47 protein-coding genes and 11 pseudogenes (1 of these 58 only partly in view) are annotated in these 57,671 nt (G+C 63.2%); 21 read left to right on the forward strand and 37 right to left on the reverse strand.

From position 1 onward, the window contains the following. Positions 1–180: 180 nt before the first annotated feature. The 13 genes and pseudogenes from NHF48_RS11010 to rpsB all read right to left on the reverse strand — a co-directional run bounded on the left by NHF48_RS11010 (position 181) and on the right by rpsB (position 12,397). On the reverse strand, positions 181–498 hold the full coding sequence (locus NHF48_RS11010) for a PilZ domain-containing protein (RefSeq protein WP_253071134.1): 318 nt from the start codon (positions 496–498) through the stop codon (positions 181–183). 104 nt (positions 499–602) lie between these two features. Further along, a pseudogene (gene rpmE / locus NHF48_RS11015) lies at positions 603–834 on the reverse strand (50S ribosomal protein L31). Positions 835–937: 103 nt separating this feature from the next. Continuing rightward, positions 938–1,425: pseudogene (fabZ, locus tag NHF48_RS11020) on the reverse strand (3-hydroxyacyl-ACP dehydratase FabZ). A 9-nt stretch (positions 1,426–1,434) separates the two neighbouring features. After that, on the reverse strand, positions 1,435–2,100 hold the full coding sequence (locus NHF48_RS11025) for an OmpH family outer membrane protein (RefSeq protein WP_056066013.1): 666 nt from the start codon (positions 2,098–2,100) through the stop codon (positions 1,435–1,437). Further along, positions 2,100–4,913, reverse strand: coding sequence for an outer membrane protein assembly factor BamA (gene bamA, locus NHF48_RS11030; protein WP_253072403.1), 2,814 nt, complete (start codon positions 4,911–4,913; stop codon positions 2,100–2,102). The genes NHF48_RS11025 and bamA overlap by 1 nt, the downstream gene beginning before the upstream one ends. 53 nt (positions 4,914–4,966) lie before the next feature. Next, positions 4,967–6,100, reverse strand: a complete 1,134-nt coding sequence (rseP, locus tag NHF48_RS11035) for an RIP metalloprotease RseP (protein ID WP_253071135.1) — start codon at positions 6,098–6,100, stop codon at positions 4,967–4,969. Beyond that, complete coding sequence (locus NHF48_RS11040) at positions 6,097–7,254, reverse strand: 1-deoxy-D-xylulose-5-phosphate reductoisomerase (protein ID WP_253071136.1); 1,158 nt, start codon at positions 7,252–7,254, stop codon at positions 6,097–6,099. The genes rseP and NHF48_RS11040 overlap by 4 nt, the downstream gene beginning before the upstream one ends. Next, the gene (locus NHF48_RS11045; protein WP_253072404.1) at positions 7,251–8,006 is read right to left on the reverse strand and encodes a phosphatidate cytidylyltransferase; all 756 of its coding nucleotides are present in this window, start codon (positions 8,004–8,006) and stop codon (positions 7,251–7,253) included. Before NHF48_RS11045 ends, NHF48_RS11040 begins: the two co-directional genes overlap by 4 nt. Positions 8,007–8,071: 65 nt before the next feature. Then, a complete protein-coding gene (locus tag NHF48_RS11050; RefSeq protein WP_274705135.1) occupies positions 8,072–8,830 on the reverse strand; it encodes an isoprenyl transferase in 759 nt (252 codons plus the stop codon). Between the two features lie 2 nt (positions 8,831–8,832). Next, on the reverse strand, positions 8,833–9,390 hold the full coding sequence (frr, locus tag NHF48_RS11055) for a ribosome recycling factor (RefSeq protein WP_056055952.1): 558 nt from the start codon (positions 9,388–9,390) through the stop codon (positions 8,833–8,835). Position 9,391: 1 nt separating this feature from the next. Next, complete coding sequence (gene pyrH, locus NHF48_RS11060; protein ID WP_056066004.1) at positions 9,392–10,120, reverse strand: UMP kinase; 729 nt, start codon at positions 10,118–10,120, stop codon at positions 9,392–9,394. A gap of 400 nt (positions 10,121–10,520) precedes the next feature. Beyond that, positions 10,521–11,453 carry a translation elongation factor Ts gene (tsf, locus tag NHF48_RS11065; protein ID WP_056055945.1) on the reverse strand — a complete coding sequence of 311 codons (933 nt, stop codon included), beginning with the start codon at positions 11,451–11,453 and terminating at the stop codon, positions 10,521–10,523. Between the two features lie 89 nt (positions 11,454–11,542). Continuing rightward, positions 11,543–12,397, reverse strand: a complete 855-nt coding sequence (gene rpsB / locus NHF48_RS11070; protein WP_253071137.1) for a 30S ribosomal protein S2 — start codon at positions 12,395–12,397, stop codon at positions 11,543–11,545. A gap of 327 nt (positions 12,398–12,724) precedes the next feature. On the opposite strand from rpsB, the gene NHF48_RS11075 reads away from it, so the two are divergent. Beyond that, positions 12,725–12,958 (forward strand): hypothetical protein, encoded by a 234-nt coding sequence (locus NHF48_RS11075; protein ID WP_253071138.1) that lies wholly within the window; start codon positions 12,725–12,727, stop codon positions 12,956–12,958. On the opposite strand, the pseudogene NHF48_RS11080 reads toward NHF48_RS11075, so the two are convergent. Further along, positions 12,897–13,717, reverse strand: a pseudogene (locus NHF48_RS11080) (CDP-alcohol phosphatidyltransferase family protein). The gene NHF48_RS11075 and the pseudogene NHF48_RS11080 overlap by 62 nt on opposite strands. Positions 13,718–13,743: 26 nt before the next feature. Beyond that, a pseudogene (locus NHF48_RS11085) lies at positions 13,744–14,473 on the reverse strand (phosphatidylserine decarboxylase). A 142-nt stretch (positions 14,474–14,615) separates the two neighbouring features. On the opposite strand from NHF48_RS11085, the pseudogene NHF48_RS11090 reads away from it, so the two are divergent. Next, positions 14,616–15,837, forward strand: a pseudogene (locus NHF48_RS11090) (NADP-dependent isocitrate dehydrogenase). A gap of 162 nt (positions 15,838–15,999) precedes the next feature. Continuing rightward, positions 16,000–17,778, forward strand: coding sequence for a cation:proton antiporter domain-containing protein (locus tag NHF48_RS11095; protein ID WP_253071139.1), 1,779 nt, complete (start codon positions 16,000–16,002; stop codon positions 17,776–17,778). A gap of 30 nt (positions 17,779–17,808) precedes the next feature. On the opposite strand, the gene NHF48_RS11100 is transcribed toward NHF48_RS11095, so the two are convergent. Together NHF48_RS11100 and dnaE are read right to left on the reverse strand one after the other, a co-directional pair. Beyond that, positions 17,809–19,401, reverse strand: a complete 1,593-nt coding sequence (locus NHF48_RS11100) for a long-chain fatty acid--CoA ligase (protein ID WP_253071140.1) — start codon at positions 19,399–19,401, stop codon at positions 17,809–17,811. Between the two features lie 18 nt (positions 19,402–19,419). Further along, positions 19,420–22,879: pseudogene (gene dnaE / locus NHF48_RS11105) on the reverse strand (DNA polymerase III subunit alpha). Positions 22,880–23,052: 173 nt separating this feature from the next. On the opposite strand from dnaE, the gene NHF48_RS11110 reads away from it, so the two are divergent. Further along, positions 23,053–23,361 (forward strand): DUF308 domain-containing protein, encoded by a 309-nt coding sequence (locus NHF48_RS11110; RefSeq protein WP_253071141.1) that lies wholly within the window; start codon positions 23,053–23,055, stop codon positions 23,359–23,361. 2 nt (positions 23,362–23,363) lie between these two features. Continuing rightward, on the forward strand, positions 23,364–23,594 hold the full coding sequence (locus NHF48_RS11115) for a hypothetical protein (protein ID WP_253071142.1): 231 nt from the start codon (positions 23,364–23,366) through the stop codon (positions 23,592–23,594). 280 nt (positions 23,595–23,874) lie between these two features. Here the strand turns inward: NHF48_RS11115 and NHF48_RS11120 are convergent. The 8 genes and pseudogenes from NHF48_RS11120 to NHF48_RS11155 form a co-directional block, all read right to left on the reverse strand. Further along, positions 23,875–24,356, reverse strand: a pseudogene (locus NHF48_RS11120) (glutathione peroxidase). A 14-nt stretch (positions 24,357–24,370) separates the two neighbouring features. Further along, positions 24,371–24,961, reverse strand: coding sequence for a GNAT family N-acetyltransferase (locus tag NHF48_RS11125; RefSeq protein ID WP_253071143.1), 591 nt, complete (start codon positions 24,959–24,961; stop codon positions 24,371–24,373). Next, positions 24,958–25,671 carry an ABC transporter ATP-binding protein gene (locus NHF48_RS11130; RefSeq protein ID WP_253071144.1) on the reverse strand — a complete coding sequence of 238 codons (714 nt, stop codon included), beginning with the start codon at positions 25,669–25,671 and terminating at the stop codon, positions 24,958–24,960. The genes NHF48_RS11125 and NHF48_RS11130 overlap by 4 nt, the downstream gene beginning before the upstream one ends. Then, a complete protein-coding gene (locus tag NHF48_RS11135; RefSeq protein WP_056489550.1) occupies positions 25,664–26,914 on the reverse strand; it encodes a lipoprotein-releasing ABC transporter permease subunit in 1,251 nt (416 codons plus the stop codon). Before NHF48_RS11135 ends, NHF48_RS11130 begins: the two co-directional genes overlap by 8 nt. A gap of 720 nt (positions 26,915–27,634) precedes the next feature. Continuing rightward, entirely contained in the window at positions 27,635–28,627 is a 993-nt protein-coding gene (rsgA, locus tag NHF48_RS11140) for a ribosome small subunit-dependent GTPase A (protein WP_253071145.1), read from the reverse strand. Positions 28,628–28,828: 201 nt separating this feature from the next. Then, positions 28,829–29,212, reverse strand: a complete 384-nt coding sequence (locus NHF48_RS11145; RefSeq protein WP_253071146.1) for a carbohydrate porin — start codon at positions 29,210–29,212, stop codon at positions 28,829–28,831. Positions 29,213–29,414: 202 nt separating this feature from the next. Next, on the reverse strand, positions 29,415–30,692 hold the full coding sequence (locus NHF48_RS11150; protein WP_253071147.1) for a sugar MFS transporter: 1,278 nt from the start codon (positions 30,690–30,692) through the stop codon (positions 29,415–29,417). Positions 30,693–31,251: 559 nt separating this feature from the next. After that, positions 31,252–31,674: a hypothetical protein gene (locus tag NHF48_RS11155; RefSeq protein WP_253071148.1), complete on the reverse strand. Its 423-nt coding sequence runs from the start codon at positions 31,672–31,674 to the stop codon at positions 31,252–31,254. Positions 31,675–32,073: 399 nt separating this feature from the next. Here NHF48_RS11155 and NHF48_RS11160 point away from each other — a divergent pair, with 399 nt between their 5' ends. The 7 genes and pseudogenes from NHF48_RS11160 to NHF48_RS11190 all read left to right on the forward strand — a co-directional run bounded on the left by NHF48_RS11160 (position 32,074) and on the right by NHF48_RS11190 (position 41,238). Further along, a complete protein-coding gene (locus NHF48_RS11160) occupies positions 32,074–33,216 on the forward strand; it encodes an efflux RND transporter periplasmic adaptor subunit (protein ID WP_446741147.1) in 1,143 nt (380 codons plus the stop codon). Continuing rightward, positions 33,213–36,416 (forward strand): annotated as a pseudogene (locus NHF48_RS11165) (efflux RND transporter permease subunit). The gene NHF48_RS11160 and the pseudogene NHF48_RS11165 overlap by 4 nt, the downstream one beginning before the upstream one ends. After that, on the forward strand, positions 36,416–37,789 hold the full coding sequence (locus NHF48_RS11170; protein ID WP_253071149.1) for an efflux transporter outer membrane subunit: 1,374 nt from the start codon (positions 36,416–36,418) through the stop codon (positions 37,787–37,789). Before NHF48_RS11165 ends, NHF48_RS11170 begins: the two are co-directional and overlap by 1 nt. A gap of 19 nt (positions 37,790–37,808) precedes the next feature. After that, positions 37,809–38,216 carry a hypothetical protein gene (locus NHF48_RS11175; RefSeq protein WP_253071150.1) on the forward strand — a complete coding sequence of 136 codons (408 nt, stop codon included), beginning with the start codon at positions 37,809–37,811 and terminating at the stop codon, positions 38,214–38,216. A 39-nt stretch (positions 38,217–38,255) separates the two neighbouring features. Beyond that, positions 38,256–39,584: a cupin domain-containing protein gene (locus tag NHF48_RS11180; protein WP_253071151.1), complete on the forward strand. Its 1,329-nt coding sequence runs from the start codon at positions 38,256–38,258 to the stop codon at positions 39,582–39,584. Between the two features lie 11 nt (positions 39,585–39,595). After that, positions 39,596–40,321, forward strand: coding sequence for a DUF6629 family protein (locus NHF48_RS11185; protein WP_253071152.1), 726 nt, complete (start codon positions 39,596–39,598; stop codon positions 40,319–40,321). Positions 40,322–40,866: 545 nt separating this feature from the next. Next, complete coding sequence (locus tag NHF48_RS11190) at positions 40,867–41,238, forward strand: hypothetical protein (RefSeq protein ID WP_253071153.1); 372 nt, start codon at positions 40,867–40,869, stop codon at positions 41,236–41,238. 54 nt (positions 41,239–41,292) lie between these two features. Here NHF48_RS11190 and NHF48_RS11195 read toward each other — a convergent pair whose 3' ends face one another. The 7 genes and pseudogenes from NHF48_RS11195 to NHF48_RS11225 form a co-directional block, all read right to left on the reverse strand. After that, a complete protein-coding gene (locus NHF48_RS11195; RefSeq protein ID WP_253072407.1) occupies positions 41,293–41,550 on the reverse strand; it encodes a phosphatidylglycerol lysyltransferase domain-containing protein in 258 nt (85 codons plus the stop codon). A 55-nt stretch (positions 41,551–41,605) separates the two neighbouring features. After that, positions 41,606–41,989, reverse strand: a pseudogene (locus NHF48_RS11200) (phosphatidylglycerol lysyltransferase domain-containing protein); the annotation flags it as partial. After that, on the reverse strand, positions 41,983–43,878 hold the full coding sequence (locus NHF48_RS11205; protein WP_253071154.1) for a phosphatidylglycerol lysyltransferase domain-containing protein: 1,896 nt from the start codon (positions 43,876–43,878) through the stop codon (positions 41,983–41,985). The pseudogene NHF48_RS11200 and the gene NHF48_RS11205, both read right to left, overlap by 7 nt. Continuing rightward, entirely contained in the window at positions 43,871–44,326 is a 456-nt protein-coding gene (locus tag NHF48_RS11210) for a DUF2147 domain-containing protein (protein WP_253071155.1), read from the reverse strand. The genes NHF48_RS11205 and NHF48_RS11210 overlap by 8 nt, the downstream gene beginning before the upstream one ends. 97 nt (positions 44,327–44,423) lie before the next feature. Beyond that, entirely contained in the window at positions 44,424–45,113 is a 690-nt protein-coding gene (locus NHF48_RS11215; RefSeq protein ID WP_253071156.1) for a virulence factor, read from the reverse strand. Positions 45,114–45,169: 56 nt separating this feature from the next. Continuing rightward, on the reverse strand, positions 45,170–45,445 hold the full coding sequence (locus NHF48_RS11220; RefSeq protein WP_263816841.1) for a hypothetical protein: 276 nt from the start codon (positions 45,443–45,445) through the stop codon (positions 45,170–45,172). A gap of 111 nt (positions 45,446–45,556) precedes the next feature. Continuing rightward, complete coding sequence (locus NHF48_RS11225; protein ID WP_253071158.1) at positions 45,557–46,417, reverse strand: MipA/OmpV family protein; 861 nt, start codon at positions 46,415–46,417, stop codon at positions 45,557–45,559. 184 nt (positions 46,418–46,601) lie between these two features. Between NHF48_RS11225 and NHF48_RS11230 the strand changes: the two genes are divergently transcribed. Then, on the forward strand, positions 46,602–47,264 hold the full coding sequence (locus NHF48_RS11230) for a sensor histidine kinase (RefSeq protein WP_253071159.1): 663 nt from the start codon (positions 46,602–46,604) through the stop codon (positions 47,262–47,264). A gap of 188 nt (positions 47,265–47,452) precedes the next feature. On the opposite strand, the gene NHF48_RS11235 is transcribed toward NHF48_RS11230, so the two are convergent. After that, the gene (locus NHF48_RS11235) at positions 47,453–47,695 is read right to left on the reverse strand and encodes a hypothetical protein (RefSeq protein WP_253071160.1); all 243 of its coding nucleotides are present in this window, start codon (positions 47,693–47,695) and stop codon (positions 47,453–47,455) included. Positions 47,696–47,777: 82 nt separating this feature from the next. On the opposite strand from NHF48_RS11235, the gene NHF48_RS11240 reads away from it, so the two are divergent. Next, the gene (locus NHF48_RS11240) at positions 47,778–48,491 is read left to right on the forward strand and encodes a catalase (RefSeq protein WP_253071161.1); all 714 of its coding nucleotides are present in this window, start codon (positions 47,778–47,780) and stop codon (positions 48,489–48,491) included. A gap of 59 nt (positions 48,492–48,550) precedes the next feature. Here the strand turns inward: NHF48_RS11240 and NHF48_RS11245 are convergent, their stop codons facing one another. After that, positions 48,551–49,222 carry a response regulator gene (locus NHF48_RS11245; RefSeq protein WP_253071162.1) on the reverse strand — a complete coding sequence of 224 codons (672 nt, stop codon included), beginning with the start codon at positions 49,220–49,222 and terminating at the stop codon, positions 48,551–48,553. 243 nt (positions 49,223–49,465) lie between these two features. On the opposite strand from NHF48_RS11245, the gene NHF48_RS11250 reads away from it, so the two are divergent. Beyond that, on the forward strand, positions 49,466–50,668 hold the full coding sequence (locus NHF48_RS11250) for a YncE family protein (protein ID WP_263816842.1): 1,203 nt from the start codon (positions 49,466–49,468) through the stop codon (positions 50,666–50,668). Here NHF48_RS11250 and NHF48_RS11255 read toward each other — a convergent pair. Both NHF48_RS11255 and NHF48_RS11260 read right to left on the reverse strand, forming a co-directional pair. Further along, positions 50,657–52,027: a sensor histidine kinase gene (locus tag NHF48_RS11255; RefSeq protein WP_253071164.1), complete on the reverse strand. Its 1,371-nt coding sequence runs from the start codon at positions 52,025–52,027 to the stop codon at positions 50,657–50,659. The genes NHF48_RS11250 and NHF48_RS11255 overlap by 12 nt on opposite strands. Beyond that, a pseudogene (locus NHF48_RS11260) lies at positions 52,024–52,714 on the reverse strand (response regulator transcription factor). Before NHF48_RS11260 ends, NHF48_RS11255 begins: the two are co-directional and overlap by 4 nt. A 344-nt stretch (positions 52,715–53,058) precedes the next feature. On the opposite strand from NHF48_RS11260, the gene NHF48_RS11265 reads away from it, so the two are divergent. The 4 genes from NHF48_RS11265 to NHF48_RS25965 all read left to right on the forward strand — a co-directional run bounded on the left by NHF48_RS11265 (position 53,059) and on the right by NHF48_RS25965 (position 55,705). Next, positions 53,059–53,850, forward strand: a complete 792-nt coding sequence (locus tag NHF48_RS11265) for a PAS domain-containing protein (protein WP_253071165.1) — start codon at positions 53,059–53,061, stop codon at positions 53,848–53,850. Then, positions 53,804–54,583 carry a sensor histidine kinase gene (locus NHF48_RS11270; protein WP_253071166.1) on the forward strand — a complete coding sequence of 260 codons (780 nt, stop codon included), beginning with the start codon at positions 53,804–53,806 and terminating at the stop codon, positions 54,581–54,583. Before NHF48_RS11265 ends, NHF48_RS11270 begins: the two co-directional genes overlap by 47 nt. Before the next feature lie 29 nt (positions 54,584–54,612). Further along, complete coding sequence (locus NHF48_RS11275; RefSeq protein WP_342454633.1) at positions 54,613–55,227, forward strand: response regulator transcription factor; 615 nt, start codon at positions 54,613–54,615, stop codon at positions 55,225–55,227. A 76-nt stretch (positions 55,228–55,303) separates the two neighbouring features. After that, positions 55,304–55,705 (forward strand): response regulator transcription factor, encoded by a 402-nt coding sequence (locus NHF48_RS25965; protein WP_446741212.1) that lies wholly within the window; start codon positions 55,304–55,306, stop codon positions 55,703–55,705. Positions 55,706–55,798: 93 nt separating this feature from the next. Here NHF48_RS25965 and NHF48_RS25970 read toward each other — a convergent pair. Beyond that, positions 55,799–56,791: pseudogene (locus NHF48_RS25970) on the reverse strand (alpha/beta hydrolase); the annotation flags it as partial. Between the two features lie 254 nt (positions 56,792–57,045). Between NHF48_RS25970 and NHF48_RS11285 the strand changes: the two are divergent. Further along, complete coding sequence (locus NHF48_RS11285; RefSeq protein ID WP_263816843.1) at positions 57,046–57,411, forward strand: hypothetical protein; 366 nt, start codon at positions 57,046–57,048, stop codon at positions 57,409–57,411. A 169-nt stretch (positions 57,412–57,580) separates the two neighbouring features. Further along, a protein-coding gene (locus NHF48_RS11290; protein ID WP_253071170.1) for an RNA polymerase sigma factor crosses the window boundary here: on the forward strand, positions 57,581–57,671 show its 5' end (the start). The gene runs 401 nt beyond the window's last position; the window shows 91 of its 492 coding nt (coding positions 1–91); its start codon is at positions 57,581–57,583; its stop codon lies off the right edge, out of view.

The following is a 57,671-nucleotide window of genomic DNA, read 5'->3' on the forward strand; positions in this document are numbered from 1 at the left end:
GCCACGAGCGCGTTCCGGACGAAGGCTGACCTTGCCAATGCAGACCAGCAGGGCGTCGAGCCGCCCCCCTTCCCCAACGGGGCAAACCGATCGAGCGGCGGGCTTCAATCTGAATGAAAGTTTCGTGAGGAGACGTGAGGAGAAATGCGGCGGACGGCGGCACGTCCACTCGGCAACGCGTCAGCTTGAGGACGCCGTAGCGACCAGCGCTTCGAATACGGTCGCCGGAAGGGGAGTGTGGAACTTGCAACCTGCCGTGTAGTCATCGGCCCACATCACTTCGGCGACGACCTGCCCGACTTGCGGAAGGTTGAGCCAGATGCTGGTGCCGCGCTTGAGCGCCGAATAGGTTTGGAGTCGTGCACCGTGGATCGAGATATCGATCACTCTGCAAAGTGTGCGGCCGGTCTTGCCGATCCGGACATCGAGCGAAACGGGAGCGCGAAGGGCGCTGCGCCGGGACTTGCGCTCTGCGGGTTCGAAGTCGGCGGCGAACATAGGGTCCTCGTCCTTGCGAGCCCAAATTTAACCGTCGATCCCTAACGCCGTCTTAATAAAAAGCCCCGGAATGAATTAGTATCAATCCATTCCGGGGCTTTAGCTTACTTACGGAGCGTGAGACCGCCACCGAAACGCTTGTTGAAGCGCGCCACCTGGCCGCCCGTATCGAGCATCGTGCCACGGCCACCGGTCCATGCGGGATGCGCGAGCGGATCGATCTCGAGCGTCATCACATCGCCTTCCCTTACCCCAGGTGGTGCGAGTCTGGTACTTGCTGCCATCGGTCATCTGGACGGTGATCATGTGATAATCGGGGTGCGTATCGGCCTTCATGGGAATTCTCCGTATGTGGCTGGTTCCGACCAGCCTGAAAAGGAAGGCGCGCCCGTACACGGACGCGCCCGAATTTACAACAATGCGAGGCTAAAGCCCCACATCAGGCTTTCGGCGGGTCGGCGATCATCGCCGTGAAGTTCGCCTCAGCCACCAACTGTCCGTCGACCAGCGCGCGGCCGGCGAACTTGCACACCGAACTGCGCTTCTGGACGAACGTCACTTCGAGCTTGAGCAACACGCCCGGCTCGACCGGCTTGCGGAACTTGGCCCCGTCGATCGCCATGAAATAGACGAGCTTGCCCGAGCCCGCGAGACCCAGCGATTCGACGGCGAGAATCCCCGCCGCCTGCGCCATCGCCTCGATGATCAGCACGCCCGGCATGATCGGCCGCCCAGGGAAATGCCCCCTGGAAGAACTGCTCGTTCATCGATACCGCCTTGATCGCGGTGATCGATGTGTCGAGGATCAGATCCCTCGACACGATCGACCAGCAGCAACGGATAGCGATGCGGCAACGCGGCCATGACGCGCCCGATATCGAGCGGACCCAAGCTCGTCTTGGCCGTGTCGTTCACAGTCTCGGTCATCGGTGTGGCTTAACGACCCTGCGGGGTGCGGGTAGCGGCAGGCGCACGACCTGCTGGAGCCGGCGCAGCGCCCTGCTGCTGCTGACCACCCTGCTGGTTCGGCTGCCAGTTTGCCGGCACTGCGGTGCTGACCGACGGCACGAGACGGTCGAGTTCGGTCGTGATCGCAGGCGTGATGTCGGCAGTCGGCTGCGCGAACAGCGCGGCCTCGGGACGGAGCAACAGGCTGACGTTCTTGGCACGAACTGCCGCCGTCACGGCGTCGCTGAGCTTCGCCTGGATCTGCTCGATCGCGTATTGCTGCGCGCGCTGAGCGGGCTGCGTCAGGCGAGCGAGTTCCTGGTTCGCCGCGGTCTCACGCGTCTGGATCGCCTGAGCCTGCGGACGAAGCGACGCGTCGGTCGCGCCCGGCGCACGCTGTGCGGTCTGGAACGCGGTGACCAGCGGCTGGAGCTCGCGAGCCACGGCCTGGCGGCGCGTCTCGGCCTGGTCGAGCTGGGCCTTGTAGGTCGTCTCGATCTGGGCGCGCGCGGCGTTCCAGGCCTTCGAGTTGGCGATCGCACCCTGCGCGTCGGCGACGGCGATGCCCGAAACCTGTGCATCGGCGGCGGTTGCGGTCATGGCGGCAGGCGCAACGAGCGCTGCGGCGAGGAGAAGCGTCTTGAACGTCGTCATCAGAACTGTGTCCCTACGTTGAAAGTAATAAGCTTGGGGTCGTCACCCTTCTGGGTGAGCAAGGCTTTGGCGAGATCGATCCGCAGCGGACCGAATGGCGAGTTCCAGTTGACACCGATACCTACCGAGAGACGCGGCTTGGCCGAATTTCCAAGGAACGTTTCCTGATAGATGTTCGGGTTGAGATACCGTGCATTGGCGGTCGTACCAGAACAGGTCGTCGCCCCAGCGGCTATCACGCCTACGGGGCAGATCGTCTGAACAGATGCTATGCCCGGCGTCGTCGCAGTCGCCGCAACCTCCGGCGTCAAGTAGAGCGGATTATTCCCGCCGTCCTTATACTGGTTTTGCAGCAACGTCGGTGAACCATCCGCGTTGAACAGCAACGCACCGGCCGCGCTTTTAGCCTGATCATAATTGAAAGTCGGAAGCGGCTTCTTGATACCGAACAGGCTACCGACCTGTGCGTAGATCGACGGCCTCAGACCGAGTTCGCGTGCACCGGATCCCAACGGGATCTCGATTTCGGCACGCGCAAGGTAATAGGCACGACCACCGAGTGCATCGTCCTGGATCTGGTCGCGATCGGTCTGGACCGACTGCGAGCCATCGGCGGCGATCACGTAGCCGGCGCGCAACACACGGGGGCCTACGCCTCGAATGTCGAAGCCGCGGAACTGTGGCTCACCGAGATAGAAGCGATCGGTGATACGGATCGGGTCCCGACCGGGGCCTGGGCTGCTCTCGAGAGGATGGATGTACCCGCCTTCTGCGACGATCGATCCGATAAAACCGCTCCCGAGGTTCGCATATTTCGAGCCCTCGAGTCGCGTGCGCAGATATTTCACGTCCCCACCCAGCCCAGCAAAATCCTGGCTGAACGAAAAACGTGACCCAGCGGTAGGACGAAGGCGGCTGTTCAACGTGTCTCGGCTGATCGAGTAGCCGACCGAGGACGTCCAACGATTACCGATCGCTTCGCACAGATATCGACCCGCCACTTCGAGGTTACACGAACCGTTTGCGTTCAGATATTGGCTATCGAGGCTAACCTCGTCGTACGACAGACCATAGCGTGCCGAAAGCGACCAAAATTCAGTCAATGGCACGCCGGCACGAAGCTGGAAGCCGGTCGAGACCTGCGAATAGTTGGTCTGACGATCGTTACCGACATAGTTGAACGAGTTATAGTCGCGGCGGAAGATGTCGCCACCGACTGCGATGTTCTTGTCGAACAGATACGGCTCGGTGAAGCCCAGCTCGATCGACTTCGAGTAGCTCGAATAGTTGACGCCCGCGCGCAGTTCCTGGCCCTTGCCGCGGAAGTTGCGCTGCGTGATGTTCGCCTGGATGATGAAGCGTTCGAGGCTCGAATAGCCGGCCGACAGCTGCAGCTCGCCGGTCGACTTCTCTTCGAGGTTGGTTTCGAGGATCACGCGGTCGGGCGCGGACCCCGGGAGCTGCTTGATCTCCATCTTGTCGGCGAAATACCCCAACGAGTTGATGCGGTCCTGCGAACGCTTCACCTGGAAGCTGTTGAACGCGTCGCCCTCGGCCAGACGGATCTCGCGACGCACGACCTTGTCCTGCGTCTGGGTGTTGCCGTTGATGTCGATCCGCTCGACATAGGTACGCTTGGCTTCGGCGATGTTGAAATTAATCCCCATCGTCAGCGTTTCGGCGTCCTTCTGGAACTCCGGGTTCACCTCGGTGAACGCGTAACCGAACAGGCCCGCGGTCTGGCTAAGGTTGTCGACCGAGTCCTCGACCAGCTTGGCGTTGTACCAGTCGCCCTTCTTCAGTGGCAGCGTGGCCGCCAGCTTGGTGTTGTCGAAGTCGCGGATCTGGCTGTCGACGGTGACATCACCGAACTTGTAGCGCTTGCCCTCCTCCACCACGTACGTGATGATGAAGTCCTTCTTGTCCGGCGTCAGCTCGGCGACAGCCGACGTCACGCGGAAATCGGCATAGCCCTGCGTCAGGTAGAACTGGCGGAGCTTCTGCTGATCGTAGGACAGACGATCCTGATCGTAGCTGGTCGCCGACGACAGCAGGCGGAACAGGCGCGACTGCTTGGTTGCCATCTGGCCGCGAATCTGGTCGTCGGAGAACACCTCGTTGCCGAGGATGTTGATCTGGCGGACCTTCGACTTCGGCCCTTCGCTGATCTCGAACACCACATCCACGCGGTTCTGGTCGAGGTTGACCATCTTCGGATCGATCACCGCGGCGAAGCGGCCCTGGCGACGATACAGCTCGATGATCCGCGCGATATCCTGGCGGACGGCGGTGCGCGTGAAGATCTGGCGTGGCGCGAGCTTGATCTCCTTGGTGATCTTGTCGCTTTTCAGCGCCTTGTTGCCCTCGATGATCACGCGGTTGATGATCGGGTTCTCGCGCACGCGGAGAACGATGTTGCCGTCCTCGACACCAGCGATCGAGTAATCCGCGAACAGGTCGCTGGCCTGGAGATCCTTCAGGGCCTGATCGAGCGTCTCGGCAGTGTAGGGGATGCCGACGCGCAGCTTGGTATAGCTGAGCACTGTCTCGCCCTCGATGCGCTGCGATCCCTCGACGCGCAAAGTCTTTATCGTCCGCACGGATACCGGTGCGCCGACGGGCGTTACAACCGGCGAAGCGACTCGCGCCGCACCGTTCCGCGTTGCCGTTCCGGCGGGCGCAGTTGAAGGCCCAGCGGAAGGCGAGGCGGCGGGTGCCGTCTGCGCGAAGGCGGGAACGCCCGACAGGATCGTTCCTGCAAGCAGCAGGGCGCCCTTACGCGCGAAATCGTAACCGTTGATCGCTGTCACCAAACCCACCTTAAAAACGTGCACATACAAGGCGCGCCCGCCCTGCCCTATCGTCGTCAGCCGATCAAGCCGGCCAAGTTCTTCCAGAGCCCAAAATTGCCAAGATCGTTGAAGGTCACGAGCAACATCAGCGCGAGGATTGCCGCAAGACCGCCACGAAACGCCCATTCCTGAACCTGCGGCTCGACCGGGCGCCTGCGCACCGCTTCGATCGCATAGAAGAACAAATGGCCTCCATCGAGCATCGGCACTGGCAGCAGATTGATGAACCCCAGATTGATCGACACGAGTGCGATCAGGAAGACATAGGCGTCGAGGCCTAACGACATCTGCTCGCCCGAGACCTTGGCGATGCTAAGCGGTCCGCCGAGTTCCTTGACCGAACGGCGTCCGGTGATGACCTGCCCCAACGTCTCGACCATCATGGAGACGATCTCGCCGGTCCGCTTTACCGCGATGACCGGCGCCTCGACCAGGCTGACGGGGACGACGATCGGCTTGCTGCCGGCGATGCCTAAGCGACCGATTCGATATTCGTTACCGAAACGATCGCGCTGGAGCTCGGTACCGATGACGATGTCACGCGACAGCGTCCGGTCACCGCGAACCGCGTCGATCCGGGTCCGCTCGCCGGCGCGGATGCGGGCATAGCGCGCCATATCGTCGAATGTCTCGACCGAGCGGCCACCAATGCCAATGATCCGGTCGCCAGTCTGGAGGCCGGCCGCGGCGGCTGCGCTGCCTGGAACGGTGCCGCCGACGATCGGCGGCATGCGGATGTCGCCATAGGCGAAAGCGAAGCCGGCAAGGATCAGGATCGCGACGACGAAATTGACGACCGGGCCGGCTGCGACGACGATCGCGCGCTGCCACACCGGCTTCGATTGGAACGTACGCTGACGCTCGTCGGCAGGTAGTGACAGCCACTCGGCCGAGGGCTGACTGGCCGGGTTCATGTCGCCGGCGAACTTCACGTAACCGCCAAGCGGCAGCCAACCGAACTTCCACCGCGTGCCGCGCTTATCGGTAAAGCCCGCGATCTCGTGGCCGAAGCCAATCGCGAAGGCGTCCGCCTTGATTCCAAAAATGCGCCCAGCGAGATAATGTCCCATCTCGTGCACGAACACGAGGGGGCCGATCACTGCGGCGAACGACAATATGGTCAGCAGGACACCGGGTGTTTCGATCAAACCGCGTAATCCTTCACACGCTCGCCGGCCAAGATCCGCGCCTCGGCATCGATCGCCAGCACGGCATCGACGCTGTCCGGCGCGGCCGGGTCATAACACGACAACGTATGTTCGACGATTGCGGCAATTTCGAGGAAGCCGATCCGGCGTTGCAGGAATGCCTCGACCGCTACCTCGTTGGCGGCATTGAGAATTGCCGGCCGCGCGCCACCTGCGTCGAGCGCCTCGCGTGCCAGCCGCAACGCCGGGAAGCGGACGGGATCGGGTGCCTCGAAGTCGAGTCGGCCGATCGCGACGAGATCGAGCGGCGCCATGGGCGTCGCCATCCGGTCCGGCCAGGCCAGCGTATGTGCAATCGGCGTCCGCATGTCAGGGGGCCCCAATTGCGCCAGCACCGACCCGTCGACATGATCGACCAGGCTGTGGATCACCGACTGCGGATGAATGACGATCTCGATCCGGTCGTGCGCAATCGGAAACAGCCGCGCGGCCTCGATCAGTTCGAGGCCCTTGTTCATGCAGGTCGCCGAATCGACCGAGATCTTCGCACCCATCGACCAGTTGGGATGTTTGACCGCCTGTTCGAGCGTGACGCCGCGCATCTGCTCGGCCGTCCAGTCGCGGAACGGCCCGCCGCTGCACGTCAGGATGATCCGGCGGACACGTTCTGGACGGGTTGCGTCGAAACACTGGAAGATGGCGTTGTGCTCGGAATCTGCCGGTAACAGCGTCGCGCCAGTCCGCTCGGCAGCGGCGAGGATCACGTCACCGGCGGATACTAGTGGCTCCTTGTTGGCGATGACCACGGTGCCGCCCTGCTCGATCGCAGCCATCACGGGCTTCAGCCCCGCGCAGCCGACGATCGCGCCCATCGTCCAGTCCGCACCCGAAGACGCCGCCTCGGCAATCGCCCCGGCACCCCCGCCCGCACGGATACCCGTGCCGTCGAGCGCCTCGCGAAGTTCGGGGAGACACCCCTCATCGGCAACGACTGCAAACTCGGCCTTAGTCCGTATCGCGGCCGCAGCAAGCTTCGCCACGTCGCAGTTCGCGGTTAGAGCAACGACGCGAAACCGGTCGGGCTCCCGCTCGATCAGGTCGAGCGTCGAGGTGCCGACCGAGCCGGTAGCCCCCAAAATCGTGACGCTCTTCATGCGTAGAAGTGCGGCAACAGGACGAGGAACGCCGCGACCGGCGCGACCGGGACCAGGCCGTCGAGGCGATCCATCACGCCGCCATGGCCGGGCAGGATATTGCCGCTGTCCTTCACACCCGCCACTCTCTTCAACCAACTCTCGTAGAGATCGCCCATCTGCGCGAGCGCGGCGAGTACCGGCGTCGCCAGTGTCATCCGCATCGGCAGGCCATATTGCGTGTGCAGCACCGCCGCGACCGCGCTCGCGAGCACGACACCGCCAATAAGTCCCGACCACGTCTTGTTAGGACTGATCACCGGCGCAAGCTTGGGACCGCCCAGCGTGCGCCCGGTGAAGAACGCGCCGATATCGCATGCCCACACCAGCGACAGTGCCCACAGCGTGAAGAGAATGCCCTCGTCCTGCCGCCGGATGATCATCAACGCGAACACGGGGAGACCGCAGTAGATGATGCCCAGCGCCAGCTTGGGTTTGCGAGTCGTGATGACGACGAAGAACGCCGCCCCCACAAGCAGCCCCAGCGTGAAGAAATCATGGATCACGAGAACCAGCGACGCCGGCGCCATCAGCGCGAGCGGCACCGAGAGCGCGAACTGAGTCATCCGCTTGGTCTTCGCGTCGGCGCCCTGGAGCATCGACCATTCCGCCATCATGAACAGCGCCGCGACCACGCCCAGCACCCAGAACGCGATCCCACCGAGCGTCAGCGCAAGACTCGCCACCGCGATCATGCCAACGCTGGCGATCATGCGGAGCTGGAGATTGGACGGCGTGCGCAACGCCTGATCGGGCGCCTTTTCAGGGTCGGTGAGGTTCACAGACCACCGTAGCGGCGCTGACGCTGACCAAACGCCGCGACCGCTTCGGCGAGCGCGGCCGCGTCAAAGTCGGGCCAGAGCGTGTCGACGAACAGCAGTTCCGCATACGCCGCCTGCCACAACAGGAAGTTCGACAAGCGCTGCTCGCCCGACGTCCGGATCATCAAATCCAGCGGCGGCAGATCGTGCGTGTCGAGTTCCGCCTCAATCATCGCCTCGTCGATGCTCGCCGGATCCAGCGCACCATCGCGCGCCCGCTCCGCCAGACGCCGCGCGGCCGTCACCAACTCGGCATGCGCGCCGTAATTCAGCGCGATCGCCAAAATCGGCCCGGTATTCCCCGCAGTCCGCGCAATCGCATCATCGACCATCGCCACCAGATCGGGCGAAAAGCTGTGGTAATCGCCAATTACCCGCAACCGGACGTTCTCGCGCGCGAGTTCGTCGAGGTCACTGCGGATGAAATGCCGCAACAACCCCATCAAATCGCTGACCTCCTCGGCCGGACGCCGCCAGTTCTCAGACGAGAACGCGTACAGCGTCAGCGCCTCGATCCCCATCGCGCGCGCGGCCCGCGTGACCTTGCGCACAGCCTCGACGCCAGCCTTGTGCCCGGCAAAGCGCGGCAGGAACCGCTTCTTCGCCCAGCGGCCATTGCCGTCCATGATGATCGCGACATGACGCGGCACCGCGCCGCCTGCAGGAACGGCGCCCACAGGAACAGCAGCGAGCGGCGCGGCCGAGGAGGCCTGCAATCTCACTTGCCCAGGATTTCCTTTTCCTTGGCGGTCGCGGTCGCATCGAGCTCGGCGATGATGCTGTCGGTCAGCTTCTGCACTTCGGTCTCGTGACGCTTGCGCTCGTCTTCGCCGAACACGCCCTTCTTCTCGTCGACCTTGAGCGAATCCATCCCGTCGCGGCGGACGTTACGGACCGCGATGCGCGCCTTCTCGGCATACTGGCCGGCGAGCTTGGCGAGCTCCTTGCGGCGCTCCTCGGTCAGGTCCGGAATCGGCAGGCGCAGCGTCTGGCCGTCGACGATCGGGTTGAGCCCCAGACCTGCCGAGCGGATCGCCTTGTCGGTCGGGCCGACGTTCGACTTGTCCCAGACCTGCACCGACAGCATGCGCGGCTCGGGCGCCGACACGGTCGCGACCTGGTTCAGCGGCATCGACGAGCCGTACACCGTCACCATCACCGGATCGAGCAACGCAGTCGACGCGCGCCCCGTGCGCAGGCCGGCGAGATCGCTCTTCAGCGCTTCGACGGCACCCGCCATGCGCCGTTCCAGGTCGGTCTTGTCGTATGCGGCCATCTTAAAGCTCCTGCTCGTTCTGGACGATCGTCGACACGCCATCACCCGCCAACACCGCGGCGAGATTGCCGGGTTCGCGGATGTTGAAGACGACGATCGGGATGTTGTTGTCACGGCAGAGCGCGATCGCGCTCGCGTCCATGACCTTGAGATCGTCGGACAGCACGCGGCTGTACGTGACCGTTTCGTAGCGCACTGCGTCGGGGTGCGTCTTCGGGTCGGCGTTGTACACGCCGTCGACCGAAGTGCCCTTGAACAGCGCATCGCACTTCATCTCGGCAGCACGCAGCGCGGCGCCCGAATCGGTGGTGAAATAGGGGCTGCCGACGCCCGCCGCGAAGATCACGACGCGGCCCTTCTCCAGGTGACGCTCGGCCCGGCGGCGGATGAACGGCTCGCACACCGACGCCATCGGGATCGCCGACTGGACGCGCGTGTCGACGCCGATCTGCTCGAGCGCGTTCTGCACGGCCAGCGCATTCATCACGGTCGCGAGCATGCCCATGTAATCGCCGGTCGCGCGGTCCATGCCGCGTGCCGCGCCCGCCATGCCGCGGAAGATGTTGCCACCACCGACGACGATGCAGATTTCGTAGCCCTTCGCCTTGATGTCCGCGATCTCCTGCGCGACGCGCGCGGTGACGGTCGGATCGATCGAAAGACCCGATGGCCCCATCAGGACTTCGCCCGACAGTTTCAGCAGGATACGGTTGTAGCGCGGAGGCGTCATAAATCTCGAATTGTGATTGGCGGGGCGGCGCGGACCTTAGGCGGCGAGGCCCGGGTTGTGAAGCGCTGTGCGGCGCGTGCATCGAAACTGGATGGAGATCAGACGGAAAATCGTCGTTCGCGAAACGCGTGCAACGGGTGATCACCGTCATTCCCGCGGAGGCGGGAACCCATATGGGCTAGCGTCCCAATGGATCAGTATATGGATCCCAGCCTACGCGGGGATGACGGAGCAGCACCAAGGCTGCTCCGCGATCCTTCTCCCCTCGGGGGAGAAGGTGGCCCGGCAGGGCCGGATGAGGGGGCGTGAGGTTCGAGACCTCACCACTCCCCTCACCCTTCCCACCGCAAGCGCGGCGGGCCCCTTCCCTCTCCCCGGAGGGGCGAGGGAGCAAGTCGGCTTATGCCTGTGGCACGCCCGAAGCAGCAGCAACCTCGGCTGCGAAGTCGGACTGCTCCTTCTCGATGCCTTCGCCGAGCTGGAAGCGGACATAGTCCACCAGCTTGATCTCGGCGCCCGCGTCCTTGCCGGCCTTGGCGACGACGTCGGAGATCTTGGTCTTGCCGTCCATTACGAACAGCTGGCTGACCAGAGCATGCTCCTTGCGGTACTTGGCGATGCCGCCCTCGACCATCTTGGCGATGATATCGGCAGGCTTGCCCGACTCGGCGGCCTTCTCGGTCGCGATCGCGCGCTCGCGCTCGATCTCGGACTCGTCGAGGTCGGCTTCGTTGAGCGCCTTCGGGAACGCGGCTGCGATGTGCATCGCGAGTTGCTTGCCGAGCGCCTGGAGAACCTCGTCCGAAGCCTCCGACTCGAGCGCGACAAGAACGCCGATCTTGCCGAGGCCGGGAGCGGCCGCGTTGTGGATGTACGGAACGACCGCACCCTTGCTGACTTCCAGCGTGCGCGAGCGGCGCAGCGACTGGTTCTCGCCGATCGTCGCGACGTTGTTCGTCAGGACTTCCTCGACGGTCTTGCCCGATGGCATCGCCTGCGACTTCAGCGCCTCAATGTCGCCGCCGGTTGCCAGGGCGATCTGCGTGACGTCACGGACGAACGACTGGAACTGGTCGTTCTTGGCGACGAAATCGGTCTCCGAATTGACTTCGACTGCTGCACCCTTGGTGCCCGACACGGCGACGCCGACCAGCCCCTCGGCCGCGGTACGGCTGGACTTCTTGGCGGCGGCTGCGAGCCCCTTGGTACGCAGCCAATCCATTGCCTGCTCCATATCGCCGGCGTTCTCGCTCAGCGCCTTCTTGCAATCCATCATGCCCGCGCCGCTCTTCTCGCGCAGATCCTTGACCATCGCTGCCGTGATATCGGCCATGTCTCTAATCCTTTTTAGGTCTGAATATGGTTGCGGGCGAGGCAGAGCTTTCGCCCTACCCCGCCCGCATGACGGTTCGGCGACGACGCTTATGCGTCGATCTGGCGCTCACCCTCGGCTGCGAATTCTGCAGCGGTATCGGCATTCGCAGTTGCCTGTGCCGTGTCAGCCGTAGCCTCGACGGTCGGCTCTGCGCTCAGTGCCTCTTCCTTCGGCGGCTCGACCATCGCGCCGATGTCGGCACCGGTACGGCGCTGCTGCTCCTGGCCGCCGCGCGTCGCTGCGATCGCGATCGCCTCGCAGTACAGGCGGATGGCGCGGGCTGCGTCGTCGTTGGCGGGAACCGGGAAGGCGATGCCGTCCGGCGACACGTTCAGATCGAGGATCGCGACGACGGGAATACCCAGCGTGTTCGCTTCCTTGATCGCCAGCTCTTCCTTGTTCGCGTCGATCACGAACATCACGTCGGGAATGCCGCCCATGTCGCGAATGCCGCCGAGCGAAAGCTCGAGCTTATCCTTCTCGCGGGTGAGCTGAAGGACTTCCTTCTTGGTCAGGCCGACGGTGTCGCCCGACAGCATTTCCTCGAGCGTCTTGAGACGCTTGATCGAACCCGAGATGGTCTTCCAGTTGGTGAGCATGCCGCCCAACCACCGATGGTTGACGAAGTGCTGGCCCGAACGACGCGCTGCGTCAGCGACGGGCTCCTGCGCCTGGCGCTTGGTGCCGACGAACAGGACCTTGCCACCACCGGCAACCGCCGACGAGACGAATTCGAGCGCGCGCGCGAACAGCGGCACGGTCTGCGAAAGGTCGAGGATGTGGACGCCGTTACGATCACCGAAGATGTAAGGCTTCATCTTGGGGTTCCACCGATGAGTCTGGTGGCCGAAATGCGCGCCCGTTTCGATGAGCTGCTGCATGGAGACGACTGGAGCCGCCATAGGGATATATCCTTCCGGTTGTGCCTCTGGGAAGCGGATGACGTCGTGGCCGAATGACCGTGACGCACCGGGCTATGATGCCTCCCATGCGGGGGTTAGAGGCGCGGCCCTTAGCGTGGCTCTATTCGAAAAGCAATCGCACAAGGCCCGCTTGACTCGTGGAACGCAATGAGAACATAAAGGGCTCAGAGGGGGAACAGATGTTCGACTCGGCGCGGAATCACCCCGGCATGACGGGATTCGAAATGCGACGAGTGGAACGATGTTTCTGACCAAGTGTTTGCGGATATTAGGAATTTGTTCGCAACTCATAGGAAGGCGGACGTGATGTTGGTTCTGAGCTTCATGGTTTTTGCTGGTGCATTCGCGGTCGCGGGCATGATGATCGTCTCGTCGATCGCGCCGCAGTGGGACCGCATCGTCCGTCTCGCGATGGGCAACGTCGAACCCGCGTTCCAGCCGCTCCGCACGCTGGCCGTTGCGGAGCGCCGGATTGCGGTCAGGCGCTGGGCTTCGACGTCGGCTCCGGTGCCCGCCCGCCGCTTGAACGCTGCCGCCTGATCTTGGCGTAACTCGCGATGCTGAACGGCATCGAGAGCAGGTACAGCACGCAAATGATGCTGAGCGTATGCCACGGCGCGCTCACGATTGCGGCGCCGAGCAATACGACGAGCGCAATGGCCTCGAACCGGATGTTGCTGCGGAGTTTGACCGAACTCCACGAATAGGTCGCGATACTCGACACCATCAGCAGTGCGACGAACGCGACCCACGGCGCCACGAAATATGGCGACGCGAATTTGGGTTCGTCGGTCCAGAACCAGAAGAACATCGGCATCAGCGCGAGTCCCGCGCCGGCGGGAGCCGGAACGCCAGTAAGGAAGCCCGCGGACTTATGCGGTTGGTGGCTCTCGTCGATCTTGGCGTTGAAGCGCGCGAGACGCAGCGCGCAGAACACGGCGAGGATCAACGAGCAGATCCAGCCGACGCGCGGCAAAGCCGTCAATGACCAGAGATAGACGATTAACGCAGGCGCGACGCCGAACGAGATCGCGTCGGACAGCGAGATCGAGCTCGGCACCGAACCGGCTCTCACCGTGCAGCATCCGGGCAATCCGACCATCGAGGCCGTCAAGCACGCCCGCGACCATGATCATCGCGACGGCGCTTTCCCATTGACCGCCGATCGCGAACCGTACGCCACTCAGGCCCGAGCACAACGCAAGCGCGGTGACGGCGTTGGGGGGCTACCGCGCGAAGCGGAAGTCCGCGCGGAGCACGCCGCGTGCGACCGAACCGCCCGCGGCCTCGCTCTTCGATCGGATCGGTCGAACCATCGCGATCGATCACTGGGCGATACCGCCGACCGGAACGCCACCGACGCGACCGAGCACGGTCTCGCCCGCGATGCTACGCTGGCCGAGGCACACCTGCGGAACGACATGATCGGGCAGGTACACGTCGACTCGGCTACCGAACCGGATCAGGCCGATGCGCTGGCCGACCGCGACCATGTCACCGGCCTTCACGAAGCCGAGGATGCGGCGCGCGACCAGGCCGGCGATCTGCGTGAAGCCGATCCGCATGCCGTTGCGGTCCTCGACCACGAAATGCTGGCGCTCGTTCTCGTCGCTCGCCTTGTCGAGATCCGCGTTCAGGAACTTGCCCGAGATATAGACGACTTGGCGGATCGTACCGGCGATCGGCGTGCGATTGATGTGCACGTCGAACACCGACATGAAGATCGACACGCGGACCAGCGGTGCGTCCCCGAGACCGTTCTCGCCGGCGAGTTCGCGCGGGATCGGCACGCGCTGGATCATCGTGATCAGCCCGTCGGCGGGGGGCGACGATCAGGCCTTCACCTTGTGGCGTGGTGCGGATCGGATCGCGGAAGAACGTCGCGACCCAGATCACGACGCCGACCATCGGCCAGAACAGCACGTGGCTGACGATGGTCAGCAACAGCGTGATGCCGGCCGCGATCGCGACGTATTTGTGGCCCTCCGGATGGACTGCGGGAAATCGCCATTTGACCGTGGAGGTCGTGACGGGCGGCTTGTCGAGCGATGCCATAACCCGCGGGTCTATCCGTGCACGACGCGCGATACAACGATGAACCGGCTTTTCCTTACAGCGCCAACGCTTGGCCAGCGGTTGATCGCCGCGGCATGCTCCCCTAGACGCTCCTCAAACCCCTCCCCCGAAGGACGCGCACATGGCGAAGATCAAGGTAAAGAATCCGATCGTGGAGATCGACGGCGACGAGATGACGCGGATCATCTGGGAATGGATCCGCGAGCGCCTGATCAAGCCGTATCTCGACATCCAGCTCGATTATTACGATCTCGGCGTCGAGCATCGCGACGCGACCGACGACCAGGTCACGATCGACAGCGCGCTCGCCACGCAGAAGCACGGCGTCGCGGTGAAGTGCGCGACGATCACGCCCGACGAGCAGCGCGTCACCGAGTTCGGCCTGAAGAAGATGTGGAAGTCGCCGAACGGCACGATCCGCAACATCCTCGGCGGCACCATCTTCCGCGAGCCGATCGTGATCAAGAACGTCCCCCGCCTGATCCCAGGCTGGACGCACCCGATCGTCGTCGGCCGTCACGCATTCGGCGATCAGTACCGCGCGACCGACTATCTGGTCCCGGGTCCGGGCAAGCTGCGTCTCGTCTTCGAAGGCGACGACGGCACGGTCATCGACCGCGAGGTGTTCCAGTTCCCGTCGGCGGGCGTCGCGATGGCGATGTACAACCTCGACGATTCGATCCGCGATTTCGCCCGCGCATCGATGCATTACGGCCTCAACCTGAATTGGCCGGTGTACCTGTCGACCAAGAACACGATCCTCAAGGCCTATGACGGCCGCTTCAAGGACCTGTTCGCCGAGGTGTTCGAGGCCGAGTTCAAGGACAAGTTCAAGGAAGCCGGCATCGTCTACGAGCATCGCCTGATCGACGACATGGTCGCATCGGCGCTGAAGTGGAACGGCGAGTTCGTCTGGGCCTGCAAGAACTATGACGGCGACGTCCAGTCCGACCAGGTCGCACAGGGCTTCGGGTCGCTCGGCCTGATGACCTCGATCCTGCTGACTCCGGACGGCAAGACGGTCGAGGCCGAGGCGGCGCACGGCACCGTCACGCGCCACTTCCGCATGCACGAGCAGGGCAAGGCGACGTCGACCAACCCGATCGCGTCGATCTTCGCATGGACCGGTGGCCTCAAGTATCGCGGCAAGTTCGACGATACGCCCGACGTCACGAAGTTCGCCGAGACGCTCGAGCGCGTCTGCGTCCAGACGGTCGAGAATGGCCACATGACCAAGGATCTCGCGATCCTGATCGGCCCCTGACCAGCCCTGGATGACGACCGAGCAGTTCTTCGAGCAGGTCCGCTCGAACCTCGAGACCGAAATGGCCAACTGGGCCTGATCTGGCACCCCGCTCCCGGAAACGGAGGCGGGGTTTTGTCTTTCCCGTCATCCTGACGAAAATCAGGATGACGGAGGACGGTCAACCGGACGCAAAGCCGTATCCCGCTGCACACGTCACCACAGGTGACAATTCCGTCATGCGTCCCCTAAGGTCGCACGCATGGCACTACGGCTCGACAATCAAGGTTTCAGCGACGCGCTCGTCATTCTCGGCGCGGCCGGGCTCGTCATCCCCGCGTTCGCACGGTTCCGGGTTAGCCCGGTCATCGGTTTCATCCTGGTCGGCCTGTTGGTCGGTCCCGCAGGCTTGGGCTCGCTCACCGGCTCCGCGCCGTGGCTCTATTACCTGACCATCTCGAACCCGGAATCGATCGAACCGTTCGCCGAGTTCGGAATCATCCTGCTGTTGTTCTCGATCGGCCTCGAACTCTCGTTCAAGCGGTTATGGTCGATGAAGCGGCTGGTGTTCGGCACCGGCGCCGCCGAACTGATCGGCTCGGCGCTGATCATCGGCACGGCGCTGCACTTCATCGGCCAGGAATGGGCGGGCGCGATCGGGCTCGGGTTCGCACTTGCTCTCTCATCCACAGCGCTCGTCCTGCCGCTCGTCGGCACTACCGGCGCGGTCGGCCGGGGAGCGTTCGCGATGCTGTTGTTCGAGGATCTGGCGCTCGTCCCGATTATCTTCGTGCTCGGTGCGCTGGCGCCGACAGCGAGTGCGGACGGCTGGTCGAACATCGCCGGTGTCGCGCTACGCGGCGGGCTGACCGTCGTCGCGATGTATATCGGAGGACGCATCGTCCTGCCCCGGCTGTTCGGACAGGCTGCGCGGACCAAGAGCCCCGAGTTGTTCCTTGCCGCGTCGCTGCTGGTTGTGATCGTAGCGAGCGTCGCGACAACGGCCGCCGGACTGTCGCCTATCGTTGGTGCGCTGCTGGCCGGGCTGTTGATCGCGGAGACCGAGTATCACAGCGAAGTCGAGGTCATCACCGCGCCGTTCAAGGGCCTCGCGCTCGGCGTGTTCCTGATCACCGTCGGGATGAGCCTCGACCTGCGCCTGATCGCGCAGAACTGGCCTTCGCTGCTGCTCGCGGTAAGCGGCGTGGTGGCGACCAAGGCGATCGTCACGTTCCTGTTCCTACGCGTTGCCAATTCGCGGCGCGGGGTCGCGGCCGAAACGGGCCTGCTGATGGGAAGCCCGTCGGAGACCACGCTGATCGTACTCGCCACGGCGGCGCAGGCGCAGCTGATCCTCCCTTCGACGGCCTCCTTCTGGCAGACCGTTACGGCGATCGGCCTGACGATCACCCCATTGCTGGCCAAGCTCGGCCGCACCGTCTCGCGCCAGCTCGAAAGCCGCTCGACGGCCGATGCTGGCGATATCGAGATCGATGATGACGGCCCCGGCACGGTCGTCATCGGCTTCGGCCGGGTTGGCCGCATGGTCGCGGACATGCTGGCCGTCCACGGGCAGAAATACGTCGCCGTCGAGGCGGATATCGATTCGGTGGAAGAGGCTCGCGCGCTGGGCCACCCGGTATTGTTTGGCGACGTCGCCCGTCCCGAACTGGTCGAACGGTTGAAGCTGCATACCGCCATGGCGCTGATCCTGACGATGGACGATCCGGTACTGACGGTTCGGCTTGCGCGGCGGGTACGAGCTTTGGCACCAGACCTGCCGATCGTCGCGCGCGCGCGCGATACGGCGCACGCGGCCGAACTATACCGCGCCGGTGTGACCGACGCGGTGCCGGAGACGCTGGAGAGCTCGCTGCAACTGGCCGAGGCGGTGCTTGTCGACCTCGGCGTGGCGATGGGGCCGGTGATCGCCTCGATCCACGAGAAGCGCGACGAGCTTCGGCAGGAGATTAAGGCGGCGGCGGACATGATCGTCGAGCCGCGGATCAGGAAAGCCAAGCGGACGCCGCGCGCGGCATAAGTGCCGCGTCGGGAGTCGCTTGAAGACCAGTCAGGCTGACGCCAGCGCGAAATCCTTGAAGCGTTCACGGAGCGCGGTCTTGAGCAGTTTGCCCGTCGCGGTGTGCGGCAGGTCTTCGACGAAGACGATCGCGTCGGGTAACCACCATTTGGCGACGTGTTTCGCGAGGTGATCAAGGATCGCGTGCTCGTCGACCGCGCTGCCGGGCTTGCGGACTACCAGCAATAATGGGCGCTCGTCCCATTTCGGATGGTGGATGCCGATTGCCGCCGCCTCCGCGACGCCCGGACAGCCGACGGCCGCGTTCTCCAAGTCGACCGAACTGATCCATTCGCCGCCGGACTTGATGACATCCTTCGAGCGGTCGGTGATGTGCATCGTGCCGTCCGCGTGGAGCATTGCGACGTCGCCGGTGTCGAACCAGCCGTCCGCGTCGACCGCGTCCTCGTCGGCGCCGAAATAGCGTTGGACCACCCATGGGCCGCGGACCTGCAACCTGCCGGCGACCTTGCCGTCGCGGGCTAGCACCGTGCCCTCGTCGTCGATGATGCGGAGTTCTATGCCGAACGGGACGCTGCCCTGCTTGCCGACGAGGTCGAGCTTCTCCTCGTGGCTCATGCCCTCCCAGTGCGGAGGCGCGAAGCCGGCGGTGCCGATCGGGGAGGTTTCGGTCATGCCCCAGAGGTGTTTGACGGTGGCGCCCATCCCCATGATCCGCTCGATCATCGCGCGGGGGGCGGCCGAACCGCCGATCGTCACCTGCCTCAGGTGGCGGGGCGCGTCGCCGGACGCGTCCATGTGACCGAACATCGCCAGCCACACGGTCGGCACGCCGGCGGAATGCGTCACCTTCTCGTCGTTCATCAGCCGGCACAGCGCGGCCGGATCGTTGACCGCGGAATAGACGACCTTCGCCCCCGACAGCGCGCAGGCGAACGGCAGGCCCCAGGCGGCGGCGTGGAACATCGGCACGACCGGGAGCACGACGGCGTTGGGGGAGAGATCGAACACCCACGGCGCGACCTCGGCCATCGCGTGGATCAGCGTCGAGCGGTGCGTATAGAGCACGCCCTTCGGATTGCCGGTGGTGCCGCTGGTGTAGCAGAGCATGCAAGGCTCGCGCTCGGGGCCTTCGACCCATTCATAGTCACCGTCCTCGGCGTCGAGCAGCGCCTGGAAGCCGTCGGGGCCGAGATCGTCGAAGCAGACGTAATGCCGAATGCTGGTCCATTGCGCGCGGAGGCGATCGACGAGCGGCTGGAACGCCTTGTCGTAGAGCATCACGCGGTCTTCGGCGTGATTGGCGATGTAGACGAGCTGCTCGTCGAACAGCCGCGGGTTGATCGTGTGGATCACGCCGCCCATGCCGATCGTGCCGTACCAGGCGACGAGGTGGTGCGCGTGGTTCATGGCCAGCGTCGCGACCCGGTCACCGGGCGCTACGCCGAGCTTTTCCAGCGCTTGCGCGAGTTTGCGTGCGTCTCGGGAAATGCCCGCCCAGTTGGTGCGGGTTTCGCGGCCGTCGGCCCAGTAGCTGACGAGTTCCCTCGCGCCATGCTCCCTCGCCGCGTGGTCTATCAAGCGGGGAACACGAAGCTCGAAATCCTGCATTCCACCCAGCATTCATGCTCTCCCAAGCTGTTATCCGACCAGAGCGAGCCTCGTTTCCGAGGTCTTCATCTCCACCTTGGCGACACCGTGCAACGACTCGATGTGCTCGACAAGCTCTCCGTCGAGCAGGAAGTCGCGACCCAGCAGGATGCAGACCTCGCCGTCGGGCAATTGCGCGCGGACGCGAACCTCGCCGCGCGCACCGCGGTGTTCGGCAAGCAGTGAGGCGAGGCCGGCGAACGCGGTCATGTCGGAGATCGTCACGACCACCTGGAAACGCGCGAGGTTGGCGAGCCCTTCGAACGGCTGGATACGCTTGATGCTGACGCGGGGCGTGTCCTCGCCGGGCTTGCGATCGAGCTCGACAGTGATGAGCCCGCAGCCACCGGCCTTTGCTGCCTCCTCCAGATCCTTCGAGACCTGGTCGTCGAAGCAGGTCGCCATGAACTGGCCACTAGCGTCGGAGCATTGCGCCATCATGAAGCGCTTGCCGCGCGCGGACGTGCGGTAGCGCGCGTCCTCGACCAGCACCGCCATCGTCGCGCCGGCGCGGCTGCCGTCGTCGGGGATATTGAGCTCGGACAGCGCGGTGTAGGCGCGGGCGCCGTGGCTGACCGCGATGTGGCGATGGCGATCGACCGGGTGCGCGGAGAAATAGAAGCCGAACGCCTCCTTCTCCTGGTCCATGCGCTGGCTGAGCGTCCAGCGGACCGATGGCGGCAGCTTGATCGCGTCGCCGGCGGGCTCGGCGTCGCCGAACAGGCCGCCCTGCCCGCTGGTCTTCTGTTCGTGCGTGCGCGCGGCGATCGCGAGGATCGTCTCGGCGGTGGCGTGGATGCCGGCGCGGTTCTGGTCGAGGCCGTCGAACGCGCCCGCGGGGGGCGAGCGTCTCGAGCTGGCGCTTATTGAGGAGGCGCGGGTCGACGCGCTTGGCGAGATCGTCGAGACCGGCGAACGGACCGTTCTGGACGCGCTCGACGATGAGCTTTTCCATCGCGCCTTCGCCGACCGACTTCAGCGCGCCGAGGGCGTAGCGGACCGCGAGGTTGTTCTCCTCGACGTCGGGCAAAACCTCGACATCGAACTCGGCCTGGCTCGCGTTGATGCAGGGCGGCAGCGCGGGTGATCCCCAGACGGCGCATGTCGTCGGTGAAGATCGCGAGCTTATCGGTCTGGTGCAAATCGTAGCACATCGAGGCCGCGAAGAATTCGTGCGGGTGGTGCGCCTTCAGCCATGCGGTCTGGTACGCGAGCAGCGCATAGGCCGCGGCGTGGCTCTTGTTGAAGCCGTAGCCGGCGAACTTGTCGATCAAGTCGAACAGCGCGTTGGCCTCGGCCTTCTTGATGCCGTTGACGGTGAGACAGCCCTCGACGAAGCCCCGCGCGCTGCGCGTCCATCTCGGCCTTCACCTTCTTGCCCATCGCGCGGCGCAGCAGATCGGCGCCACCGAGCGAGAAGCCCGCCAGCACCTGGGCGGCCTGCATGACCTGCTCCTGGTAGACGAAGATGCCGTAGGTCTCCGACAGGATCGGTTCGAGCAGCGGGTGCGGATAGTCGATCGCCTCGGTGCCGTTCTTGCGGCGGCCGAACGACGGGATGTTGTCCATCGGGCCCGGTCGATAGAGCGACACGAGCGCGATGATGTCGCCGAAATTGGACGGGCGCACTGCCGACAGCGTGCGGCGCATGCCTTCGGATTCGAGCTGGAACACGCCGACCGTGTCGCCCTTTTGCAGGAGCGCGTAGACGCCGGCATCATCCCACTCGAGCGCCTCGAGATCGACCGTCACGCCGCGCTTGGCGAGTAGCTGCACCGCCTTCTGGAGCACCGACAGCGTCTTCAGTCCGAGAAAATCGAACTTCACGAGGCCGGCGCCCTCGACGTATTTCATGTCGAACTGCGTGACGGGCATGTCGGAGCGCGGATCGCGGTACAGCGGCACGAGCTGGGCCAAGGGCCGGTCGCCGATCACTACGCCGGCCGCGTGAGTCGACGAGTGGCGTGGCAGGCCTTCAAGCTTCATCGCCAGATCGAGCAGTTTCCGGACGCCATTGTCGTTGGCGTATTCCTTCGCCAGCTCGCCGACGCCGTTCAGCGCGCGTTCCAGCGTCCAGGGATCGGTCGGGTGGTTCGGGACCAGTTTGGCGAGACGATCGATCTGGCCGTAGCTCATCTGCAACACGCGCCCGGTGTCCTTGAGCACCGCGCGCGCCTTCAGTTTTCCGAAGGTGATGATCTGCGCGACCTGATCGCGGCCGTATTTCTCCTGGACGTAGCGGATCACCTCGACGCGCCGGGTTTCGCAGAAATCGATGTCGAAATCGGGCATCGACACGCGTTCCGGGTTGAGGAAGCGCTCGAACAGCAGGCCGAGCTTGATCGGGTCGAGATCGGTGATCGTCAGCGACCAGGCGACGACCGAGCCCGCGCCCGAACCACGGCCCGGGCCGACGGGAATGTCATTATCCTTCGCCCATTTGATGAAGTCCGCGACGATCAGGAAGTATCCGGGAAAACCCATCTGGACGATCACGTCGACCTCGAACGCGAGGCGCTTGCGGTACACATCGCGCCAGCCGTCCTCGCCCTCACCGTGAAGTTCGGCGATGCGCACGAGACGCGCTTCGAGGCCGGCTTCGGCGTCGTCGCGGAGAAGCTTGGCCTCGCCCTCGATATCGCCCGCGAGGCTGGGGGAGGATCGGTTTGCGGTACGGCGCCATCACCGCGCAGCGCTGTGCGACGACCAAGGTGTTGGCGATCGCCTCGGGCAGATCGGCGAACATCTCGTGCATCACCGGCGCGGGCTTCATCCAGGCCTCGGGGCAGCTGCGGATGCGGTCCTCGGTTTCGACATAGGTCGAATGCGCGATACAGAGCATGGCGTCGTGCGCGTCGCCGAATGCGCTCTCGGTGAAGCAGCACGGGTTGGTCGCGACCAGCGGGAGATTGCGGTCGTAGGCGATGTCGATGAGGTCGGCTTCGGCCGCGGTCTCGATCGCGTCGTTGCGGCGCGAGAGCTCGATGTAGAGGCGGTCGCCGAACAGGCCTTGGAGGCGGTCGAGATAGGCGCGGGCACGGTCGGGCTGGCCTTCCGCGAACAGCCGCGCAAGACCGCCCTCGCCGCCTGCGGTCAGCGCGATCAGGCCGTCGGTGTGGCGTTCGAGCGCGGCGAAGTCGACATGCGCGGGCATCTCGATCGGGCGGTCGAGATGTGCCATCGAGACGAGCGCACAGAGATTGTCGTAGCCGGTCATGTTCTGAGCGTAGAGCGCGAGCCAGTCGAACTGCGTCGCGACGCCATCGGGCATGTCGGGGCGACCGACGCCGAGCATGACGCCGATGATCGGCTGGACGCCGTCCTTCTTGGCGGCGTCCGAATACGCCATCGCCGCGTAGAGCCCGTTGCGATCGGTCAGCGCGGCGGCGGGGAAGCCCAATGCGCGCGCCTGCTTGGCGATCGCTTTCGGATCGATGGCGCCATCGAGCATGGTGTAGCAGGAGAAAACGCGGAGGGGGACGTAACCGGAATGCATCGACCGGAGGTAGGCGCTGCGGCGTGATTCGACCAGCCGGGATGAGTCCGATCGGAACTGAGGACACGACGAGCCGTTGCGGCGGGGACTTCTGGGAGCATTCTACATGACCGATCCACGCGGGCACTTTGCCGATACTGAAACCACGGCTGCGGGTACGCCCTCGTGCGGGTGCCGGCTGGGGGTGGATCCTGGCCTATGGCGTGTTGTCGGTGGTGCTGGGGGTGATGGCGTTCGCGTCGCCGTTCTCCGCGACCTATGCCGCGACTTTGGTAATCGGGGCGTTCTTCATTGCGGCCGGGGTCGTGTCGATCGTGTCGGGGTTTGCCGGCAAGGGGCATGAGGGGGCGCGGCTATGCGATCGGGTTCGGGCTGGTGTCGCTGGTGATCGGGCTGATCATGGCGTTCGAGCCGGCGACGGGGGGCGATCTCGCTGACGTTGCTGATTGCGGTTTGGCTTGGTGTGCGTGGCGCGTTGGAGATCGGGCTTGGGGCGCGGTTTCGGCGCGGCAAGGGGTTGATGATCGCGCTGGGGGTGGTGAACGTCGTGCTGGCGGTGATCGTGTTGGCGACGCTGCCTTGGTCGGCGCTGACGCTGCCGGGGTATGTTTTGGGGATCAGCTTCTTGTTTGGTGGGGGTGACCTCGGTTGCTTCAGCGTTGGCGCATAAGAAGGAGGCGCCAGCTTTCTCGGTGACCGCCTGACTTTCCCCGCGAACGGATTGTTCTCCCGCGAAGGCGGGAGTCCAGTCTGGGCCCCCGCCTTCGCGGGGGAACAAGCTTACTCTTGGTCTTCGCGGCCGCCCCGAAAGCTCCACCACGCCGGCGAAGGCCGGGGCCCAATTGGAGAGGTTGCAGTAACTAAGCGCAGCGGTCTTCACCGCCGTCCCCCAATTGGGCCCCGGCCTTCGCCGGGGTGGTAATGAAAGTGCGGGGTGGTAGACCGCGATGCTACAGCAGCTTTTCGATATCCTTGCGGATGTCTTCGGGCTTCGTCGTTGGGGCGTAGCGATCCCCTCACGGCCCCATCGCGCCCGATGAGGAACTTGGTGAAGTTCCACTTGATCGCCTTCGACCCGAGCACCCCCGGAGCGTCCGACTTCAGCCGCTCGAACAGCGGGTCCGCCCCCTGCCCCGTTCACATCCACCTTCGCGAAGACCGGGAACGTCACGTCGTAGGTCAGCGTGCAAAAGTTGGCGATCTCGGCTGCGTCACCCGGCTCCTGCCCGCCGAACTGGTTGCACGGGAACGCGAGCACTTCGAACCCGCGCTCCGCATAATCGCGATGCAGCGCTTCGAGTCCGTCATATTGGGGAGTGAAGCCGCATTTGGACGCAGTGTTTACGATCAACAGCACCTTGCCGCGATAGGGTTCGAGCGAGGCTGCACTGCCGTCGGCGCTCTTTACGGTGAAGTCGGTGATTGCGGTCATGGGCGGTCCTCCAGTCAGGCGGGGTGTCGCGCAAGCAGATACGCCAGGTTCTGCAGCACGCCGGGCCATTCGTGGCGGAGGATGCTGTAGACGACGGTGTCGCGCAAGCGGCCGTCGGCCATCACCTGATGCCCGCGGAGCACGCCGTCGCGCTTGGCGCCTAGGCGTTCGATCGCGCGCTGGGAGTTCTTGTTGAGTGAGTCGGTGCGGATCTGGACGCATTCGCAGTCGAGGACGTCGAACGCGTGGGTCAGCAACATCAGCTTGGCTTCGGTGTTGACGCCGGTGCGCTGCACGGACTTGGCGTAGAAGGTGCCGCCGATCTCCAGCCGCTTGTTGCCCTCGTTCATCCGCATGAAGCGCGTGGTGCCGACGACGGTCCCGCCAGCCACGACCGCAAACAGCCGCGCCCGCCCGAAGTCCTGCTCGCGCAACGCCGCGGCGAGCCAGCGGTCGGGCGCCTTCATCATCGCGACGTTGGCGTAGAACGTGTCCCACAAGTTGTCCGCCGACGCGGCCGCGACCAGCGCGTCCATGTCGTCGGGGACCAAAGGCCGGAGCGTGACGTGACGCCCGGTGAGCGTCGGCGTCTCGCCCCAGGTCACGCCAGCCGTCCCTCATGCAGTCGCAGCACGCGGTCCATGCGCGCCGCGAGCCGTTCGTTGTGGGTCGCAACCACAGCGGCAGTGCCCTGTTCGCGGACCAAGCGGATGAACTCGGCGAAGACGATATCGGCGGTGTGTTCGTCGAGATTGCCGGTCGGCTCGTCGGCCAGCACCAGCGCTGGCTTGTTGGCGAGCGCGCGGGCAACCGCGACGCGCTGCTGCTCGCCGCCGGAGAGCTGGCTCGGGCGGTGCGTCAGCCGGTGGCCGAGGCCGAGCTGGGTCAGCAATTCCGCTGCCCGCCGGTCCGCCTCGACGCGCGTCGCGCCGTGGACGAGCTGCGGGAGGACGACGTTCTCGGTCGCGTTGAAGTCCGGCAGCAGGTGATGGAACTGATAGACGAAGCCGAGGCTGTCGCGGCGCACCACGGTCCGCTCGTGCGCGTTGAGCTTGGCCGCCTCGGTGCCGGCGATCCTGATCGATCCCTGGAAGCCGCCTTCGAGCAGGCCGACGGCTTGCAACAAGGTCGACTTACCCGAGCCCGACGGCCCGAGCAATGCGACGATCTCGCCTGGCGCGATCGCGAGGTCGACGCCGCGCAGCACGTCGATCGTCGCGTCACCCTGCGTGAAGCTTTTGGTCAGCCCGCTGGTCTGGAGGACGTAATCGTCGAACTTCTCGATCTGGCGATCGATTTTGAGGCCTTCATTCATAACGCAGCACCTGCACGGGGTCGGTACTCGCCGCTTTCCAGGCCGGATAGAGCGTCGCGAGGAAGCTGAAAACGAGCGCCATCAGCGCGATCACGACGATCTCGACGGGGTCGGTCTTCGACGGGAGTTCGGTGAGGTAGCGGATCGACGGATCCCACAAATTCTGGCCGGTGAGGAGCTGGACGAAGTTCACCACGCCCTGTCGGTAGAACAGGAAGATAAAGCCGAGCACGAGGCCCGCGACCGTGCCGAGCGCGCCGATGGTGGTGCCGACGACGATGAAGATCCGCATCATCGAGCCACGCGTCGCGCCCATCGTCCGCAGGATCGCGATGTCGCGCGTCTTCGCGCGGACCAGCATGATCAGCGACGAGAGGATGTTGAACACCGCGACCAGGATGATGATCGACAGCACGGTGAACATCGCGACGCGCTCGACCGCGAGTGCCTCGAACAGCTGCGCATTCATCGTCCGCCAGTCGGCGATCACCGCGTTGCCGCCGATCTTGTCGGCGAGCGGCTTGAGAATCTCGCCGACGCGGTCCGCGTCGACCGTCTTCAGCTCGACCATGCCGGCCGCGTCGCCCATCAGGAGGAGCGTCTGCGCATCCTCGATCGGCATGATGATGTACGCCTTGTCGTAATCATAGACGCCGATCTCGAAGATCGCGCCGACCGTATAGCTGACAATCCGCGGGACGGTGCCGAACGGTGTCGTCTGGCCTTGCGGGCTGAACAGCGAAATCTCCGAGCCGACCTGCGCGCCGAGCGATTCGGCGAGGCGTGAGCCGATCGCGATCCGGCCGGAGCCTTGCGTGATCGACTGGAGCGAGCCCATCACGACCTTGTTGCTGATCGTCGAATTGCGGCGGATATCGTCGACGCGCATGCCGCGGACCAGCACCGCCTCGGCGCGACCATTATAGGTGGCGGCGAGCGGCTGTTCGATCAGCGGCAGCGCGCTGGTGACGCCCGGCGTCTTCTGCGCCTGTGCGACGATCTCGCGCCAGTCGGGGAGCCGGTTGCCGACGCCCTGCACCACCGCATGGCCGTTGAGCCCGACGATCTTGTCGAACAGCTCGGCGCGGAAGCCGTTCATCACGCTCATCACGATCACCAGCGCGGCGACGCCGAGCATGACCGCGACCAGGCTGATCGAGGCGACGAGGAAGATGAACGCCTCGCCCTTGCCCGGCAGCAGATAGCGGCGGGCTATCATCCGTTCGTAGCGGGACAGGATCATGGGCGGCCAGGTTCGATCGTTAGGGATAGAGTGCAGCGGCTCTAGGACGCGGCCCGTTGCGAGGCAACTGTCGGGGCCGTGCTTCAGGCCCATGCTCGGCGTGCGGCGCCCCCCTCCTACAGGGCCGGGTTAGTCCCGATCCGGAAGTGTCTAGATTGGTCTGTTGCGTAATCGCCACAGGCGCAGTTCAATCGTGAGCCGCCCCGCGCAAAGACCGTGACAAAATCCACGGACATAACTAGCAACAAACTCGCTGAGACACAGGCAACGGCCGTGGTTCGGGGACTGCTTTTCCGCTCCGTCGCAAGACGAGATGCGAGAGCAAAAAAATGGGGGCTGACGAGCGATCGTCACGCAGGCGCCCGGATCGGCAACGGTCCGGGCGTTTACTTGTCTGGCGTAGTTCACCGCAGCGATCTATACTTTGAAACATCTTCGTTTGCTGCCTGCCCCATGCCGTCGAGCCAATAACGACAGTCTTTAGGGCTGATCGATATTCAGCTTGAGGCGTGCCGGTCCTAAAACCACTCAGTCACCCCGGACTCGTTCCGGGGCCCACCGTTCCGCAAGCTAAATGCTATCGATTTTGCGGCACCGTGGATGCCGGGACCAGTCCGGCATGACAGGAAAAGCGCTGACCTAGCGCCTCAAGCCGAATGTCGATCCGTCCAAGTTCCTATCCGGTGGACGTCGCCGGGATGCCCAACGGCATCCCGGCCGTCAGCGGGTCCGGCGCTTCGTCAGCCGTGACGCCGCACCATTTTCCTCCGCGTTGAGCTTGCGCCAGCGTTCGAAGCGGTCCGGCGCCAGCGTCCCCGCCGCGATCGCCGCCTGGATCGCGCACCCCGGCTCCGCCCCGTGCGAACAGTCGGCGAACCGACACTCCTGCGCGAGCAGCGCGATATCGTCGAACACCTCGGCCAGCCCGGTCGCGGCCTCCGACAATTGCAGCTCGCGCATACCGGGCAGGTCGAGCAGCCAGCCGCCCTGGTCGAGCCGGTGCATCTCGCGCACCGTCGTCGTGTGGCGGCCGGTACCGTCCTTGACCCGCACCGCCTGCGTTCCGATGCTGTCCGATCCGCGCAACGCGTTGACGAGCGTGGATTTGCCGACGCCGGACGAGCCGAGGAACGCGACGGTCTTGCCGGGCCCGCACCACGCCGCCAGCCGCTTGACGTCCGCCCGGTCGCGCCCGTCCACCGTTTCGACGAGCAATCCCGGTTCGATCGCGCGCGCCGCGGCGGCGAACTGCTCGGGCGTGTCGGTCAGGTCGGCCTTGGTGAGGACGACGACCGGGTGCACCTCCACCTCGCGCGCCAGCACGAGATAGCGCTCGAGCCGGGCGATACTGAAGTCCTGGTTGCACGATGCGACGATGAAGACGGTGTCGACGTTGGCGGCGATCATTTGATCTTTCCGCGGATCGGCGGGCGAGCGTCGCTTGAACAGGTTCATGCGGCGAAGGACACGCGTCGCCTCCTGCGTACGATCGTCGACGAGCAGCCAGTCGCCGACCGTCGGGTGATCGTCCTCGGGCTGCGCACCGGCGATATAGGGCGAGACAAAACCGTCCGACTTGGCGCCGGACACCGCAATCTTGCCGCGGTGCACGGCCATCACGCGGACAGGGTGGCCGTGGAGACGCTCGTCCTCGGTCAGCTGGTCCGCAAAATGCGCAGTCCAGCCAAGGTCTGCCAAAGTCTGGTCGGTCATAGGCTTGGCGCGGTATCTTTCCTGGCGACGCGGCGGCGGTCGCACCGCCTATCGTCTAGGCCGCGACGGAGGGTATTGCCATCGCCGTATGCACACGCGACCGCGCAATGGCGGTGCGCTTGAAGGCGGACCAACTGCCGGCCAGGTATAGCAGTAATCGCCGGCGATATTGCCGACCGGCGAACCGCAAAAAGCTGAGGTTCATGAAATCGCACGAGACCGCGCTAAAGTCCCGCCTTGAGTTAGTCGCCGCAGCTTGAGATCTGCATGACCGTTGGCAAAGCTCTGCTGATACCAGAACTGACTCAGCCGCCAGGTCTGGCCGCGGCCATACACCTCCCGAACCTGTTGCAAGACGCCGAGATTCTTAGCCGCGCCCAGATCCTTGCCACGCCGATAGGTCACCGTCGCCTGAAACGTGCCGCCCTTAATGCCAATCAGCTTTTCCGCGTCGAGGGTTGCACCGAAGACGAACCGGCCGGTCTCGCGCACGAGATGGCGGTCCCCGCCCGAAACGTTCGCCGCGGTTTCCGATCCATAGCTCGCCGTCAGGTCTACGCCGTCGTTACGCAGGCTGGTGCGCAATCCGCCCCACCCCCGTCAACGTGGAAGGGCGGGCTGCAGGCGGTTCTTCCGTCAATGGGACCGGCGCCGTGGCCTGCTGCGTGTCGGCGGGTGCGGTCGCGGCGCTGGCCTAGGGAAACGAGCGCCTTTTCCTGGGCATCCGCCTGGCTGCCGATGGTCAAGGCCAGCGTACCGGCGGCAAGGAGACTGGTGTGGAGGCGGGTCACTGAGCCACCTTCCGCGATGCCGACAGCCCGAAGGCGACGATCAATCCGTAGCAGATGACGGGTACGATCAACGCGGTCGCGATCGTCGACGCGTCGGCGATGCTGCCGGTGATCAGCGGCACGATCGCGCCACCGACGATCGCCATGCAGAGCAATCCCGATCCCTCCGCAGTCTTGCGCCCGAGCCCTTCCAAACTCAGCGAGAACACCGTCGGGAACATGATCGAATTGAACAACCCTACCGCGATCAGCGTCCAGCCCGCGACGCCGCCGGTGCTGACGATCGACGTCAGGACCAGCGCCGCCGCGATACCTGCGAAGACCGCGAGCAGCCTGCCCGGCGCGATCCGGTTGAGCAGCCAGGAGCCAATGAACCTCCCGACCATTGCGCCGCCCCAATAGAAGGACAGCCGTTCGCCGGCAGACTGCGCGCTCAGCGCCAGCGTGCTCGGCTGCTCGAGGTAATTGACCAGGACGCTGCCGATCGAAACCTCGGCACCGACATAGGCGAACAAAGCGATGACGCCGAAGCGTACGCGCGGCACGCGCAGGAGCCTGAGGCTGTCGCGAAAACCGACTTCATCCGGCCGTTCCGAACGCAGCGTCTTGCGCTGCGTCCAGAAGATCACGGCAATGACCGCCAACACGACGGCGATGCCGAGATAGATGTGAGCGACGATCTCGCTTTCGGCCGCACGAAAGGCGGGGAGCGCACTGGCGGATATTGTGGCCGGATCGACCTTGGCGGCAGACCCGAGGATCAACTGCGCGCCGATATAAGGTGCGATCGTCGTCCCGAGCGAATTGAACGCCTGCGCAAAGGTCAGACGGCTGCTGGCACCGGCGGGATCGCCGAGCCCTGCGATCAACGGATTGGCAGCGACTTGCAGGATCGTGATGCCACCCGCGAGCACGAACAGTGCGATCAGGAAGCTCCAATAGGTACCGGATCCGGCGGCGGGCCAGAACAGGACCGCGCCGAGCGCCATGACCGCCAGTCCGACTACCAGGCCCCGAACATAGCCGATCCGCGCGACCAGCGTTCCAGCGGGCACCGATACGATGAAGTATGCCATGAAGAACGCGAACTGCGTCAGCATGACCTCAGTATAAGTCAGCGAGAACAGGCCCTTCAGTTTCGGTATCAGGATATCGTTCAGGCTGGTCGCGCCGCCCCAGATGAAGAATAGCCCGATGACAAGCCAGACCAGCGATCGCGGAACGGTCGAGTTCGGATCGGTCGAGCGGCTGGCCGTGGCGATCTCTGAAGGCATGATGAAACATCCTTGGATGGGTTTGGACAGCCGCCGACCATTGGCGCGCGTTCAGCCGCGTCACGGCAGGCAAGTGATTGCAAAGGATTGCTTTCAAGCAGGACCGAGCGTCATGCGGCTATCGAAGGTGAGCCCGCCCTGCTGAACAGTGGCTTTTTGCGCCCGTGAGGTAAGCGTCAGCTAATAGGCATCGCGTAATGGCACGACTGGCAGTACGAATGGCCACTCCAGCGAACCAGCACCAAAAACGGCAAGTGACTGATTGCGCACGGCCGAAGCGCCGGCCTCGGTATTCTCATCCACGCCAGGTTCGACACCGTCTTGTCCCGGTAACGCCCGTGCTCGATCATTCGATGACGGAACGCCGGCTCCATGCTCGGTCGCAAGGGCGGCCGATCCGTCAAGTTCGACGACGAGCGTTGCGTCCGGATCCGTTGCAACGACCGTTGAGGGCACCTGATACTTCAGTGGCACTGAGATGATCTGATCTCCGAATGGACGCGGCGAAACCGATGGTAACGGTGCGGGGCTTCACGGCCCCGCACCGCTGACCATGCCATCACCATCCGTGATGCCGGAAACCGAACCCGGGTCCCCAACTGCCCCAGCTGTCCCAGTTCCACGCCGGATCGTCATAATCCTCCGCGGCGATGCGTTCCTGATCGACGATGTTCTTTGCCTGGTCCGCCTGCTGGTATCGACCGTACGCGGCCTGCGATCCAACGTAGAGGCAATTGCAGTCCTTCGGGTCGGCGTAGACGTAGGTGACGATGTCGCCCTTCGTCCGCCGCGCGAACTTGTCCTTCGGGAGCCGCGCAAGCATGGCAAGCCGAGCGGGCGAGTTCGCCGGCTTCACGATGAACCCGGCCGCGGAGAGCGAGTTCTCCATTTTGGCGATCGACTTCTTCGACTCCGCTGTCGCGGGCGTTGCAAGCAATGGAACCACGGCTGCCGATGCGAGCACGGCGTAAAGCGCTTTCATAGCGAATCTTTGAACAAACATTCCAAGACCTCCTGGTGGCTTCGCACAACAATGGCGCGTTTTTTGCGGATCACTGTCTACGCATAAGTAAACAACTTCCACGGAAGACATGACCACAGACAATACGCGGATGGATACCATACTTTGGTCTTGCCGTTTTATCCGAAGTTCGCGGAACCATTCCTGAACTTGGCAATGAAGCACCGCGTTTAACCTATTCATACGAACGTATGATTTGCGCGAGGCCTTGGACAGGCGATCCAGCCTTCGTCGGGATGCAGCGTCCCGATCCTTCGATCGACAGGAACTCGACATGACCGAAACATCAAACAAGGTCGCCGTCTGCTGGAACGTCAACCGAGAGGGTGACACAACGCCGTCGGATCGGCAGCGGACGTGGTGACACGGTTCGGTACGCGCCCTGCCCAGCTCCTTTTTGGCCTGTTGCTCGCGAGTTGCTCGAACGCGCCCAAGACCGCTGCCCCCCACGACCCGGCCCGGGTCGGCATCGTCACACTGACGTCGGGACCCGTCACCACTACGCAGGAGCTGACGGGGCGAACAAATCCGACCACCGAGTCCGACGTACGCCCGCAGGTCGACGGCATTATTCTCGCGCGTTTATTTCGGGAAGGCACTTACGTCCGCGCCGGACAGCCGCTGTACCGGATCGATCCCAGCCAGTTCCGCGCCAGTCGAGACCAGGCTGCGGCAACGCTGGAGAACTCGCAGGCAACCTATGCCGCGGCACAGGCACAAGCCAGTCGCTACGGATCGCTCACCGATCCCGACGCGGTTAGCAAGCAACAGTTCGACAACACCGTCGCTGCTGCGCGGGAAGCGCGCGCGACGATCCACCTGAGCGCGGCCGCGCTGGAAGCCGCACGTATCAATCTTGGTTACACGCTGATCCGCGCACCGATCAGCGGCCGGATAAGCCGATCGGCGGTTACGCCGGGCGCGCTCGTAACAGCGAGCCAGGCGACCGCCTTGGCCACGATCCAGCAACTCGACCCGATCTATGTCGACCTCGTCCAGTCGAGTGACGCCTTGCTGACCTTGCGGCGTGCGCTGGCGAAGGGAAGCGTGCTGCCGTCGAGCACCACGGTGACGCTGAAACTGCCGGATGGCAGCAGCTATCCGCATCCCGGCACCGTGGAATTCACCGAGGTCACAGTCGACGAGAATGCCGGCACGGTCACGCTGCGCGCACGCTTTCCCAACCCGGAGGGCTTGCTGTTACCCGGCATGTTCGTCCGCGTCGCGGCGCCGCAAGGCGTGACGCCCAACGGTATCCTCGCGCCTCAACAAGGCATTACGCGCGATCCCAAGGGCAATGCCACCGCGCTCGTACTCGGCGCCGGCAATACCGTCGTCGCCACGCCCGTGATCGCGGCCCAGGCGGTCGGCGAGGCATGGCTGGTGACGCGCGGACTGAAACGTGGCGACAGACTGATCGTCGATGGCACCGATAACGCAGTGCCGGGGTCGGTCGTTAGGCCGATCCCGGTGCGACTGCCGACGCTGGTGCAAAACCCATGAGCCAGTTCTTCATCGATCGGCCGATCTTCGCTTGGGTTGTCGCGATCGGCGTCATGATGGCCGGCATCCTCGGCATCACGACGCTGCCGATCGCGCAATATCCCGATATCGCCCCACCCTCGATCAGCATCAGCGCAAACTATCCCGGCGCCAGTGCACAGACCCTGCAATCGAGCGTCACCCAAGTCATCGAGCAGCAACTGACCGGCATCGACGGTTTGCTGTACTTCTCCTCGTCGTCGAGCTCGGCCGGGTCTGCGGCGATCACGGTCACCTTCGCCAAGGGTACCGATCCAGACATCGCGCAGGTCCAGGTCCAGAACAAGGTGACCCAAGCGAGCTCGCGCCTGCCCAGTGTCGTGCAACAGGAAGGCGTGACCGTTGCCAAGTCGAACAGCGACTTTCTGCTGATCGTCGGGGTGTACGACACGACGAACAAATCCACGCAAACCGACGTCGCCGACTGGATGGTCAGCAACCTCCAAGATGACCTCTCCCGTGTCACCGGTGTCGGTCAAACCCAGTTGTTCGGATCGGGGTATGCGATGCGGATCTGGCTGCAACCCCAGAAGCTGGCCGCGGTCGAGCTTATGCCGTCCGACATCGGCGCTGCCGTCCTGGCGCAGAATGTCAACATTTCCGCGGGCCAGCTCGGCCAATTGCCTGCAGTCGTCGGCCAGCAGCTGACCGCGATCGTCAATGCCAAGTCGCGGCTGCAGACCCCGAGCAGTTTCGCAATATCGTCGTCAAGACGTCGATCGACGGTACCGTGGTGCGACTGTCCGACGTCGCACGCGTCGAGATGGGCAGCGACAGCTACATCACCGACGCGCAGTATAGCGGCCATCCGGCGGCAGGACTGTCAATCCAGCTCACGCCTGGAGCCGACGCGCTCAAGACGGCGGCGGCGGTCAAGCTGCGGGTCGCAGAGCTCACCACGCATCTGCCGGCGGGCTACAGGATCGTCTACCCGCGCGACACGACGGATTTCATCAAGCTGTCGGTCGCAGACGTCGTCAAGACCCTGTTCGAGGCGATCGTGCTGGTCGTGATCGTCATGTTCGTCTTCCTGCAGGATTGGCGCGCGACGCTGATCCCGGCGATCGCGGTTCCCGTCGTGCTGCTGGGGACGTTCGGTATCCTCGCGATGTTCGGCTATTCGATCAACACGCTGACCCTGTTCGGCATGGTCCTCGCGATCGGACTGCTCGTCGACGATGCGATCGTAGTGGTCGAGAACGTAGAACGCATCATGGAGGCGGACGGGCTGTCACCGAAGGAAGCGACGTCGAAATCGATGCGCGAGATCAGTTCGGCGCTGATCGGCATCGCCATGGTCTTGTCCGCAGTGTTGTTGCCGATGGCGTTCTTCGGTGGCTCGACCGGCGTTATCTATCGCCAGTTCTCAGTCACCATCGTGTCCGCGATGGTCCTGTCCGTCCTGGTCGCGCTGGTCCTGACCCCGGCATTGTGTGCGACGCTGCTTAAACCCGCGGGGCAGTCCAAGGCCGACGGCAACGGCGTCGGTGCCCGCTTCAACCGGTGGTTCGATCGTGCGACCAACCGCTATGTCGGAGGCGTCGGTACCGTGATCACGCGGCCGATGCTGTACCTGCTGGCTTATGCCGGCATCCTCGTCGTGCTCGCTTTGCTGTTCGTCCGCCTGCCTACCGGCTTCTTGCCCAACGAAGACCAGGGCATCGCGCTGTTTCAATACACGCTGCCGACCGGCGCTGCGCAGTCGCGAACCGACGGCGTGCGCGCGGATATCGAGAAATATTACCTCCAGAACGAAAAGCGTGACGTGACGGGTGTGCTGACCGTCGATGGCTATAATTTCTCCGGTTCATCGCAGAATTCGGGTCTCGGATTCGTGACGTTGGCACCGTTCGACCAACGCACGGGTGCCGCCAATACAGTCGATGCGATCAACGCACGGGCGACCGCCGGACTGGCGAAGATCCGCGACGCACAGATCTATGTGCTAACGCCGCCGCCGATCAGCGGCTTGGGGCAGGCTAACGGGTTCACCTTCGAGCTGCAGAACTCCGCTGGCGTCCCGATCGATAAATTCGAAGCGTTGCGTGACCGGCTGATCGGCGCTGCACGGAAGGATCCGCTGCTCGCCGGCGTTCGTCCGAACTCTCTGGCCGATACGTCGCAACTCAAGGTCACGATCGACGAGGCGAAGCTCGCCGTACTGGGGCTGGCGGAAAGCGATGCCACCGCCACGCTGAGCGCGGCTTGGGGTGGCAGCTACATCAACGACTTCATCGACCGAGGCCGCGTGAAGAAGGTCTATATGCAGGCCGACGCACCCTACCGCATGCTCCCGGGAGATCTCGCCAGCTGGTTCGTCCGCTCGACCTCTGCGGTCAGCAACGGTGGTATCGCGACCGCGGCGACGACGCCGACGATGGTTCCGTTCTCCAGCATCGCGACGACCAGCTGGGAAAAGGGGCCGACCGCGCTCACCCGCTTCAACGGGCTGTCCTCGTATGAAATCCTCGGCAGCCCGGCGGCGGGTGTCAGTTCGGGGACCGCGATGCTGCGGATGGCGGCGCTTTCGCGGCAATATGCGCCGGGCACCAGCTTTGCCTGGAGCGCGCTGTCGTATCAGCAAAACATCTCGAGCGGCCAAGCGCCGATGCTGTACGGCCTCTCGCTGCTCGTCGTGTTCCTCTCGCTCGCCGCGCTGTACGAAAGCTGGACGATCCCGTTCGCCGTCCTGCTCGTGGTCCCGCTCGGATTGATCGGCGCGGTTCTGGCGGTGACGGTCCGCGGGCTCGACAACAACATCTATTTCCAGATCGGCCTCCTGACGACGATGGGCCTGGCCGCCAAGAACGCGATCCTGATCGTCGAGTTCGCGGCCACCGTTCATGCCGAGGGCCGGAATGCCCGCGATGCGGCGGTGGAAGCCGCGAAGATGCGACTCCGGGCCAATCCTCATGACCTCGATCGCGTTCATCGCCGGCACGTTCCCGCTTGCGATCGCCACCGGCGCCGGCGCGAACAGCCGCATCGCGATCGGGACGGCGGTGGTCGGCGGGATCCTGACGGCGACGCTCCTCGCGATCTTCTACGTGCCGCTGTTCTTTGTCCTGGTCGCACGCATTTTCCACGGCGACCCAGCGACCCCGCCCGAACCCGGTCCCGGTCCCGCTCCCAGGCCCGGCAGCATCGAGAGGACCGCCTGATGCGCCGTATCCTGTTCGCGCTTCCGTTGCTTGTCACGGGTTGCGATCTCGCCCCGCACTATCTGCGTCCCGCGATCGATGCGCCGCCGACCTGGCCGACCGGCGCTGCCTACGCGCCGACGACGAACCAGCCCGCCGGTCTTCCCTGGCGCACCGTGATAGGCGACGCACGACTACGGACGCTGATCGAGCATGCGCTCGCCAACAACCAGAACCTGGCGGCGACCGTCGCGAACGTCGCAGAGGCGCGCGCGCAATACCGCGTGCAGCGATCGTCGCAGCTTCCGACCGTGTCGGCGAACCCAGGGGCGACGGTGGATCGGTCGATCACCAATACCACCGGCGACACGCAGACCTTCGCCGCCAATGTCGGCATCAGCAGTTTCGAGATCGACCTTTTCGGACGGCTTAAGAATCTCAGCAAGGCAGCGTTCCAGCAATATCTCGCGACCGATGCGGGAATGCGATCGGCCCGCATCCTGCTCATCGCCGAAACCGCGAGCGCCTATCTGACCTTTGTGTCGGACCGCGACCTGCTCGGGGTAGCGCAGGAGACGTTGAAAAGCGGCAACCGCAGCCTTGCGCTGACCCAGTCGCTGCATGCCGCGGGGCTGGTCGCCGGTACCGATGTCGCCGATGCAGAGACCGTCGTCGCGCAGGCACAATCGGACGTGGAGCAATTCACGACGCAGCTTGCTCAGGATCGCAACGCACTCGCGCTGCTCGTCGGGACGCCGGTTACCGACACGCAACTGCCGACGTCGCTCGGCGACCTCGACGGTACGGTGGCGCTGGTCCCTGCGGGCCTGTCCTCGACGGTGTTGCTGCAACGCCCCGACGTCGTGCAGGCCGAACACGCACTCGAAAGCGCCAACGCGAACATCGGCGCCGCCCGCGCCGCGTTCTTCCCGACGATCTCGCTCACGGGAATCCTCGGTTTTGCCAGCACCGCGCTCGGCGCGTTGTTCACCGGCGGCGCGCTCGGCGCGTCCGGTGCCTCCGCGGCGACGCTTCCGATTCTGGGTGGGGCAAACCGCGGCAACCTCGACTACGCCAAAGCGCAACGCGACTACGCCTTGGCGATGTACCGCTACACCATCCAGACCGCCTTCCGTGAAGTCGCCGACGAACTAGCCCGCCTCGGCACCATCGACACGCAACGCGCGGCCCAGGCGCGGCTCGTGGCAGCGGCATCGACCAGCTATCGGCTTGCAGACGAACAATACAGGATCGGCACGTCGACGTTCCTAGCTGCCCTGATCGCGCAGAGGACGCTGTACGCGTCACAGCAGACGCAGATCGCGATCACCCTCGCCGACCTGCAAAACCGCGTCGCGCTGTACCAGTTCATCGGTGCCGACGGTGGCGCTTAGACAGCACAAGGAATTGAGCATGCAAACTCCGACGTCTTTTGCCCTGACGGTGCTATTGGTCGCAGCGCCTGCATTTGCCAGCACCGGGTTCCACCGCGGGCCGCTACCGATCACGCCGGGAACCTATGTTCGCGCCGGTACGCCGTGCAACGACCCATCGCTTGCCGCGATCTTTGCCTATGATGGCCATGCGTTGTCGGGACCGCATGCCAGCCAGTGTCACAGCACGCTGATCTCGCGCCACGGAGCGACCTATCGCGTCCGAACCACATGCGCGGCGATGGGCGACGGAACCGAAGCACGCGCGCAGTCCGAAACGCAGGTCTTCACGCTTCATTCGCCGACAAGCCTCTCACGCCACAACGATCGCGACGGGGCCGAATATCGGTTGTGTCCCGGCAGTACGCCGCCGGTTCCTTACGGATGACCAAACGCAATCGTTAAATCCCCCTTCCGGAGCACCGTCATGGACAATCCGAAACGTCGTGAATTCCTGATCGCCGCTACTGCGCTCGGCGTCGCGGTCGGCGCTACTGCACATGCTCAGGCCCAAACATACGGCAATCCCGACCTGCCACCCGAAGGCGCCCTGAACGCCGCCAAGAACCCTGCGACCCACGATACGGTGATCGGACCCCAGAACCCGACGCTAGCGGATCAGTTTCCTTCATCGTCGAGCCCCCCAGCGACCGACGTGGACACCTTGCCGATGTTCTGGGCATCGTTCAACAACGCCCACAAACGTATCCAGAACGGCGGCTGGGCGCGTCAGGTCACGCAAGCCGACTTCGCGATCTCGACGACGATCTCCGGCGTCAACATGCACCTCTCCGCCGGTGGCATTCGTGAACTGCACTGGCACCTGACCGCGGAATGGTCGATCATGACGCGTGGTCGATGCCGGATCACCACCATCGATACGGAAGGTCGGGCCAGCGTCGACGACGTCGAAGCAGGCGATCTCTGGTATTTTCCCGCAGGACTGCCGCATTCTCTCCAGGGACTTGGCCCCGAAGGTTGCGAGTTCGTGTTGGCATTCGACGATGGCGCGCAGTCGGAGAACAACACGCTGTTGCTCAGCGAGTTCATGGCGCACATCCCACCAGACATTCTCGCCAAGAACTTCAACGTCCCCGTAGATGCGTTCAAGACGATCCCGCTGAACAGCAAATGGATCTTCCAGGGGCAGGAACCCGGCACGCTCGCCGCCGACCGTGCCGCCGCGCACGTCGTACCGGGCGCCGCACCGGTCATCTTCCACCTTTCCCGATCGAGCCCACGCCACTCCACGACGGGTGGCACGATCCAGATCGCCGACAGCCAGAACTTCCCGATTGCAAAAACCGTCGCAGCGGCACTCGTCACTGTTAGGCCGGGCGGCCTGCGAGAGATTCACTGGCATCCCAACGCCGACGAATGGCAATATTGGATGCAAGGCCAAGGACGCATGACGATCTTCGACAATGGTCCGAAAGCGACGACGATGGACTTCAACGCCGGCGACGTCGGCTATGTGAAGAAAAGCCAGGGGGCATTACATCGAGAATACCGGGACCGGCGACCTCGTCTTTCTCGAGATATTTCGTGCGGATCGCTACGAGGAGGTATCACTCTCGAACTGGCTGACGCACGTGCCGCCGGGCCTCGTCGCACAACATTTGAACATTCCCGCGTCGACGATCACTCATTTTCCCGTCGGCGGACCGGGCGTCATGCCGGTCTAACGCTGATAGCAACAGACCTTCCTAGCTTTGTGGCAGGAAACACGGCAGGCCTTTGGCTCGCCAATAGCTAGAAAGACTGCTCATGTGCTTTTCGGCTACTGCCAGCTTCGTCGCTTCAGGCGTGCTGGCGACGATCGGTGTGGCGACGCTGCGCCACGTTCGCGAGCCACGCGCGCTACTCTTCGCAGCCGTACCGCTGCTGTTTGCGGGGCATCAATTCTGCGAGGGGCTGGTCTGGCTGGCATTCCATGGCATGCTGGGCCGCGTTGCGCTCGACCATGCCGTGCTCCTGTTCATGCTGTACGCCCTGGGCGTCCTGCCAACGCTCATGCCAGCAGCGGTCGCGTTGATGGAACCGCCTGGCTGGCGTCGTATCGCGATCGTCGGACTGACCATAGCCGGCGCGTTCGTATGCGCCTGGAATATCGCGGGGCTGATCCTGTTCCCGATCCATGCCTTCGTCGAACATTTCTCGATCGCATATCGCAACGCGATGACCAGCAACATGATAGTATCGGTGGTCTACATACTGGCGACGTGCGGCGCGCTGTTGCTGTCGAGCCACCGGGTCGTCAGGACGTACGGTGTCGTCAACGTCGTCGGTCTGACGATCGTCCATCTGGTCAAAGGCTACGCCTTCGCCTCGGTTTGGTGCTTCTACGCCGCCATCCTGAGCGTGATGCTGTATTGGCAGTTCAACCGTCGGAAGATCAACATCGGCACACCCAACGACACGTCCCCGCCGCATGCCCCCTTCCTGCTGCCATGGTTGCGAGGATCCCGCTTTGCGCCGGGCCCTCGCCCCTGAGATTCCTTCGCGGATGCACAAAATAAATCAGGCTTTGTAAGACATCCGTCAGCATCGCTTCTCATCTCTAGATAGCTGCAACGATGTAGCGTCAACGGTCGTGAGCCGGGGCATCGCCCTTCGATCAAGACCCGCATGAAGAGAGAGAAACGTCATGGTTACCCTGTCCACACTTGCAGCCCGTAGCGCTGCGCTGATTGTCGCCGCCGCGGTTTCGGGCGGCATTCTGGTCGCCTCGCTCGGCGGTTCGGGCTCGCCTGCTTCAGCGGCAGGACTGAGAGCCTACCCTCCGTGTTCGAAGACGGTCGTCGACGAATGCCAGCAAAGGGTTCTCCCAACCCATGCGGCGAACCAGCACGCGGCCGCTCCCTACATTGCATCATCGACGACTGCGTCGTGAGGGTCTCACGCTATCATCGTCGCAGCCTTGGCTGCGACGATGCTCGCAGGATGCACGACCATGGGGTCGGGTGTCGGCGATTCCAAGGTTCCTGGTGAATCCGCGGTCTTCAACTGGACCGCAAAAAGGCCCACGCGATGGGACAATGACCGCGGTACTCGCCAACGGCACGAGCTACACCGGCCCGTTCTTCCAGGTAACGAGCGAAACGCAGGTCGACGACCTCGCGCCATTATGGCTCGGCTGGGGCGGCATCGGCTGGGGCGGCCGTGGCGGCCGCGGCAATTGGGGCGGTTGGGGCGGGGGTGGTTGGGGCGGCTTCAACGACTGGGGACCGAGCCAGCAGTTCGTCACGCATTACTCGGGCAAGGTGCTCGCGAACCTGCAGGGCGGCGACGGTCGGATGCGCTGTCGGTTCGTTCTCATACGTCCATCAGATGGTATGACTGGCGGCGGTCAGGGTCAATGCGAAGCCCCAACCGGCGGCAAGATCGACGCAACGTTCGCCGCGCAGTAACCGGGTACGGGCGATCCGCCCAACAGGGTCGCCCACATCCCCCGCCCCGCCACTTCAGCCGGGAAACCGGCTAGGCGTCGCTGGGTTAACCGGACTGCCGACGAGGCTCAGCAGATCCCGCATGGCCTGGAGCAAGGCGATTCCATGCGGCCCGGCAATGTAACGCGGTTCCCAGGCGGGCGCGAATTTGTCCTTGTACGCACGCAACCCGCGGAAGCCGTAGAAGCGTTCGCCGTGGCGAAAAATGAAGGCGGCGATCCGCGCCCATGCCGGTGCCAGCCGACGGTCCTCGATACCCGATAACGGCGCCACCCCCCAGCGAGAAGCTCGTATAATGCTGGTCCCTCGCCCACAGCATCAGGTTGGCGAACAAAAAGTCCATCGTCCCCGAGGGCGCATCATCGCGGTGGCGCATGAGGTCGATCGAGATTTCTTCTTTGTTGGGTATCGCCCAGATATTGGCAAAGGCGATGAGCCGCCCCGAGAGTTCGACTACGCCGACGTCGAAATTGCCCAGATACGCGGCATCGAAACGCCCCAGGCTGAACCCCTTCTCCTGCTGCCCCTTGGCGCGCAGCCAATCATCGGAGATGATCGAAAGTTCGGGTAAGATCTCCGCCAGCTCAGCCGCAGGCACGATCCGGAACTGCGCGCCCTTCTTGACCAGCGTGCGTTCCGATCGACGTATTCCGCGAAGGCACGGCCGATCGAGTGAGAAACCGGGGAGATGGACCAGTGCCTCCCTCACCATATTTGACAACGCTCAATCCCATCGACAGTGCCAGATCGAGCGTCGGCGGCGAAATCTCGTAGAGCACGAGGCGGCCCCTGCTCGCGATCGACGAGGTCCCTGATCTGCCATAGCAGATCGTCCCAAGCTCCCCGCGGTCCCACGGGATCGCCCATCACGATCCAGGTAGCGCCTTGCACCTGATACATCAGGAATGCGTCGCGATCCGCGGACAAGATGAAACGCTTGTCGCCGGTCAGCGCGAGCATCGCGTCGCTCCGCAAGGCCTGATCGAGCACCGTCCTTGCAGCAGCCAGATCATCGAGCGGGACAGCATCCAGGCGGCCGACTGCCGTGGGAGCCAGCAGCTTCCAGCCAACGCCGATCCCGAGCACGATCGATACTCCCAGCAGGCCGCGCAGAAACCGTGGTGCATCGGCGTCGAGCGTGAATTGCCACCACAGGTCGTTGGAATAGGGAATTTTGCGGTAAGCAAAGAACCCCGCCCACGTCGCGAGGCCGATGACAGTCGCAACCGATCCGAACCAGGTGAACCCAAATGGTTGGCTGGTCATCGTCGTTCGGCGGTAGAAGCCGTGGCGGGTCCACTGCAACAGACCGGCGAGCGCGAGGCATATGATCGCCTCTTCGTAATCTATGCCCTTCGCGAGCGAAAACACCGCGCCCGCTATCAGTAGCGCGCGGGTCGCGACGAAAGCCCCGTCGAGCCGGCGATACAGCCCCGGCGACAGCAGCAACAACGCCGTCCCCACCAGGCTTGCCGCGACATGGCTTGCCTCGATGAACGGCAGCGGCAGCAGCGACGACAGCACGCCCATGCGATCACGCAACGCCGGCAGCGATCCCGACAACAGCAGCATCCCGCCACCGACGAACGTCGCTGCGCTCAGCACGATCGGCGCCAACCCGCTCGCCACGTCGCGCGCTTCGCCAAGCAGGCGCAACGAAGACCGCACCCGCCTCCCCTCGCTCCACGCCAGCATCGCGATACCGATCGCCAGCGGCAGGAGATAATAGATGACCCAGTAAGCGATCAGCGCCGCGAACAACGGTGCCCGGTCGATCGGCAACAGCGCCAGCATCGCCGCCTCGAACACGCCAATCCCGCCCGGCACATGCGCGACTACAGCCGCCGCGATCGCGCATGCGTACGCCAGAAGAAACAGCGGGAGCAGCGACGGGGATAGATGCGGGATCAGGACGAGCAATGCCGCGCTGGAGAACAGCACGTCGAGCACTGCCACCCCGATCAGCGCAAACGACTGTCCTGGCCGCGGCACGGGCAGTTCAAAGTCCAACACGAGGACTGGCTGCCGGACCCTGCCTGATATCCAGACGGTCGCCACCCCTAGCAGCAATACCGCAATACCAAGCCCACGAAGGCCAGTGACGCCTAATGTATGTCCTATGACGACGAATGGCGTCGCATCGAAGGCGGCTGCAACCGCCGCAACGGTCACGATGCCGGCCCAGAACGCCACACTCGCGATCCCGATCACCTTGGCGATGCTGGGGCCATCCAGACCCGCGCTTACGTAGGCGCGGTATCGCACCGCACCACCCGTCAAGAGCGGCATTCCGAGATTGTGACTGAGCGCGTAGCTGGTGAACGACGCGAATGCTGCCGTCCGCCATCTTTGCGGATGCCCTACCACGCGGAGCGCCAGCACGTCGTAAAACGTCAGCGCCAGATAACTACCGGCAGACAGGGCCAGCGCGGCAACGATCTGCGTGATCGAAAGCGTGTGCACCGCATGCCGGACATCGGCAAAACTGATGTCGCGCGTCAGTTTTTCGAGCGAGACAAAGCTCAGCGTGATCAGCACGCATCCGACTGCGATGCCCAGAGCGAGCCGGTGACGAACGAACCACGCGCGAAGGTCAGGCACCCGGCATCCGATCGACCCGCGTCCAGATTTGCGATTTGCAGAGCAGCCCGCCGAGGATGCACCCCTTGATCTGCAACACGTTCGCCGACGTCTGGACGATTTTCGAATATAGGTGCTTGCCCATGTCGACGACGAAGACCGTTCCCGACCAGGCACCGGACTCGGTCCGCTGGTAATTCTCCAGCAACTCGGTTCCGACAAGCGTGTCGGTACCGCCATCCCTGGCATCCGACTGCGCCAGCGGGTTGGCCCAAGCGATCCATCCACACAGCTTCGCACCGCACGGCCCGGTCCGGACCACGACGGTCCGCATCGGATTGATCCACATGCCCTCTACGGACGGATTGCCAGCGGCGGGACTGCCAGCCGGAGCACTGCTTTGCGCCATCGCGGTTGACGGTACGCCGACCACAAGAGCAGCCATTAAGACGACGATCCACGACCTCATGAGAGACTCCTCGACTGATTGTCGAAGAATGCTACCGCGACGCGTCTTGCCCCAGCCTTTGCCGCGGCTGAACAATCGGTAATGAAACGTCGGAAGATCAGGAATTGACGGCAATATCCCTCAGCAACGTTGCCGCGACAAGAGTGGTATCTTCATCGAGAAAATGATCCCCGGGCAGGCTGACCTGATGAACGTTACCGCTGTCCCAGCCTTTGCAGAGACTCTCTGCTTCGGCGTGGCCACGAATACATAGGACTGGCACCCAATCGAGCCGCCGGGCCGCAGGCAGCGCCGAACCGTCGTTCTCGAATTCGAAGATCCCTCCCGGGGTTGCGCGCAACAGCATCGTCTTGCTCGGCACGATCAATTCGACGACGGGAACCCGTACACGCAATTGGCGCGGCAATGTCTGGAGACCGACCAACAATGCGTTCGCGCCGAACGAATGGCCGATAAGGACGACCCGCCTTGCCCCGGGCAACGCGAGCGCTCGAATAACGGCATGGCGGACGATGGTGCTCACCTGATCCGGTGAACGTCTGTGCGAAAATGCGGTGAGCGAATTGACGCCGATCACGGTGATTCCCTGCCCCGCAACGTGCCGCATGATCGAGCGCCCCATCCCAGCGTTCAGTCCAGTGTCGCCCGAAAAGAATACGGCAACCGTGCCGGCCTCGGACGGTGGGGCGGGCGCGCTTGCCGGCACGAGAAGATAGATTGGGCCGTGCAGATAACCGAGATACCAGGCGAAGCCCGCGCTGCCGATCGATAGCAGGCTAAAAGCCATCAGCACTATTGTGACGCTACGCCGAAACCGGGATCCTGGAAGGCGTCTCATTGCGATCATACTCGTCCGGTCAAGAGTTCAGGGTATAGGTGATGAGGAAGCAGGCTGCTGTCAGCAGCAGCATCGCGACGATGAAGGCCCCGTCGGCCAAGCGTTCCAGCCGGTACAATCGGACCCGGGACTGGACCACGCAACGCAAAATACGAAGCCAGCGTGGTGATCAGGAACAGCAGCGCGTCGCCCGAGAGCAGATCGTCAACGATCGTTTGTTTGCCACCCATCGCGATCGACACGTGCAGCAGTTCGATGCCGGTCAGGCAGACGCCGACCATCATCGCAGCGATCGGGCAGATCAGCCGGCACGTCTCCTCATCCAACAGGATCTCAAGCCGGGGCGAGCGCACATGCCGCGCATGCGGCGGGGCTTTACGAAGATATTCCATTCAGAATGTCAGGCTGAAGCCGACGGCCCCGGACCATTGGTCGGCCCTGCCAACATCGGCGACGATCGGGGACCGGGCATAACTGCCGAGTAAGCGGGAATAGCCTATTGTGCCAAATACACCGAACCCATGCGTCAAAGTACCGCGCAGCGTGTGTGCCGCGAGCAAGGCAAGGTTCCAGTCCTTCCAGCCTGCCTTGCCCGCGCCGTCATACGCCCTAAGCCCGCTGGCGAGGCTTTGTGGCGCCGTCACGTCGTAATAATAGGCGCCGAAACGACGACCGACGTGATCGGCGCCCGCCGAAAGACTGACGTAGTCCTTGTGCGACAGTGGAGTCGCGTAGCTGATCGCGGGGCTGAATACCGACCCGCCATATGCCCCCGATATGTCGTGCTGCCATGTGACGTTAGCCGACAGCGTGTCGTAGGGACTGGTAACTACTCCGGTCCGCTGGATGCCCGCCCAGACGCCGGGCTCCCACGCAGTTCTCAGGTCGCCCAGCGCTGCGACCTGCCGGTTGCCGATCCGCGACGTTCGATCGAGCCGTACGTTCAGGATCGGTCCCACCTGAAGCTTCCATCCCGGCTTGCCGTCGTCAGGAATGAGATCGACCGATAGCGAGGTACCCTGCGTGCTGAAGGAATAGCCCGCGACCTGCCCCTGCACCGCGACGCCCGGTATGACCGTCATGTCGCGCGATCCGATATATCGCGGCGTTATCGCCGGGCCGACCGCGATCGTGAGCCGGTCCTTGCCGAGGTCGGTATCGTCCACCGCACGCGCAGGTAGATCCTGCGCCACGGCAGCGCCGAGGACACAAGGCCCGCATAGCATCACGGACAACAGTGCGGCCAACCTCATGATCAAATCCTTCTTTCGACAGGAACTGCCTTGCGGGTCCGCGCACTACCGCGTGCTGACCGGAACATTAGCGAAAGTTCATGCCCCCCGCCCGAAGTCCGCGCGGAATAAACCTCTGTATGATCCCGTCCCCATCGTGCTTCGGGCATCGCCGTATCGAGACGCCGGGATCAGGAGCGATACGATGACTTCGACTTTGCATGCCGCGGACCGCATCGCGCCAAGGACCGCGATCCTGCCCGCGCAACGCGCGCCAACAACCGCGGACGAGATCAACCACCGCATCGCAAACAGTCTGCAGCTGCTGGCGGCCATGGTCTCCGCCGAAGCCCGCACCGTTGCCGATCCCGCGGCTCAGGCGGCCCTCGACATGACAGTTCGTCGCATCGCCGCGATCGCGCGAGTCAACCGCCAACTCTATCAGCAGTCCGCAGTCGCGACGATCAACCTCGATATCTACTTGAGGGAACTAGGCGGCGATCTTGAAGGCAGCTTCGGAAATATCGGCGCAGGTCGCAGGATCCGCGTTATAGCCGATCCGGTCTCTGTGAAACCCGATCATGCCTCCTCCGTCGGCATTCTGGTATCCGAGCTCGTCACCAATGCCTGCAAACACGCCTATGCGCCTGACGCACCCGGTGACGTCCATGTTCGCCTGGCGGGATCGTCACGCGGATACCGCCTCGAAGTCGAAGACCGCGGCAATGGCAAGGGCGCATCGTTCTTCGGTAATAGCGGCCTCGGCCAGCGCCTGGTTGAAACCATGGCGGTGCGGCTTGATGGCAGGCTTGTCCATGAAGATGCGAAGCCGGGTACCAGACACGTACTACACGTCTCTCATGCATAGCGACGTTTGCGAGGTCGTGACTTCTTAGAAACGCATCAATAACCCGGAAGAGTACGATAATACCTTGGTTTGCATTACGACTCTCAAGTCGTTCGGCCATGACATCGTCTACCCCGGAGTAAAATACCCTGGGCAACGCGGAGACAGTCATGACGAACATCGTTGAAGGCCTGAGCCGGCGCAATATCCTATGCGGCGCAGGAGTTGCTTCGATCGGCGCTGCGCTGTGCCCATTCGCCGCAGAGGCAGCCAGTGTTGACGTGCCAGCCCCCTTGCCGGCGTCGCAATCGGCCGATCACGCCACGGAAACGATGTCCGTGGACGCTATCGACGCGCTCGAAGGGGCGTATGGCCGCCAGCATGGTCTGCGGCGTAATCACACCAAAGGCGTTGGCGCACTTGGCTATTTTATCGGCAATCCCGATGCTCAACGATATTCGCGATCGTCGCTATTCTCAGGACGCAAGCTAGAAGTCGTAGCGCGGTTCTCGATCGCGGGCGGGGGATCCCACCGTGTCAGACAAGGACCTGAGCCCGCGCGGTATTGGGCTCGAGTTCCGGCTGCCTGGCGGCGAACTACATCACATGACGATGCTGCATACGCCGATGTTCTTCGCCCTGATGCCAAAGACGTTCATCGACAAATTTATTGCGCTCAAGGTCGATCCAGCTACGCACGGTCCCAATCAGGTCGCATTCAAAAGTTTCCTGATGAGCCACCACGACAATGATGCTCAGTTTGCATTTCTTCATCAGAACAACCCACCACCAAGCTATGCCAACTGTGCGTTCTTCGGCATTCATACGTTCCGGTTCATCGATGCGAACGCCAAGGAGACGATCGTACGATTCAGGTTCCAGCCGCATGATGGCGTAAAATACCTATCCAAAGCCGCCTTCGACTCGGCGTCCGACGAGTTCCTGATCCCGGCATTGTTCGAGCGCGTGAAGAGCAGTGCGATAAAATGGGATATGATCGTCAGCCTCGGCGAGCCCGGTGACACGCTCGACGATCCGACGATCCTGTGGCCAGCCAGCCGATCCGAGTTCAATGCCGGCACGCTCGTTCTGGAGACCGCGACGCCCGATCCGCAGGCAGGAAGCTACAAGATCAACTATGACCCGTTGATGATGTCCGGCGGGATCGCCGCGACGAACGACCCGGTCCTCCTGTTCCGCTCGCCATCCTACGCCATCTCACACGAAAGACGGCTGCGCGAGCTGTAGGCAAACGCTACAAGCGGGGCGCATCATACAGGGGCGCCCCGGTAGGCCGGCCATCGCAATCATGCGCGACCGAGCATGTATCCTACGCCGCGCACGGTCTGTACGGCTAATGCAACATCTTCTGTTTCCAATCGCTTACGCACCCGGTGCACGTACACCTCGACAGCATTCGACCCCAGCACGTCGCCTGAGCCGAACAGCTGGTCCTCCAGCATCCGCTTCGGCACGACATGATCGAACCGGCGCATCAAAAGCTCGAGCAGCTCTCCTTCCCGAACCGACAGGTCGAGCATGCGGTCGCCCGTGCGAAACTCGCGCGTGGCTGGATCGAGCGACAAGTTGCCGGCAACGATCCGCTGCCCATCCGAGCGCGTGTCCCGACGGAGCACCGCCTGCACCCGCGCGTGAAGCTCGTCGAAGTGGAACGGCTTCACGATATAATCATCCGCGCCCGCGGCCAGACCCTCGACCCGGGCTTCGAGTGCACTGCGACCGCTGACGATCAGGACGGGCTCGCTCCGATGCTCCGCCCGCAGTCGCCGCAGCAGGTGCAAACCGTCCTCATCGGGTAGCCCCAGATCCAGGATCGCCATCACATACCCGGTCGTCCGCAGCATGATTTCGGCATCCAGTACGCTATGCGCCAGATCGGCGTGAATATGACGTCGCGCAAAGGCATCGCGCATGCCCTCGGCCAGCACGACGCAATCCTCGACAATCAGGACGCGCATGATCGAGGCCTCACACATTGGACCGTTGCAATAGGATAAAGATATCCGCGGAAAGGGAAGATGGCTTCAACTCCGGCAATTATACCCGGTGATCATGCAGCAATGATCCGGTGCCTTTCGTGATGGGAACATTACGGTTTACCAATGTCGCCCCTCAACGATCCTTTATCCCATCGATGATGCTTTCAATCATACCTTGATGCAGGCTGCCGCCCCGAGATCTCATGAGATAACATTCAAAATATGAGTTCTGCTGTTTTTTTTGAGGTATCTGCTGTGCGCTATACGAAACTATTCGCGGCACTAGTTGCATTGACGAGCTATACCGGCCTGGCTCAAGCGCAAGATAACAATCTTGCAGAGCCTGCGGCGAACGACGAACCCATCGATCTGACATCGCGTCAGGCGCCTTGGGGGCGATCCGATATCGATGTCAGTCGGAAGGATCGCCTCTACTCGGTCGATGCTTCGTCGAGCTTCGTTGCAGTGACGGACCCTGTGCGCGGCAGACTGCTCGGTTTCATTCCGCTCGATAAGGGCGTTGGTCTATCGGCCGTGGTCGAACCGACGCTGAACTTCGCGCCAGACGGGCGGACGCTTGCAATAAACCTGGCGCGATCCAGCACGGTCGCATTCCTCGATACGCGGACGAACAGCGTGCGGCGTAGCGTGATCGTGGCGGGCATCCCGGCAGGCGCATTCTACACGCCAAACGGCAAAGAGGCGTGGATTCCGGTTCGCGGCGCAGACTATATTTCCGTCCGCGATGCAAAAACTCTTGATGAGCTTGCCAGGGTTGCCATTCCGGAGGGTCCCGGTTTGATGACTTTTTCGAACAACGGTCGCTACGCCTATGTTTGCGCAATGACGGGATCACGCATGATCGTCGTCGATACCGGCAAGCGGGCGATTATCGATCGCGTAGCCAACAGTTCGAACTCATGCTCGAGCATAGCATCCTCTCCCAATGGGCGGCAGGTCTGGTTTACGGCCAAAGAGGCTGGCCAGGCGGTGGCCTTGTCAACAAAACCGCCATTCGCGGTCCTGCGCACGGTCGATACCGGTCCACGCAGCAACGCCGTGAACTTCGTGAGCAACGACGACGGGCAGTTTGCCTACGTGTCCGTCGGCGGGCTTGGCGTCGTGAAGGTGGTCGATACGGATACGTTCGATACTGTCGCGACATTGCCGGTAACTGGAATACCCAAGGGTCTCTGGCCGTCGGGCGATGGCAGCCTGATGTACGTGGCTCTTGGCAACCGCAATGCGATTGCCGTGATCGATACCGTCAAGCAGAAGCTGATAAATTCGCTGCCTGTCGGTCAGCCAGCACAGGCCGTCGCCTATGTGCCATATGCGATCCGATCGGGGCACGGGTTGGTCAATTTGCAAGCCACCGCCCAAGGCGCATCGTCTAGTGCGCCGGCGGCGGGGTCAGATCGGTAGTTGGCCGCCCGAAGTCGTCCGCCTCGACAAACGCATCGAGGCAATCAGGCCGGGCTTTCCGTCACTCAGGCTTGCATCGCCGTCATGAAGTCGGGCGACCGCAGCCACCAAGGCCAGGCCGAGGCCGGTGCCGCTGTTCGGATTGGCATGATCGAGACGACCGAAACGGCGCATCGCAAGCGTCCGCTTTGCCGGGGGAATACCCTGCCCCTGATCGGCAACACTGAGGATGACGTCGGTCCCGTCCGTCTCGATCGCTAGCGTGATAACCCCAGCACCGTATTTCAACGAGTTCTCGATGAGATTGCCAACAGACTGGGCAAGCAGTTCCCGGTGGACGGGGGTCAGTATCGCTGGCGCTGGCGACACACGCAGGACCCGCCCTTGCTCCTCGACGATTGGACCATAGATTTCGGCGATGACCTGAAGTTCGTCATAAAGGTCGGTTTCGACGAAAGTTTCCATACCAATGCCGGCCTCGGCTCGCGCAATCCGAAGTGCCGCATCGACGATCGTCAGGACGCGTTCCCCCTCGACAAGAGCTATGCGTACATCGCCCTGCGCCTTTTCCTCCACGAGCATGGCAACTCGTTCGAGCGCCGCGCGCTGTCGAGTCAAAGGCGATTTGAGATCATGCGCCAAGCTGTCCGTGACGATCTTCAACTCCCTGACCAGCAGTGCGACCCGGTCGAGCGTCTGGTTGGTGGCGTCCGTCAGGGCGGCAAATGCATCCTTTGCAGGACCAGCCGGAACACGACGATCAAGATCTCCCTGCCGAACCGCTACCAGGGTTGCGACCGTCCCCCTCAACCGGCGTCTGACCATCCAGGCCGCAAGCCAGGCCGCGACACCGGCAAACAGGACTGCGAGTAGCAGCCCGATCGCAGCAGCACGTTTCAGGAAGCCCAATACGCGCGTCTCGTTCTCGATAACGCCGCCCGTCAGCAGCCTTTCGCCCGTGGGCAGCGACGTCGCGCGAACCCACATTCGCTCAACCGCAACGTGATTCGATCGCACCAGCGCAACCATGACGTGCCGGTCGCCGACCGTGACGGCGTCGGGCCAGTGCGTCAGGTTGCCTGCCAATGGGCGCCCCTGCGCATCGGCGAGCAACAGAACGGCGTCCGTCGGGATCATGCGCCGCCCGCGCATCTGGACCGCGTCCCGAAGTGCTGGCACCCCGCCCCGTGCATAGGTGAACAGCAAATCGTCACGCAGCACGTCGGCGCGTGCAGACTCGGCCTGCTCGATTTGTCGATGCACGACTGTTCGCGTCACGAGCAGCAATCCCACCCCCGCGGCAACCTGAAGCAGGAAGACCAGCGACGCAAACCGCATCGTGGTGGATCGCCAGTTCAAGGCGAAGCGCTCAACCGGTAGCCGACGCCGCGCACGGTATGCAGGAGAGGCTTGGCCGACCCCGCATCGACTTTCTTGCGAAGCCGGCTCAGGTGGACGTCGATGACGTTCGTGCCTGGGTCGAAATGATAGTCCCAGACGCCTTCCAGCAGCATCGTCCGCGTGACGACCTGATCGCAGTGGCGGAGCAAAAACTCCAGCAGGCGAAACTCCCGAGGCTGGAGGTCGACGACTTGTCCGGCGCGTTTCACGCGGCGAGTGAGCAGATCGATTTCGAGATCGTCGCACCGTCGCGACGTATCGACACTTGCCGCCGAGGCACTACCTCGGCGGACCAGGAGCCTAATGCGTGCGAGCAACTCGGCGAAAGAGAATGGCTTGGCCAGATAATCATCGCAACCTCGGGTCAATCCATCGATGCGATCCCTCTGGCAGGCCGCGTCCGGACAAGATGATCACCGGCGTTACGACCCCTGCCGCACGCAAGGCGGCCAGTACTGCCATGCCGTCCATGCCTGGCATCAGCCGATCGAGGACAATGCAGTCATAACTGCCATCGGTGGCGTGAAATAGTCCGTCCCGGCCATTAGCAGCGCGATCAACGACAAAATTCTGTTCATCGAGTCCGTTGCTCACATACCGCGCAGTCTCGTCATCGTCCTCGATAATCAAGATTTTGTTCGTCATGACACGGCCTATTCCCATTGCTTGCGAGCGATGACGCGCGGCTGTCGATAATCAGATGGTGTTGGGCTGGTGCATTCGATGATGCGATCAGCGTCATGATCATAGCCTCGTCGGCAATTCCATTGATCCATACCTGTGTATGATCGAGGAAGAAGATGAGTGATGCCACTACGCGACGCAGGCGCTGCAGATCGCAACGCAACAAGACACGGCCAAGTAATCAATGGATGCTGAATCCAACCATATGTTAAGAGCGCTAATCTTATGATTGGTCATGGTCCGTCGAGAGGCGTAGCATTCTGCCGATTGCGATCAAACGATACTGATCGCGGCGGGAGGCTGACTTGCGCGGAGATATCCAATCGAGGCGGCTGGCACGCCAGTTTTACATGATTGCCGCGGTGGTGCTTGCCTTGGCGATATTTGCGCTCGACGTGCTGAGCCCGCTGCAAGGCGCCGCTGCCGTGCTCTACACCACGGTCATCCTCGTCGCCGCGCGCAGTCACGATCGACGGCTGATAGTCCTCGCCGGCGGCTTCTGCTTCGTGCTTTCGCTTGTCGGCTATTATATCAGCCATTGGGGCTCGACCGACGATTCCCCCGCCATGCGCCTCGGCGTGAGCCTGATCGCGATCGGCATCGCAACCGTCCTATCCGCCCGTCATCAAACCATGACCGAAGCAGGTGCTCGGTCCGATGCCCGCTATCGCTCAATCTTCAACGCCGCCGGCTTTCCGATTTGGGAAGCGGACTGGTCGGTCGCGCACTCGCTGCTGAAGGGTACCGATCAACCGACGGTTGCATTCATCCGTGATATTTCGCCAACCTCGAGGATCACCGACGCCAACGACGCTGCGGCCCGCCTGTTCGGTCTCGACCGCAAAGAGGATCTCGTCGGCGGCAGCATGGAGCATTTTCACACGCCGGAGGCGGAAGCCGCGTTGGCACGGATTTTCAGCAGCCTGATGACCGGGCAAAACCAGATGGAGGAGGAGGTCCGGTTCAGGACGCATAGCAAGGGAGCATATCGACGTCGTTCTGCGTGTTTCGGTTCCCGTTGCAGAGCAAAGATGGACGCGGATCCTGGTAATGGCGATCGACGTGACGGATCGAAACCTTGCGCAAGCAAAGTTTGAAAAATCGCAGGCTCAACTGATGCACGTGTCGCGCGTGACCACGTTAGGCCAGCTTGCCGCGTCGATCGCGCATGAAGTCAACCAGCCGCTGGCAGGCATCATAAACTATGCGAAATCAGGGCGACGCTGGCTTGTCCGCGATACACCGGACCCGGCAGAAGCACTCGATTGCCTCGACCACATTGCCAAGGACGGCAAGCGCGCCGCCGACGTCATCAGTCGGGTGAGGACGCTTGCACAGAAGACCGCGCCGAACTCCGAGCATATGAGCCTTCAACCACTCGTGGATGAAACAATCGCACTGCTTGGCCGGTCCCTGTTAGCAAGCGGGGTCACCGTCAGCATATCGGCCCCGCCGTACGTACCGGCGGTAATGGGTGACCGAGTTCAGATCCAACAGGTATTGATGAACCTCCTGCTGAATGCGGAACAGGCGATGCGGTCGACTCCGGTCGGGCACCGCGACTTGTGCATCGAACTCACGGTGGAGCGCGACAAGGTGCTGATAGAAGTATCGGATTGCGGCGCCGGGATCAGCGGTGACGCAGCGCAAAATCTGTTCTCGCCATTCTTTACGACCAAGCCGGACGGGCTCGGCATGGGTCTCTCGATCTGTCGTTCGATCGTCGAAGATCATGGCGGTTCTCTTTCGGCGACCAATAATCTGGTCCGCGGGGCCACCTTCAGGTTCCGGCTGCCGATCGCGGAAGCCGAGGGACGGGAGGCTGCGTGATGTCTGACACTCCTCCTGGATGCGTTTGCGTGATCGACGATGACGACAGCCTGCGCGGATCGATTGGCAGCCTTCTTCGCTCGAGTGGGTTCGTCGTGGCGCTGTATGGCAGTACCGACGCGTTTCTGGCAGCAGGTGTTCCTGCGGTTGCCGCATGCCTGGTGCTCGATATACGTCTACGCGGCGAGAGCGGGCTGGACTTTCAGGATCGCCTGCTAGCCGACGGGATCACGATCCCGGTCATACTCATCACCGGGCACGGCGACATTCCGATGACGGTCCGTGGCATGCGCGCAGGCGCGATCGATTTTCTGCAAAAGCCCTTCGAGGACGAAGACCTGACTGTCGCCGTAACCAAGGCGATCGAAACGGATCGTTCACGTCGTTTGGTTGCGGCAAGCGCTGCCGTGCTGCTTGACCTCTATCGCGGGCTGACGCCACGGGAGCAGGAGGTCATGGGTTTCGTCGTCACGGGCTTGATGAACAAGCAAATCGCGGCCCGTATGACGCTGTCCGACATCACGGTAAAGATTCACCGCGGCAGTTTGATGCGCAAGATGAACGCCCAGTCCCTGGCCGATCTGGTGCGAATGGCGGAGCTGCTCGGCATCCGCGACGACAGTATTCACAGGTATAACGCTTGAGTATGATTCAACGGACGCCGATGGTCAGCTAACCGTGATGTTCTAACACGATAAAATCTTGACCGTGGAGCATGGTGTGTCTGGTTTACCGACTATCGCGATCGTTGATGACGATCCCGGCATTTTACGCAGTATCGACAGTTTGATCAGGTCCGCGGGTATGACCGGCACGGTGTTCGATTGCGCCGAAGCCTTTCTCGAAGCGCCTGGACATAGCCATTTCGATTGCCTGGTAACCGATGTGCACATGTCCGGCATATCCGGGCTGGACCTGCGGGAAGAATTGATGCGACGCGGATCGCCGCCGCCGACGATCATCATGACCGCTTTCCCTACCCCCCGCCTTACGCGAACGTGCGCAGAGAGATGGCATTGGCGCGTTCCTGACGAAGCCTGTCGATCCGGACGAACTGCTGGCGACAATTACGGCAGCGTTGAGCGCCACGAGGACAACCGAGACAATGCTGTAAGTCCCTAAACGAGCATTCCTCGCGTGCGGAGCCACCCGGAATACCAGGAAGGCCACACCCCCCGTCGGCGTGTTTGGCGAGCCCATACCGAACCCGTGACCGCCGCTCGCGAGACGGTGCAGCTCGACGGGGATGTTCGCCGCCCGACACGCGTCTGCCATAATGATCGTGTTCTGCGGATTCGAGATCGGATCATCCACCGCCTGGACCAGGAAGATCGGCGGACATTTCGCCCGGACATGCGTCTCGACCGACCATTCGGCACTCTCGGCGGCGCTCGGTCTAGAACCGATCAGCACGCGGCGCAACGATGTGTGATCATAGGGCGGTTGCAACGTGATGATCGGATAGATCAGCGCGGCATCCTGCGGTCGTCCCGAAAACGCATCGATCGCGTCGGCCGGCGGGTAGGAGGCAAAGCCGGAGCGGGTTGCCGCGAGCCCCATGAGGTGTCCGCCCGAAGAGAACCCCAGCACGCCGAGCCTGGACGGGTCGATCCTCCACGTGTCAGCGTTCGCCTGTATCATTCGTAGTGCCCGTTGTGCATCCTGGAGCGGCGCCAACGGTCCTGCATTCCAGCCCTCCCCGGGCAGGCGATACCGCAGAATGAACGCGGTAATGCCGTGGGCTGCCAGCCAACCTGCTGCCGGCCTTGCCTCGCTTGCCATTTCGATCCGCTTATAGCCTCCACCGGCGGCGACCAGCACCGCTGCGCCGTTGGGGCGGCTCGGCGCAACCATTTCGATCGTCGGCATCACGATATTCGTCACGGCGCCCGTCGCACCGATTAACTCAGCGCCGCTCGGTCCCCCACCTTCGGGCGGACTACGCCATAGCGGTATGCCAGCCGCCGAGGATGCAGTAGCGCTCGTTCCGCCGAGTATCGGCGCCAACATTGCAGCTCCCCCTGTTACGAGAAGCGTTCTGCGATCAAGCATTGCGAACTCCCTTACAATAGTGCGGCAAATCATGCGACGATCAAACAAACGCCGATCGCTCCATCGTGACGTCAACGATGCACAGAGACGCATATCGCTGCGACTTCGGTTATCACGTGGGCACAAAGCATCAATAAGCTGCCACTTTCGCGCCATCTGTACTGAATTTATTTCTTACGACTTAGTATTATACGGGGTAACGCTACACCTAAGTATACTTTTCCAACCCGGCCCAACTGGATAATTACCGGTTTGTCGGGCAGTCTTCCCCCTCCCCCCCACGGACTGCTCGACACCCCTCAACGCCGCCTCGGTAGATGGGGGGCGTTACGGTGATTTTGCCCCCAGCGGACTCCCGCCTCCTGGCGGCGACTGCGCCATTGATATCCAGCAAGATCAAGAGGTGGACGATGCGAATTGCCCTTTTTGCGGCCAGTGCGACCCTCCTTCTGATGTCCTGCGCCGACGGTGGCAAACTGCCGCGCTGCGGTGACGGCTACAGCGTTGCGTCGCCCGCGATCGGGAAGGCATTCATACGCGATTTGACCTCACGCCTTGCCGGACCGGATCGTGAGAACACAATCGCCGAGGCGATCCGGCAGATGCGATCGAAGGATCCGACCATTGCAACAGACGACGTCGTCGACGTCATCATCGCCGCCGATTGCCCGAACGTCACGGCGCGCGCCGATGCCGACCGGTCATCGGATCTTGCTCACGTCGCGGCGCTGAGGGAACAGGTTTACGCGCTCCTCGGTGAAGCCGCAGCTCCCTGATCGGGATCGTCGCAGCCCCCCTTTTTTCAGAACGTCGTCGCAGGGCGCGGACAGCCATTCCCTAGAAACGCCAAATTCCGAGACGTCACGTCCCAGCATCGCGAGGTACAGATGACCCGTCCCGACATCACGCTACCGACCCCGAACGATCGGCTGGAGACCTCGTTTCTTGAGAATTATCGAGCTACTCGGATTTATACGCTCGCGCGGTACCGGCGAAGCAGCGGAAGATATTGTCCAGGAACTCTGGTTGAAGGCTC

This window comes from Sphingomonas sp. H160509, from assembly GCF_024124765.2.
Classification (GTDB): domain Bacteria; phylum Pseudomonadota; class Alphaproteobacteria; order Sphingomonadales; family Sphingomonadaceae; genus Sphingomonas.

Coding starts and splice junctions, on each gene's coding strand:
- NHF48_RS11040 (WP_253071136.1), bottom strand. CDS start 7,254: ATGAAGAGCGTCACGATTTTGGGGGCTACCGGCTCGGTCGGCACCTCG.
- NHF48_RS11010 (WP_253071134.1), bottom strand. CDS start 498: ATGTTCGCCGCCGACTTCGAACCCGCAGAGCGCAAGTCCCGGCGCAGC.
- NHF48_RS11025 (WP_056066013.1), bottom strand. CDS start 2,100: ATGACGACGTTCAAGACGCTTCTCCTCGCCGCAGCGCTCGTTGCGCCT.
- NHF48_RS11245 (WP_253071162.1), bottom strand. CDS start 49,222: ATGCGCGTCCTGATTGTCGAGGATTGCGTCGTGCTGGCCGAGGGCATG.
- tsf (WP_056055945.1), bottom strand. CDS start 11,453: ATGGCCGATATCACGGCAGCGATGGTCAAGGATCTGCGCGAGAAGAGC.
- NHF48_RS11095 (WP_253071139.1), top strand. CDS start 16,000: ATGGCACTACGGCTCGACAATCAAGGTTTCAGCGACGCGCTCGTCATT.
- frr (WP_056055952.1), bottom strand. CDS start 9,390: ATGGCCGCATACGACAAGACCGACCTGGAACGGCGCATGGCGGGTGCC.
- NHF48_RS11075 (WP_253071138.1), top strand. CDS start 12,725: ATGTTGGTTCTGAGCTTCATGGTTTTTGCTGGTGCATTCGCGGTCGCG.
- NHF48_RS11100 (WP_253071140.1), bottom strand. CDS start 19,401: ATGCTGGGTGGAATGCAGGATTTCGAGCTTCGTGTTCCCCGCTTGATA.
- NHF48_RS11230 (WP_253071159.1), top strand. CDS start 46,602: ATGACTTCGACTTTGCATGCCGCGGACCGCATCGCGCCAAGGACCGCG.
- NHF48_RS11135 (WP_056489550.1), bottom strand. CDS start 26,914: ATGATCCTGTCCCGCTACGAACGGATGATAGCCCGCCGCTATCTGCTG.
- NHF48_RS11130 (WP_253071144.1), bottom strand. CDS start 25,671: ATGAATGAAGGCCTCAAAATCGATCGCCAGATCGAGAAGTTCGACGAT.
- NHF48_RS11215 (WP_253071156.1), bottom strand. CDS start 45,113: ATGGCTTTTAGCCTGCTATCGATCGGCAGCGCGGGCTTCGCCTGGTAT.
- NHF48_RS11150 (WP_253071147.1), bottom strand. CDS start 30,692: ATGCCTTCAGAGATCGCCACGGCCAGCCGCTCGACCGATCCGAACTCG.
- NHF48_RS11220 (WP_263816841.1), bottom strand. CDS start 45,445: ATGGTCGGCGTCTGCCTGACCGGCATCGAACTGCTGCACGTGTCGATC.
- rpsB (WP_253071137.1), bottom strand. CDS start 12,397: ATGGCGGCTCCAGTCGTCTCCATGCAGCAGCTCATCGAAACGGGCGCG.
- NHF48_RS11270 (WP_253071166.1), top strand. CDS start 53,804: ATGGCGATCGACGTGACGGATCGAAACCTTGCGCAAGCAAAGTTTGAA.
- NHF48_RS11155 (WP_253071148.1), bottom strand. CDS start 31,674: ATGAAAGCGCTTTACGCCGTGCTCGCATCGGCAGCCGTGGTTCCATTG.
- NHF48_RS11285 (WP_263816843.1), top strand. CDS start 57,046: ATGCGAATTGCCCTTTTTGCGGCCAGTGCGACCCTCCTTCTGATGTCC.
- NHF48_RS11170 (WP_253071149.1), top strand. CDS start 36,416: ATGCGCCGTATCCTGTTCGCGCTTCCGTTGCTTGTCACGGGTTGCGAT.
- rsgA (WP_253071145.1), bottom strand. CDS start 28,627: ATGACCGACCAGACTTTGGCAGACCTTGGCTGGACTGCGCATTTTGCG.
- NHF48_RS11185 (WP_253071152.1), top strand. CDS start 39,596: ATGTGCTTTTCGGCTACTGCCAGCTTCGTCGCTTCAGGCGTGCTGGCG.
- NHF48_RS11045 (WP_253072404.1), bottom strand. CDS start 8,006: ATGATCGCCAGCGTTGGCATGATCGCGGTGGCGAGTCTTGCGCTGACG.
- NHF48_RS11180 (WP_253071151.1), top strand. CDS start 38,256: ATGGACAATCCGAAACGTCGTGAATTCCTGATCGCCGCTACTGCGCTC.
- NHF48_RS11225 (WP_253071158.1), bottom strand. CDS start 46,417: ATGAGGTTGGCCGCACTGTTGTCCGTGATGCTATGCGGGCCTTGTGTC.
- NHF48_RS11210 (WP_253071155.1), bottom strand. CDS start 44,326: ATGAGGTCGTGGATCGTCGTCTTAATGGCTGCTCTTGTGGTCGGCGTA.
- NHF48_RS11190 (WP_253071153.1), top strand. CDS start 40,867: ATGACCGCGGTACTCGCCAACGGCACGAGCTACACCGGCCCGTTCTTC.
- NHF48_RS11250 (WP_263816842.1), top strand. CDS start 49,466: ATGAGTTCTGCTGTTTTTTTTGAGGTATCTGCTGTGCGCTATACGAAA.
- NHF48_RS11175 (WP_253071150.1), top strand. CDS start 37,809: ATGCAAACTCCGACGTCTTTTGCCCTGACGGTGCTATTGGTCGCAGCG.
- pyrH (WP_056066004.1), bottom strand. CDS start 10,120: ATGACGCCTCCGCGCTACAACCGTATCCTGCTGAAACTGTCGGGCGAA.